Here is a 50,235-nt window from a genome sequence, read left to right as displayed (position 1 = left end):
ACCTGCTCGGCGTGCGCGAACGTCACCGGCGACCCGACCGCGGAGGCGAGCAGGCCCGCGTCGCCGAGCACCCGGCCGGCCGTCAACGCGGCGGCCGCGAGGTCGGCGGCGCAGGCGAGGAGGAGACGGGCCGTCGCCACCATGTCCTCGGTGCGCGCGCCGACGCCGCCCGCCCCGCCGCGGACGGCGAGACCGCCGGCGGCATCGCCCCCAGCACCGACCGACGCGCTCACCGGGCCGCCCCGTCGAGTGCGGCGGCATGCCGGAGCAGGGCCACGGTCGCCGCGTCGAGGTGCTCGGCGGCCTCCAGAACCCGGGCACGCTCGGTCACGAGCCGGGCGCGGAACTCGTCGGCCGCCACCGAGGTCCACGCGACCCCACGGGCCGCGCCGAGCCGCTCCGCCGCCGTCCGGACGCCGTCCGCGGCCTCGCCGACGACCCGGGCGAGAACACGTACGTGACCCCCGTCCATGACGCTCTCCTCCCCGGGCACCTGCGCAGATGCCGACGGTGCGGGACGCTAGACGGGCTGCGCGACGGACGGGGCGGGTCGAGGAGTGGCTGTGGACGACGGGACGAACCGCGAAACGGTGGACGGGTCGAGGCCGGATGATCGGTCAGATCGGTCTCTGATGCGTCACGATGTGTATATGAGAGACGACTCTCCGTATCGGATCTGCTTCGTGTGCTCCGGCAACATCTGCCGGTCGCCCATGGCCGAGGTCGTCATGGCCCGTCTCGTCGAGGAGGCGGGCCTCGCCGACGTCGTCCTCGTCGACTCCGCGGGCACCGGCGACTGGCACATCGGCGAGCGCGCCGACCGCCGCGCCGTCCAGACCCTCGGGGCCCGCGGGTACGACGGCGCCACCCACCGGGCCAAGCAGTTCGACCCGCACTGGTTCCGCGAGCGCGACCTCGTCATCGGGCTCGACCGCGGCCACCAGCGGACGCTGCGCTCGTGGGCACCCGACGAGGCCGCCCGCGAGCGGATCCACCTGCTGCGCGTCTTCGACCCGGCGGTCGGGCCGGACGGCGGCCACGACCTCGACGTCGCCGACCCGTACTACGACGGCCTCCCGGCCTTCGAGACCGTGCTCGACCAGATCGAGGCGGCGTGCAGCGGTCTGCTCGGCCGGGTCACCGAGGACCTCTTCGCCGGCGCCACGGCCCGCGGCACGACCCGGCTCCCCGCGGACCGGGTCGACCTCACCGACGGGACGGCCCCGGCGGTCGCCGGGATCCCCGCGGACCACGACGACTGACCCGAACGACGGCACCGCACGACGGCACCGAACGACAGCACCGAACGACGGCCACGCCCCGGGGAGGCAGCGTGCCGGACGCACCGGTCTTCACCAAGCGCCGGGCCGCCGCCCCGCGCGGCTTCTTCGCGGCCGAGGCCTCCGGGCTCGCCTGGCTCGACGAGGCCGCCCGGGAGCACGGCGGGGTCCCGGTCGTGCGGCCGCTCGAGGTGCACCGCGACCGGCTCGTGCTGCCGCTGCTCGGGCAGGGCCGCCCGGCCGTCGCAGCGGCCCACACCTTCGGGCGCCGGCTCGCGGCGACGCACGCCGCGGGGGCCGACCGGTTCGGTGCGCCGCCCGCCGGCCTGACCGGGGACGGCTGGATCGGGCCGCTCGAGCTGCCGCACGTCCACGACCCGGAGGGCGGCACCGGCTGGGGCCCGTTCTACGCGACGCACCGGCTGGCGCCCTACGTCCGTGCGGCCCGGGACGCCGGCGCGCTCACCCCGGACGGCGCCCGGGCGATCGACCGGGTCTGCAGCCGGCTCGCGGCCGGCGACCCGGTCCTCTGCGGCCCGCCGGAGCCCCCGGCCCGGCTGCACGGCGACCTGTGGAGCGGAAACGTCCTGTGGACGCCGTCCGGCGTGGTCCTCGTCGACCCGGCGGCGCACGGCGGCCACCGGGAGACGGACCTCGCGATGCTCGCGCTCTTCGGCCTGCCGCACCTGGACGCCGTGCTCGCCGGGTACGACGGGGTCGCACCGCTCGCGGCGGGGTGGCAGGAGCGCGTGCCGCTGCACCAGCTGCACCCGCTCCTCGTGCACGCCGTGCTCTTCGGCAGCAGCTTCGGCGCGCAGGCGGCGGCGGTCGCGCGGCGGTTCGGCTAACAGCCTTCCCGCCCCGTGCGGGACCGTAGGCAGATGCGCTTCATGGTCGTCGAGCACTACCTGCACGGCGCGGCCCCGGTGTACGCGCGGCTGCGCACCGGTGGCCGGGCGGTCCCGGACGGCGTGACGTTCGTCGACAGCTGGGTCGACGAGTCCCTCGACCGGTGCTGGCAGGTCATGGAGGCCCCGGACCGGGAGTCGCTCGACGCCTGGACCCGCGCCTGGAGCGACCTCGTGGACTTCGAGATCACCGCCGTGGTGCCCACGGACGAGGCGGCCCGGCGGGCTCTGGGCTAGCGTCGCTCCCCGGGCGGACGGCCACGGCGGCCGGGCCCGGGAGGGGACCGTCATGGCCGTCGTCACCGAACCGCTCGACACGCTCGTCGCCGCGTACGCCGCGCTCGCCGTCCGGGTCGGGGTCAACCTGCGGCCGGGGCAGCGGGTCGTCGTCCGCGCCTACCTCGAGCAGGCCCCGGTCGCGCAGGCCGTCGTCCGGGAGGCGTACAAGGCCGGCGCCTCGCACGTCACCGTCGACTACCGCGACCAGCACGCGCAGCGGGCCGCCGTCGAGCTCGCCCCGGAGGACTCGCTCGGGACCGTCCTCGACCACGAGATCGCCGAGATCCGGGCCTGGGCCACGGACGACGCGGCGGTCATCAGCCTCACCGGCAACCCGAACCCGCTGCTCATGGAGGGGCTCAGCACCGACCGGCTCATGAAGGCCGTGCCGCGCGCGCTGTTCGCGGAGGTCATGCAGGTCGTCGCGACGAACCAGGTCGCGTGGACGGTCGTCGGCGCCCCGAACGAGGGCTGGGCCCGCACGGTGCTCGGCGAGCCGGACGTCGAGCGGCTGTGGCGCGCGCTCGCCGTCGCCATGCGCCTGGACGCCGACGACCCGGTGCAGGCCTGGCAGGACCACCTCGACAAGCTCGCGCTGCGTCGCGACATGCTCAACTCCCGCGGCTTCGACCGGATCCGGTTCCGCGGCCCCGGCACCGACCTCGACGTGGGCCTCTCGGCCCGGTCGGTGTGGCAGGGCGGCGCCGTGACGAACGCGGCGGGCACCTCGTTCGTGCCGAACATGCCGACCGAGGAGGTCTTCACCGCGCCGGACTGGCGCCGGGCCGAGGGCCGGCTGCGGACGACGGCCGCGTTCGTCCTCATGGAGCTCAACACCCAGGTCGAGGGCCTCGAGCTCGAGCTGTCGGACGGCGAGATCAAGGGCGTGAAGGCGCAGCGCGGCGAGGCCGCCGTCCAGACCCAGCTCTCGACCGTGCCGCGGGCCCGGCACCTCGGCGAGGTCGCGATCGTCGACGGCGACTCGGCCGTGCGCCGCACGGGGCTCACCTACGGCGACATGCTCTTCGACGAGAACGTCGGCTGCCACGTGGCCTGGGGCAACGGCTACACCACGACGTTCGACGGCTCCGGTCCGATGGACGCCGACAGCCGGGTCAAGGAGGGGCTCAACCAGTCCGCGACCCACGTCGACGTCGTCGTCGGCAGCCCGCAGGTCGAGGTGGACGGCATCCAGGCCGACGGCACCGTCGTGCCGATCCTGCGCGGGGACGAGTTCGTCCTGTCGCAGGCCTGAGGGGGCCGGCATGAGCGGCTTCCCGGTCACGGCACCGGCCCGGACCGACCCACCCGGCATCGACCCCGACGAGCGGCACTCCTACGAGACGTGGCTCGACTACCACCGGGCCACGCTCCTCACGAAGTGCTCCGGGCTGGACGGCGAGCAGCTCGCCCGGCGGGCGGTGCCGCCGTCCACGCTGTCGCTGCTCGGGCTCGTGCGGCACATGACCGACGTCGAGCGCGGCTGGTTCCGCCGGGTCGTCGACGGCGAGGACGTCCCGGCGCTGCACCGCACCGACGACGACCCCGACGCGGACCTCAACGACGGCGTCCCGGAGCGGGCCGCGCAGGACGTCGCGGCGTTCGAGGCCGAGGTCGCCGTCGCGCGCGAGGTCGCCGCCCGGCACGGCCTGGACGACGTCGGCCGGCACCGGCACCACGGCATGGTCGACCTGCGCTGGGTCTACGTCCACATGATCGAGGAGTACGCGCGGCACAACGGTCACGCGGACCTGCTCCGCGAGTGCATCGACGGCGCGACGGGCGACTGACCCGCTGGACCCCTGTCGCCGCAGGCGATCTCGTGCGTACTCTCTCGGCAACCGCGACGGCAACGGTGCCGCCGGCCTGAGGAGACGTCATGACGACCACGTCCGAGCCGGCGACCGCCGCGGCTGCATCGTCCGCTCCTTCGCCGACCGCCGGACTGCCCGGCCGGCTCGGCGACCCGACCATGCAGCTGCGGGACGACCCGCGTTGCGACCCGCGGATGGTCGCGGCCCTCGCGCCGTTCGGCCTCGACGGCGCCGGTGCCCCGCCGCCGCTGGACGGGAGCGCGCCCCGCGAGGCCCTGCTCGAGTTCTGCGGGGCCGCCGAGGCGGGCTTCGAGGCCGTCTTCGCCGGGCTCATGGCCGGTCTGCCCGAGCTGGAGGGGCTGACCCGGACGACGCGCACCATCGACGGGCCGGACGGCAACGAGATCACGCTGTACGTCGTCCGGCCGGCGGACGCCGACGGCCCGATCCCCGGTGTGCTGCACGTCCACGGCGGCGGCATGGTGATCCTCGCGGCCGCGGGCGCGGCGTACGCGCGCTTCCGCGACGAGGTCGCGGCGACCGGGGTGTGCGTCGTCGGGGTCGAGTACCGCAACGGTGCCGGGGTGCTCGGCCCGCACCCGTTCCCGGCCGGCCTCGAGGACTGCACCGCAGCCCTGAAGTGGGTGCACGCCCACAAGGAGGAGCTGGGCATCACGACGATCACCGTCGCCGGGGAGTCCGGCGGCGCGAACCTCTCGCTCGCGACGACGCTCAAGGCCAAGCGGGACGGCCATCTCGCGATGATCGACGGCGTCTACGCGATGGTCCCGTACATCTCGGGGGCGTACGGCTGGAGCGAGGAGGACCGCCGCCGTGAGCTGCCGTCCCTCGTGGAGAACGACGGCTACTTCATCGGCTGCGCGATCACCGACGTCATGGTGTCGGTCTACGACCCCGACCGCTCGCACAGCCGCGACCCGCTGTGCTGGCCGTACTGGGCGTCCGTCGAGGACCTCGCCGGTCTGCCGCCGCACGTGATCTCCGTCAACGAGGTCGACCCGTTGCGGGACGAGGGGCTCGCCTACTACCGCAGGCTGCTCGCCGCGGGCGTCGACGCCACCGGCCGCACCGTGCTCGGGGTGTGCCACGGCGGCGACCTCATGTTCCGCGTCGCGATGCCGGACATGTACGCCGCGACGGTCGCCGACGTCAGCCGGTTCGCGACGACGCGCTGACCGCAGACCCGTTGCGCGAGAACGGCCCGGGCCGCACGTGGCGACCCGGGCCGTTCCTCTCTCCGCCCCCGCGGGAGACCTTCTGCTGCCGGCCGGTCGGCCGGTCAGGAGTTCGGGATGACGATCTCGACGCGCCGGTTCAGCTGGCGGCCGACCGGGTTGTCCTTGCCCTTCAGGGTGTTCGGCGCGACCGGCTGGGTCTCGCCGAAGCCCTGCGCCTCGAGCGGCGCCTTCAGGCCGGCGTCCTCGAGGAACGTCACGACGGCGTTCGCGCGCCGCTCGGAGAGGTCCTGGTTGTAGGTGTCGCTGCCCTTGGCGTCGGTGTGGCCGTTGACCTGGATGTCGACCGTCTGCTTGCCGAGGGCCTTGGCGACAGCGGTGAGCACCTCCTTCGCCTCGGGCCGCACCGCGTCCTTGTCGAAGTCGAAGAGCACGCCGGCCGAGATCCGGATGAGCGTGCCGCAGGGCTTGCCGAGCGGCTTGAGCTTGTTGAGCTTGGGCAGCTTGCCGAGCAGCGCGAACTTCGGCATCGGGGCGACGCTGATCGGCAGGCCGTTGAGCGTGCCGGTGCCGTCGCCGTTGACGATGACGACGCCCTCGGGGCCGGTCCACTGGCCGCTGCCGTCGCCCTCGTTGGAGATGACGCCGTAGTCGTCGGTCGTCCAGGTGCCGGAGCCGTCGGTGTCCACCTGGTAGACCTCGGTCTCGTTCGAGTACTGGCCCGACCCGTCGGCGTCGACCTGGTACACGGTGCCGCCGAAGGTGAACTGGCCGCTGCCGTCGGTGTCGACCTGCAGCACCCCGGCCGTGGTGGTGACCTGCCCGGAGCCGTCGGCGTCGACCTGGTAGACGGCGTCACCGGACGACACCTGGCCGCTGCCGTCCGCGCCGACCTGGCTGACCCCGGCGCGGCTGACGACCTGGCTGCCGTCGTCCCCGCCGCCCACGGTGACGCCCGAGCGGTTGACGATCGAGCCGTCGGCCGCGCAGCGGGCCCCGGTCACCTCGACCCCCGGCGGGAGGTCGACGTCCTTGACGATCGCCTTCTGCACCGTGGCGGCCTTGCCCGTCATCGACGTGAGGTCGGGCACCCGCGGGGTCGGGAACTCGGGCAGCGTGACGGCGTCCCCTCCGGCGCCGTCGGTCGCCGTCGTCCCGCCGTCGGTCGTCCCGCCGTCGATCGTCACGCCGCCGGTCTCGTCGACGCCCACGGTGACACCGGCAGCAGGCGCGGACGAGGTGCCGCCCGCCGGGGTGAACGTCTCGCTCGCCCCGCACGCGGTGAGTGCGAGGGCGAGACCGGCGGTGGCCGCCAGCGCGGTGGCACGGGTGGCGCGGGAGCGGGGCAGCGGGCGCGAGGTCATGACGTGGTCCTTCGGGAGGCAGGGGCGGGGGCAGGTGACAGGTGGCGCAGGTGACAGGCAGGCAGGCGGGTTCAGCCGAAGACCGCGGCGAGGCCCTGGTACGCGAGGCCGACGACACCGAGGACGAGGCCGATCCAGCCGAGGACGTAGCCGGCGGTGGCGCGGGCGCCCGGGTAGCCGTTCCGGCGGGCGATCCGGCCGAGCACGACGCCGAGGATGCTCCCGACGATCGGGAAGCAGAAGAACCCGAGGATCGAGCACCACAGGGCGGCGGTGGCGGTGCTGCGCGACGGGTGCGTCGCGGGCCCGACGCCGTACGTCGTGGGCTGGGCAACGAACACGGGCGGCTGGTGCGGGCCCGGGTACTGGGCGCCGGAGTACTGGTTCATCGTGGTCTCCAAGGGGGCGGTGGCCGTTCGTGCTCAGTGAGAGCGGGCCGCCCGCGGAGAAGTTCACGGGTTCCGGGACTTCTTTCCGAGTCAGTCGACGCGCAGCGAACCGAGGACCTCTTCGAGGTCGGGGTCGCCGTCCACCGACCGCACCTGCACCCACACCGTGAACTCGTCGGTGCCCTGGTTGGCGAGGACGACGTCCTGGACGACGGCGGCGTCGGCGCAGCCCGTGCGGCGCCACAGCGTCGCGGGCCACTTGCCGACGGTGCCCTTGCTGGCCGTCGTCGTCGCGCAGCCGGAGACCTCGATGCTCCGCAGCACCTGGGCGGGGTCGGTGTACGTGTCGGAGTAGGCGACGGTGACCGCTCGCGCCCCGGCGCCGGCACGGGCCCCGGAGTCGGGGTCGTCCGCGCCGGGAAAGCTCACCCCGGCGACCTTCTCGGTGTCCCACGACCGCGGGATCGCCACCGAGGCGCCGCCGTCGGTCGGGGCGAGCCGGTGGGTCGTGAGGAGGTACCGGCTCGTGAGCACCGCCCCGAGGACCAGGACCGCGAGGACGGCGGCCCCGGTGAGCAGCCGCCGCCGGTCCCGGCGCGGCCCGCGCGCCGGCGCGGACGACGGCGCGGGGCCCGGGGGCGGGGTCACCGGCGGTGACAGGTCGAGGGGCTCCGCGGGCGCCAGGGACGGCACCGGTGCGGCGGGCACCTGCAGGACGGACACCTCCGAGGCAGGTGCCGGCGAGACGGGTGCCGGCGGGTCGGGCACCCGCAGCCCGGTCCCGATCGGGATCGGCACCGTGAGCGCCGCGGCGACCTCGCTCGTCGGCATCGGCCCGGCACCGCGCCGCCAGGGCGCGAGCCCGCCGCGCAGCTCGGCCGCGAGCTCGGCGGCGGTCGCCGTCCGGTCCTCGGCACGCTCGGCGGTGGCCCGGCGCAGCACGTCCCCGAGCGCGGTCTCCGGCCACGGGGCGGCGATCCCGAGCAGCCGGCCGACCGTCATCGCGAACGCGTGGACGTCGGTCGCCGGGGTGATCCGGCCTGCCATGTCGCGCTGCTCGGGAGCCATGAACGCGGGGGACCCGGCGGGCAGGGTGAGCCCGGAGGCCCACTGCAGGTCCTTGGCGATGCCGAGGTCCCCGAGCATGACCCGCTTGCCGGCGAGCGGGCCGGTCGCCCGGTCGGCGTGGACCGCCGTCCGGAAGAGCACGTTGGCCGGCTTGACGTCGCGGTGGACGATCCCGCTGCGGTGGAGCACGGTCAGCGCGGCCGAGATCCCGTCGACGACCGCGAGGACGTCGTCCGGCTGCCACGGCGGCGGGCGGTCCTTGACGAGGTCGGCGAGGGTCCCGCCGTCCGCGTACGACATGACGAAGTACGGGCGGCCTTCGTCGAGCTCGCCGATGTCGTAGACGCGCACGAGGTGGTCGCTGTCGACCCGGCGCAGCAGCCTCGCCTCGTCGACGAAGCGGCGGTGCACGTCGGCGTTGGCGGCCCAGTTGTCGGCGAGGATCTTCACCGCGACGAGCGAGTCGAGCTGCGGGTCCTCGGCGAGCCAGACCGTCGCGAAGCCGCCCGACCCCAGCGACCGCTGCACGCGGAAGCGACCGACGGTCGTGGGTGGGGCCACGGGCGCATCCTGCCCGATCATGGATGGTGACGTCACGTCGTCCCGGTTTGAGATCATGTGAACGTGACCTCACCCAGCACCGACCTCGACGCCCTCGCCGCCCGGGCCGCCACCGGCGACGCCGACGCCCTCGACGCACTGCTCACGGCGATCCGGCCGGACGTCCTGCGCCGCTGCACCCGGATCCTGCCGTTCAGCTCGGACGCCGAGGACGCCGCCCAGGAGGCCCTCATCGCGGTCGCGAAGGGCATCCACGGTTTCGGCGGCCGGAGCAAGTTCACGACGTGGCTGTACCCGGTCGTCGCGAACAGCGCCTTCGCGACCTACCGGCGGATGCGGAAGACGGCCGACGAGGCCGGCCTCGACCAGGCCCCCGAGGTCGCCGACCCGGAGCGGGTCAGCGTGCTCGCCGGCACCCGGCTCGACCTCGTCGAGGCGCTCGAGAAGCTCCGCGTCGACCAGCCGCACGTCGTCGAAGCGGTCGTCCTGCGCGACCTCATGGGCCTGGACTACGCCGAGATCGCCGAGCGGCTCGACGTCCCGCTGGGCACCGTGAAGTCGCGCATCAACCACGCCCGGACAAGTTTGCGGGTGCTGCTCGCGGTGCGATGAAGGGTCCGCGTCAGCGCTTCCCGAACACCAGGTGTGCGAGCGCCGCGACCTGCCGGTACGGGTCCGCGCCCGCAACGGCCCGTTCGGCGCCGAGCAGGTCGTCGAGCGCCGCGCCCTCGGGCGGCGGGCCGTCGAGGTGGTCGGTGAACGTCCTGACTCCCCACCAGCGGCGGCGGGTCAGGCCGTGCGGGGCCAGGGCTTCGTCGAGCCCGGCGGGGGTGTGGGCGCGGACGTCGAGCCCGAGCCGGTTCGTGTAGCCGGAGCCGGCGAGCGCCTCGTGGACGTGAGCCCAGTCGCCGAGCAGGCCCGGGCGCATCGCGAGGCCGACGCCGTTGCGCACGAGCAGGCTGAGCAGGCCGCCGGGGCGCACCACGGCCGCGAGTGCGGCGAGCATCGGCGCGTCGTCGTCGAGGTACATGAGGACGCCGTGGCACAGGACGAGGTCGAAGCCGCCGGCCGCGAGCGGGCCGACGAGGTCGGGCGCCTGCTCCCCCGGCCCGACGACGAGCCGGACACGGTCACGGACCGCGGGCGGCTCGGCGTCCAGGTCGACGCGGAACCGGTCGAGCAGGTCCGGCGACGGGTCGAGCCCGACGACGTCGTGCCCGAGCCGGGCGACCCGCACCGCCTGGGTGCCCTGCCCGCAGCCGACGTCGAGCACGCGCTTGCGCCCGGGCGGCAGCAGGGCGAGCGCGGCCTCGACCTGCTCGGCGACGAGGGTCTGCCGGACGACGTCCCGCACCTTCCCGAGGCCGGCGAGCCAGCGCTGCTCGGCGGGGGCGAAGGGACCGTCGGTCACCGGGACTCCTCGTCGGCCCGGGTCGTGACCGGCGCGGCCAGGGTCGCCCCGGGCGGAAGGTGGTCGGACGCCGTCCGCCAGCGGGGCTGGACGGCGGCCGCCGCGAGCGCCGCGCACCCGACGGCCGCGCACGCCCCGAGGAACGAGACGCCCGGGCCGCCGAGGTCGACGAGCAGCCCACCGATCGCCGTCCCGGCCGCGCCGCCGGTCGTGAACGCCGTGTTGAGCCAGGCCTGGGCCTCGCTGAGCCGGTCGCGCGGGGCGAGGTGGTCGACGAGGTTCTGGGCGATGATGAGGCCGGGCGCGATGCAGACGCCGGTGAGGAACATGACCGGCAGGATCGCGACGAGCGGTGGCGCATCGAGCCTGAGGATGAGCAGGGCCATGAGCCCGAGCCCGGTCGCGAACCCCGCGAGGGTGAACGGGTACCGGGTGCGCTCAGGGCGCCGCCAGAGGCGCGCGCCGTACCAGAGGCCGCCGATCGCGCTGCCGCCCGCGATGAACGTGAAGAGCAGGCCGACCTTCGCCTGGCTGCCGAGCACCTCGCGGGCGGTCGCGGCGATCGAGACGTCGGCCTGGCCGAACCCGACGGCGAGGCCGGTCGTCACGAGGACGACGGCGAGCACGCCCCGCGAGCGCAGCGGCGAGGCGCTGCGATGACCCGGCCCCCGGTGGTGCTCCTCGGGCCGGACGGCGCGGGCGGCGGCGGTGAACGCGTACGCCGCGCCGCCGCCGGCGAGGAGCACCGCGGTGACGAGCAGCGGGACGACGGGCGGCGCGACGACGAGCAGCAGCGAGAGCAGCAGCGGACCGCCGACGAAGATCGTCTCGACGGCGACCGCGTCGAGCGCGTAGGCGGCCCGCCGGTCGGCGTCGTCCGTGAGCACGACCCGGCAGGCCGCGCGCATCGCCGGGCCGACCGGCGGGAACGTCAGCCCGACGCCGGCGGAGAGCACGAGGAGCACGGCGTCGGACGCGCCGTTGACCGCCGCCAGCGCGAACGCGGCGAGCAGCGTGCCCGACGCGACCGCCGTCGTCCCGATGACGAGCGGCTGCCCGAACCGGTCGAGCCCGCGGCCGAGCAGCGGCGTCGCGACCGACGAGGCGAGCGCCCAGGCTGCTGTGACGATGCCGGCGACGGCGTACGAGTCCCGCACCGACTGCACGAGCAGCACGACCCCGAGCGGTCCCATGGCGATGGGCAGCCGCGCGACGACGGCCGCCGCGAACGGCAGCAGGGCCGCCCGCCGCCGCAGGATGTGGAAGTACCGGGACACGCCAGCACTCAACCACGCCGCGCCGATCTCGCTGACCCCCGGGTCAGCAACGTCGCGTGTCGGCGCAACCGTCGCTCAGGCACCCGATGTGTACCGTCCCGGACCGTTCGAGGGTGCGATTCGGGTCCACAGCGGGTGCCTGATCTGCTCTGCCCTCAGAAGTGAGCCACGTCAGCCGGACGGCGCGGGCTCCGGCAGGCGCTCGGCCGCGAGCACGCGGGCGGTCACCGCGTCGAGGGCGGACGCCGCGGCGCGCAGTTCGGCGGCGGGCGGGGCGGTCGCGGCGTAGAGGAGGCGCTCGAGGACGGCGAGCGCCTCGACCGGGTCGCTGCCCGGCGGCCCGTCGTCCGCGAGTCCGGTCCCGACGGGCCGCTCGTCGCCGGCGGTCCGGGGGACGACGCCCTCCGCGGCCTCGGCGGCAGCCGCACGCAGCCGCTCGTCACCGCGCGCCAGCCTCGCCCCGAGCTCGGCGAGGGTCTCCTCCGGGCGCCGACCGCCGCCGGTCCGGGTCAGCGCGGCCTGGAGCCGGTCGAAGGCGGCGAGCAGGTCGGCCGCACCCCCGACGGGGCGCGGGCCGGGCGCCGCGCGCGTGCCGTCGTCCGCCCTGCGCCGCCGCCGGACGACGAGCCACGCCACGAGCGCACCGGCGAGGGCGAGCACGACCGCGAGCACCACGAGCAGGACGGCGTGCTCCTTCACCCACGCGCCGAGCCGGTCGAGCGCGGGCGGGTCGGCGAGGGTCGAGCCGGCGGTCGGGTCGGACGTCACCCAGCCGACGCCCGGGAACCAGACCTCGACCCAGGCGTGCGCGTCGGACTCCCGGACGAGCCGCGTCGAGCCGTCGGCCACCGTCGGGTCGACGCCCGCGTCGGACGACGGCAGGCCGCCGCCGGAGAAGCCCACCGCGAGCCGCGCCGGGATCCCCATCTCGCGCAGGAGGACGACCTCGGCCGTCGCGTACTGCTCGCAGAACCCCTGCTGGGACCGGAAGAGGAAGTCGTCGACGGCGTCCTCGTCCGTGTCCGGCACCGGGGCGTCGAGCGTGTAGCGGGTCGTCGCGCGCAGGTGGTCCTCGACGGCCCGCACGGCGTCGTACCGGGAGTCGGCGCCGAGCGAGAGCCGCATCGCGAGGGCGGAGGTCCGGCCCGTCACGGTCCCCGAGGTCTGCAGCCAGCGGCCGGCGTCCACGAGGTCGCCGTCGCCCGGCACCGGGCCGGCGCCGTCCGCTCCGGTCGCGGGGGCCGCGGCGACGAGGGCGGCCGCGTCGACCGGCGAGCCGTTGCCGTCCCCGGGCTCGACCGAGGGCCGGGCCGCCCAGCGGACGGCGTACCCGACCTCGTCGTCCGAGCGGTCGCCGCCGCCGCCGTGCGGGTGCACGAGCGTGCCGTCGGCCGCGAGGAACGCGGTGTCCCGCGCACCGAGCGACACCTCGAGCGCGGTGCCGGGGCGGGGCACCGTGAACGGCCCGGGGGCGAGCCAGCGGACGCTGTCCGTGCGCACCGGCGCCCCGTCGGGCACCGGGTCGAGCGTCGTCCGGACGTCGACGTCACCCGTCACCGGCACGCCGCCCTCGGCGGCGGCCGTCTGCGCCCAGGTCTGCCCGGTGTAGGTGTCGAGCACCGCGGAGCGCCACAGCGTCGGGGAGTCCGCGGCGACGAGCATGACCGGGGTGTCCGGCAGGTCGCCGCGGGCGCGCAGGTCGAGCGCGCCGCCCGAGTAGGTCCCGCTGACGCTGCGCGGGGCGGCGTCCCCCTGGCCGCCGCCGGGCAGGCCGCCGCCGAAGGGCCCGCCGGACGGGCCGCCGGATCCGGGGTCCTGCGCGGACGACGACTCGGGCAGCCGGCTCACGACGGCGAACGCGAGGAGCGAGACGGCCATCGTCGCGGCGACGACGCCCGCGGTGCCCCGCCAGCGCGAGGGCGGCCGCGGGCCGGTGACCCGGACGACGGGCCCGGGCGCCGGGGCCGACCTCGGGGACCGTGCCGCCGGTCCGGCAGACGCCGTCGGGTGCCGCCGGGCCGCCCGGGCCAGCGCGACGAGCGTGGCGGTCCACCCGACGACGACGGGGACGACGAGCCCGCTCGCACCGCGCGGGGCGAGGAACGGCCCCAGGCCGACGCCGAGCGCGAGCACCGCGACGCCGAGCACGAGGTTCATGAGCATCGCGCGCCGGGTGCCGTCCTGGTCGGCGGACGTCGCCGCGAGGAAGCCCGCGACGAAGATGCCGAGCACCCCCGCCGGCCCGAGCCCGCGCAGCCCGGCGGCGGCGAACGGCACGACGAGCGTCCCGACGGCGACCGCCGCCCAGAGCCCGATCCGCAGCGTCCCGAGCCAGGGCCGGGTCAGGCAGGCGCGCGCGAGCATGGACAGCCCGACCGCCGTGGCGATCCCGAGCACCGCGAGCACGGGGGCGAGCACCCCGGCGGCGACGAGCCCGGCCATCGCCGCGGCGTGCACCGTGAGGACGGCGGCCCGCAGCACCGGGTCGTCCGGCCCCTCGCTGCCCGGCCCCGGCCGCGCCGCGAGCGGGCGCCAGAGCAGCGCCGACTGCGTGGGCGGCTGCAGGGCCGGCTGCTGGGCGGGCTGCTGGGCGGGCTGCTGGGACGGGTCGCTCACACCGTCACCTGCGCGGCCGTCGTGAGCACCGAGAGCCGCACGCCCTTCGCCGCGGCCCGCGCGCTGATCTGCTCCCACCACCCCGGCTCGAGCGGGCGCGTCGTCGCGACGAGGACGTCGCCGCCGGCACCGGCCCAGTCGGCGGCGATCCGCAGGTCGTCGCCGCGCGGGGCGGTGACGGCACCGACCGCGGCGAGCAGGTCGAGCAGGTCCGCGGCGTCCCGGCCGGTGATGCCGCCGAGGCCGCTCGTGTCGTCCGCCGGCTCGTCCGAGGTCACCGGGCACAGCCGCGCGAGCCGCTCGTCCCGGGCGAGCAGGCAGACCTCCCGGTCGGCACGGGCGGCCTCGACGACGGTGCCGGCCACCCGGGAGAGCAGCGCTTCCCACTCCGGCGCGGTCGGCTCGCCCGCGACGACGAGGGCCATCCGGCGGGAGACCGTCCGCTCCGGCTCGACGACGACGAGCCGGCCGTGCCGCGCCGTGCTGCGCCAGTGCACGTGCCGGGCCTCGTCGCCGGGCCGCCACTCGCGGACCGAGTGCAGGTCCGGGCCGGTCCGGGCGGGCTCCCCCGCAGGGTCGTCCCCCTCGCCGCCGCGGACAGCGATGCCCGCGGGCGGCGACGGCAGCGGGTGGACGACGCTCACGCGCCGGTTCGCGAGGACCCGGCGGCGCTCGACCATCCCGAACGGCGCCGTCGTCGAGAGCGTCACGTCGTGGCCCTCGGAGAAGGCCCGGTGCCGGGCGACGCGGCGCTGCGTGACGTGCGCCGTCCCACCGGGCGGCACCGCCCCGACGAGCACGACGGCGTCGTCGTACCCGGCGACCCGGTCGGTGACGAGCAGCGGCGGCGTCGTGCGGCGTCCGGTGTTGTGCAGCCTGAGCACCCACTCCGCGGGCTCGCCGACGACCGCGCGGAACGCGAGGCCGGACGTCACCGTGACCGCCTCGAGCCGCGGGCGGCCGATCCAGGAGACGACGAACGGGCCGCCGGCCGCGCACGCGAGGAGCAGGAGCCAGGCGTTGTCCGACCGGTAGCCGAGGTAGCCCAGCGCGAGGACGGCGACGATCGGGGCGAGCGCCAGCGGGCGCAGCGACACCGGCTCGACGAACGGCCGGCCCTGCGCGGGGCCGGTGCGCGCGCCGTCCTCCATCCGGGTCAGACCTGCACCGGGACCGGCACCGTGCCGGCGATCTCCGCGACGAGCGCCTCGGCGGCCGTGCCGCCGGGCGAGGACGCCGGGAGGGACAGCCGGTGCGCGAGCACGGGGACGGCGAGGGCGCGGACGTCGTCCGGGGTGACGTAGTCACGCGCCGCGAGCGCGGCCCGGGCCTGCGCGCAGCGCACCAGGGTGATCGCTGCGCGGCTGCTCGCGCCGAGCCGGACCCGCGGGTCCTCCCGGGTGCGGCGGACGAGGGCGAGGGCGTGCGCGAGCACGGGGTCGGCGACGTGCAGCGTGCGGACGGCGGCCCGGACGGCGCGCAGCCGGTCGGCGTCGACGACCGGTCCGAGCCGGTCGACGGTCGGCCCGGCGAGCTGCTCCCGGACGACGAGCAGCTCGCTGTCCGCGTCGAGGCCGCCCAGGCGCAGCCGGACCGCGAAGCGGTCGAGCTGGCCCTCCGGCAGCGGGTACGTGCCGTGCTGCTCGAGCGGGTTCTGGGTCGCGACGACGAAGAACGGGTCCGGGACGGGGTGCCGGACGCCGTCGACGGTCACCGCGCCCTCGTCCATCACCTCGAGGAACGCCGACTGGGTGCGCGGCGGCGTCCGGTTGAGCTCGTCGACGAGCACGACGTGCGCGAAGACCGGGCCGGCCACGAACGTGAACCGCTGCGAGGCCGGGTCCCAGACCGACGAGCCGGTGATGTCGGCCGGCAGCAGGTCGGCCGTCGCCTGCACCCGGTGGAACGACCCGCCGACCGAGCGGGCGACGGCCCGGGCGAGCGTCGTCTTGCCCGTGCCGGGGACGTCCTCGACGACGACGTGGCCACCCGCGAGCAGCGCGACCGTGACGAGCTCGACGGCCTCGCGGCGCCCGCGGACGACGCGCTCGACGTTGCCGACGAGGGCCCGGGCCACCCGGGTCACCTCGGCGAGGTCCGCGGGCGCGTGGACCGGGTCGCCGTGCTGGGCGTGCTGCCCGGGCGGAGCGGCCGGGTCGTCGACGGTTGTCACCATTTCACTGTAAGTGGCCGACCTGTCCGGCGCGCCCGCCGCCCGGGTGGAGCCGGCTGCGTCACGCCCGTGCGGACCGGCGCGACGGTCGTGCACGTCCGGCGTCGTCCGCTCGGGGGACGTCCGAGGACTAGCACCATGAGGCAATACCGCGGTCCTTGACTTGTGGGAAGGATCGCAGGATGGACGTCGGGGACCGCGGCCCGCAGGGCCCGCTGCCGCTCGACCGTGCCCTGCCCGGGCTCCAGCGCCTGGAGCCGGCCGCCCTGGCCCACATGCTCGGCCGGCACGCCGGCGGCGCCGAGGTCACCGGCGCCCGGGTGCGGCACCTCGTCTGGTCGCCCGGGCACCGCTTCGCCGCGCACGTCGAGGGCGTCGTCCAGGGCGCGGAGCCGGGCAGCGGCGTGCACCGCGAGGCGGTCGTCGTCGCCTCGACCGACCCCGAGGTCCCGGACGGCGTCCGCTGGCTCCCCGACGACCCGCACCTGCCCGTGCTCACGGCGAGCTGGGCCCGCGCCGCGGCCCGCCTGCACTACCGGCCGGGCCGCAGGATCGGCCTCGCGGTCGGCGACCGGGTCGTCACCGGGTACCCGAACCGACTCACGTACGAGCGGGCCCAGGAGGGGCGTGAGGTGCTGCGGACGGCGCTCGGCCCGGCCGCGGCGGCCCCGGACCGGCCGCTGGCGCACCTGCTCGCGACCGCCCATCACGCGGTCGCCGGCCGGCGACCGGGCCCGGACGCCGCCGTCGACCTCGCCCTCCCCGCCGGGCAGGTGCTCGCCCGGCTGCACCGCAGCGAGGCGCAGGCCCCGCGCTCGACGACCGGCGGCGCGGCGATCGCGGCGGCCGAGGCCGCCGTCCGGGTCGTCGCCGCCGCCCTGCCGGCGGAGGGCCGGCGGGCCGGTGCCCTCGTCGACGACCTGCGCCGCTGCCTGCCGCCGGACGACGACATGGTGCTCTCGCACGGCCGCTTCGAGCACGGCCGGCTCGTCCGTGCGTCGACGGCAGCGGCTGCGGAGGTCGTGCTCGACAGCGGCGACGACGTCGCCGCCGCACCGCGGGCGCTCGATGTCGCGACCTTTCCCGCAGCGCTCGTCGACGGCCGCCCCGGGGACGCCGACCTCGCCGAGGAGGCACTCGACCAGCTCCTCGACGGCTACGGGATCGGCCCCCGGCACCTCGACTGGCACCTCGCGACGGCCGTCCTGCGCCGCTGCGACGAGCCGCTGCGACGGCTCGCCCCGCACTGGCAGGAGCAGACCGTCCGGCTGCTCGACACCGTCGCGGAGGTGACCCGCCGATGCACCGCCGTCACGGTCTGAGCCGCCCCCGACCCCGCCAGGAGCGTGCCGCATGACCGACCGTCCCCGCGTCCTCGACCTGCGGGACCCGGCCCCCGGCCGCGGCCCCAAGATCGCCGTCGTCACGGCAGCCTTCCCGACGCTGACCCAGACCGCGGTGCTCGGCGAGCTCCGGGCGCTGCACCGGGCGGGCCGGCTCGCCGGGATCTTCCCGACCCGGCCCGGCGACACCCAGATGCACCACCCGGCGGTCGCCGAGCTGCTGCCCTACGTCCGGCTGCTCCCGGACGGCGGCGCCCACGAGCAGGCCGAGGCGCTCGCCGCGCGGGTCACGGCGCTGCGGGCCGCCGGCGGCCGGGTGGACGGCGTCCACGGCTGGTACGCCCACGAACCGGCCGCCGTCGCCGAGCGCGCGGCCGACCTGCTGCGCGTGCCCTTCAGCTTCGGGGTGCACGCGGCCGACGCCCGCCGGGTGAGCCCCCTCGAGCTCGGCCGCCGGGCCGAGCGGGCCGCCGGGGTCGTCGCCTGCAACCCGCGGGCGGTCGAGATGCTGCGGGCCACGTCCGCGAACGTCACCGAGCTGCCGCACGGCGTCGACCTCGAGCGCTTCCGGCCGCGGCCCGGGGCGACGACCGGGGCCCTCGCCGACGCGGGCCGGGCGCCGGACGGCGCGACCGGGCGGCCGCTGCACGTGCTCGCCGTGGGCCGGCTCCTCGAGCGCAAGGGCTTCGGCGTGCTCGTCGACGCGCTGTCCCGGGTGCGCCACGCGTGGCGGCTGCGCATCGTCGGCGACGGTCCGACGCGCGCCGCGCTCGAGGACGCCGCCCGACGGGCGCCCGGCGGCAGCCGCATCGAGTTCGCGGGGGCGGTCCCGCACGACGCGCTCCCGACGCACTACGGCTGGGCCGACCTCGTCGCCGTCCCGTCCGTCGTCGACGCGAACGGCGACCGGGACGGCCTGCCGAACACCGTCCTGGAGGCGATGGCCTGCGGGGTCGCGGTGCTCGGCACCGACGTCGGCGCGATCGGCGGCGTGCTGCGCGCCTCGGGCGGCGGTCTCGTCGTGCCGCCGGGCGACCCGCGCCCGCTCGCGACCCTCCTGGAGAGCCTCGCGCGCAACGCCCCCGTCCGGCGGGCGCTCGCCGCGCAGGGCCGGGTGCACGCCGTCGAGAGCTACGGCCTCGACCGCTGCTCGAACCGGTTCGTCGCCCACCTCGAGTCGCTCCACGGCCACCGCATCCCGTCGTCGGTGCGCTGAGGACCTTCTCGACGGGCGCCCCGCGCGGCCCCGGCCGATGATCCGTCCATGCCCGAGGACGAGCAGCCCGCCTACGCGCGGTTCGGCAACCGGTTGCTCGTGATCTGCGAGGACGTCGTCTACGTGGGGATCGCGGTGGCGCTCGTCGTCACCGCGGGGATCCTCCTCGTCGCGGCCGGCGAGCACGTCGTCACCCTCGTCGGGCAGCGCAGCCAGGACGCCGCGATCGAGGTCCTCGACGCGCTCCTGCTCCTCTTCATCGTCGTCGAGCTGCTCTACGCCGTCCGCACGACGGTCGCCGAGCGCAGGCTCGTCGCCGAGCCGTTCCTCCTCGTCGGGATCATCGCCGCCGTCAAGGAGATCGTCGTCCTCGCCGTCAAGGCCGCCGAGGACGCCGGCAAGGGCAGCGTCTTCACCGACCAGATCCTCGAGGTGGGGGTGCTCGGCGGCCTCGTGCTCGCCCTGGGACTCACGGCCTGGTTGCTGCGGCTCAAGGAGCGCGAGCCGGAGGAGGCCGCCTGAGCACGCGCCCCCGCCCGATGAAGGCTGCCAGCCGTAGCGGCGGCGCTCAGGCCGAGACGAGGTCGACGAACCGCCCGAGGTCGATGTTGCCGCCGGAGAGCACGACGCCGATCCGCCGGCCGTAGACCTTCTCCGGCTCCTCGCGCGCGAGCCGCCGGACGGCGGCCAGTGCCAGGCAGCCGGTCGGCTCGACGACGATCTTCAGGTACGTGTAGAGCAGCTTCATCGTGTCGACGAGCTCGTCGTCCGTCGCCGTGAGGATCCCGTCGACCCCGGCCCGGATGATCGGGAAGGTGAAGTCGCCGAGCCGGGTCGTCTGGGCGCCGTCCGCGATGGTCCGCGGGGTGGGGATCGTGACGATCGTGCCCGCCGCGAGGGACTGCCGGCCGTCGTCCCCGGCCTCGGGCTCGACGCCGTAGACCCGGCAGCCGGGGGCGATCGCCGCCGCGACGACGCACGCCCCGGAGAGCAGCCCGCCGCCGCCGAGCGGGACGTAGAGGGCGTCGAGGGCACTGACCTCCGCGAGCAGCTCGCGGGTCGCGGTGCCCTGGCCGGCGATGACGTCGGGGTGGTCGAAGGGCGGCACGAAGACCGAGCCGCGCTCGGCCGCGATGCCGCCGGCGATCACCGCCGGGTCGCCGTCGTACCGGTCGTACTGGACGACGCGGCCGCCGTAGCCGAGCGTCGCGTCGAGCTTGGCCTGCGGGGCGTCGTGCGGCATGACGATCGTCGCGGGCATGCCGAGCAGGGACGCCGCGAGCGCGACGGCCTGGGCGTGGTTGCCCGAGGAGTAGGAGACGACGCCGGCCGCCCGGTGCGCGGGGTCGAGCCGGGCGAGCGCGTTGTAGGCGCCGCGGAACTTGAAGGCGCCCATCCGCTGCAGGCTCTCGCACTTGAGCCGGACCTGGGCCCCGACCATGCTGTCGAGCAGCCGCGAGGAGAGCACCGGCGTCCGGTGCGCGACACCGTCGAGCCGGCCCGCCGCGGCGACGACGTCGGAGTACGTCGGGGAGCCGAGCGGCAGCGCGTGCGCGACCTCGCCTGCGGACGCGGCGACGACGTCCTGCCCGACGACCTCGCCCGGGACCGGCTCGCGCCACGGCCCGGAGCCACCGGCCGGCGAACCCGCACCGCCGGCCGCGGCCGACCCGAGCACCGGGCCGCTCCGGGTCACCCTCGGCGGGGGCGTGTCCGCCCAGCCGAACCCGACGACCGCCCCGTCACCGACGGTCTCGCTCACGGAACATCCGGTCGTCGGCTCACACGACGACGGTAGCCCGTCACCCCCCGTGTCCCGGCGGACGCCGGGCGCGACGCTCCGCGCGTCCCGCCCGCCTCCCGCCCGCGCCCTCTGCCCAGTCCGTCAGTGACCGACGGTCCGGTGCAGGCGCCAGAAGGTGTCCCGGAACCCGAGACGCGGCCAGGCCCGGGACGACAGCAGGTTCGTCGCCCGCCAGTCGGTGACGCAGCACGCGTGGCCGGCCTCGCCGCTCCAGGCGAGCACCCGCTCGCCGAGCGCCCGACCGGCGCCGAGTCCGCGCGCCCCGGGCAGCACGGCGGCGAACCCGAGGAAGCCGGCGTCCGGCAGGAGCGCGAGCCCTTCGTGCGTCCGCGACTCGGTCAGCGCACAGCCGACGGCCGCCCCGACGACCCGCGGGCCGCCGTCCGGCCCCGGCACCTGGGCGACCCACGTCGGGAACCGCGGGTCCCCGAAGGTGTCCGCCCAGTCCTGCGTCTGCTCCTCGACGGTGGGCACCGCGGCGCCGCCGAACACCGGCGAACGCGCCTGGTGCGCGGGCAGCGCGACGTCGAGCGCGCCGAGCGCGGGGACGTCGGCCACCTCCGCGGCCCGGACGACGAGCGGCAGGCGCGGCGCGGGCGCGGCGGGCAGCGGCTCCCGGACGGCGTGCACGTGCTGCAGCCCGAACGCGAGCCGGAACCAGGCGTCGACGAGCGCGTCGGACCCGCCTGCTGCCGGCCCGCCGTCCCCGCCCGCGGGCGCGAGGACGTAGTGCGCCGTCCGGCCCTCGTCGACCCAGCGCTGCGCCGCGTACCCGTAGAGGTCGCGGGCGACCTCCGCCGCACCCGGCGCGACGGCGTGCCCGGCGGAGTCGACCCACACGTTGTCGCCCCAGACAGGATCGGCCTTCGGTGCCCCGACGAGGTAGCCGACCGTCGCGCCGCCGCGCACCGCGACCGCGCCGCTCGCGGCGTCCTTCTGCCAGGCCGCCAGGACGGCCTCCGCGGCCACGTCGGGGCGCTCGAACCTGGCGTCCAGCAACGGTTCGCGACGGCGGTGCGCGACATGCCGCGCGGCCAGCAGCCGCCCGGCCGCCTCGAGGTCGCGGTCGGTGAACGCGCGCACCACGGTCCCGGTCACGCCCGCACGCTAACCCCGCCGTCACCGCCGGCACGACCCCTTTCCGGCCGTGCGCGGAGCACCTGTGCACCCGGCGCTACAGGTCCAGCCATCCGAGCCCGTTCGCGCCGTGGACCGCGAGGAGCACCCCGAGCAGGCCGACCACGGTCGCCGTGAGCTCGCCCGCCGTCCGGGTCAGCCACCGGTCGACGCGGCCGAGGAGGCCGGCGACCATGCCGTGCAGCGCGACCCGCGCGAGCAGCAGCACGAGGGCCGGCGCCACCATGACGACGCAGTAGACGGCGAGGGCCGCCACCCGGACGAGCGGGGCGGTGCCGCTCGCGGTGAGGGCCGCGAGCGCCCCGAGGTAGGGCACCATCGAGACCGCCTCGACCGCGCCGGCCGCGACGGCGAGCCCGGCGAGGGCCCGCGGCGACGCGTCGTCCGCGACGACCCGGTCCCGCCAGCGCAGGAGCCGTTCCGCACCGGACGCACGACCGCCGCGCCGGGCCGCCCTGCGGCGCTTGCCCGCGTCCGTCAACGGCTCCATCCACAGGCTGAGCGCCACGAGCGCGACCCCGACGAGGAGGGCTGCGACGTACCCCGGCGTGCTCGTCGCCGCCCGGCGCACGGGCCCGCCGAGCACCGCGGCACCCGCCAGCAGCGCGAGCCCGAGGACCAGGTAGAAGCCCGCGACGGCGGCCAGGTAGACGAGCACCCGCCCGACGCGCACCCGCCCCGGTGCGAGGAGCAGCCACACCGGCACGAGCAGGGTGCCGAAGCTCGTGCTGTCGACCAGCGCGAGCCCGGCGAGCAGCCCTGCCAGCTCCAGCGACACCCGGCGTCCCGTACGCGCCGGGCGCTACAGCGCCTTGACCGCGCTCAGCACCTTCGTCAACGAGTCCTTCGCGTCGCCGAAGAGCAGGCTCGTCTTCGGGTCGTAGAGCAGCTCGTTCTCGATGCCGGCGAAGCCCGGGCGCATCGACCGCTTGAGGAAGATGACCTGCTGGGCGTCGGCGACCTCGAGGATCGGCATGCCGTAGATCGGCGCGCTCGGCGTCGTCTTGGCGGCCGGGTTGACGACGTCGTTCGCCCCGACGACGAGGACGACGTCCGCCGTCTTGAACTCGGGGTTGATCTCGTCCATCTCCTTGAGCGCCTCGTACGGCACGTTCGCCTCGGCGAGAAGGACGTTCATGTGCCCGGGCATCCGGCCCGCGACCGGGTGGATGCCGTAGGCGACCTCGATGCCCTTGGCCTCGAGCTGCTCGGCGAGCTCACGGATCGTGTGCTGCGCCTGGGCGACGGCGAGGCCGTACCCGGGCACGACGATGACCTTGCGGGCGTAGCCGAGCAGGATCGCGACGTCGTCCGGGGTGACGCTCTTGACCGGCCGGTCCGAGATCGCGGTGGACCCTGCGGTCGAGCCGCCGCGCAGCGCGCCGAACATGACGCCGCCGACCGAGCGGCCCATGGCGGACGCCATCTCGCGGGTGAGGATCGTGCCGGACGCGCCGACGAGCGTGCCGGCGACGAGCAGCAGCGTGTTGTGCAGGACGAAGCCGCCCGCGGCGACCGTGAGACCGGTGAACGCGTTGAGCAGCGAGATGACGATCGGGACGTCCGCACCGCCGACGGGCAGCACGACCATGACGCCGACGGCGAGGCCGAGCACGAGCAGGAGCAGGCCGAGCCAGAGCTGGCCGACCGCGAAGAGCCACACCGCGATGCCGACGGAGAAGACGAGACCGCCGACGAGCAGCGGCGCCGCACCGGGGATGACGACCGGGCGGGTCGTCATGAGCTCCTGGAGCTTGGCGAAGGTGACGCACGAGCCGGAGAAGGAGATCGACCCGACGAGCACGGTGAACGCGACGGCCGCGAGGTTGCCGCGGTCGGACGTCGCGTCGCCGCCGGCGCCGATCGCGGCGAGCTCGAGGATCGCCACGACGGCCGCGGCGCCGCCGCCGACGCCGTTGAAGAGCGCGACGAGCTGCGGCATCTGCGTCATCTGGACCCTGCGCGCCGCGGGGACGGCGAGCGCGGAGCCGACGACGATCGCCAGCAGGATGAGCGGGATGTGGTCGAGGTCGAACGCGAGGAACGTGACGAGCAGCCCGACGACCGCGCCACCCGCACCGATGAGGTTGCCGCGCCGGGCGGTCTTCGGACCGGAGAGGCCCTTGAGCGCGAGGATGAAGCAGACCGCGGCGACGAGGTAGAGGACCTCGGTCCAGCTGCCGGAGAGGACGCTCACCTCGCCCCGCCCTTCGGGTCACCGGCCGCCGGACGGCGGCCCTTGAACATCTCGAGCATCCGGTCGGTGACGACGAAGCCACCGACGAGGTTGACCGTGGCGAGCACGGTCGCGAACAGGCCGACGGCGAGCTCGAGGCCGTTCTCGGCCTCGCCCGCGACGATCACGGCGCCCACGAGGATGATCCCGTGGATCGCGTTGGCCCCCGACATGAGCGGGGTGTGCAGGGTCGAGGAGACCTTGGAGACGACCTCGAAGCCGACGAAGACGGCGAGCACGAAGATGGCCAGCAGCGCGACACCGCTCACGCGGCACCACCTCCCGGGGTCGGGGTGCCGGTATCGCCGGACGGCGCGGTGCCGTCGGGCTCGGACGGCGCGGCAGGGCTGACGGGGCCGGGCGCCGGGTCGCCGATCGCCTCGGCGGTCGGCGCGTGCCGGACGACGCCCGCGTGCGTGAGGCAGGTGCCCGCGACGACCTCGTCGTCGAAGTCGGGGACGACCTCGCCGTCCTTGGTCATGAGCAGCAGGAGGTTCGCGACGTTGCGCGCGTAGAGCCGCGAGGCGTCGACGGGCATCGTGCTCGCGGCGTCCTTCATGCCGACGAGCGTCACCCCGACCGTGCCGGTCGCCGCGCTGCCGTCACCGACCGGGACGACGACGTCGACCCCGGGCAGCGAGCCCTCGACGTTGCCGCCGGTCTCGGCCGCGAGGTCGACGACCACGCTGCCGGGCTTCATCCCGGCGAGCATCGCCGAGGTGACCAGGCGCGGCGCGGGCCGGCCGGGGATCGCCGCGGTGGTGATGACGACGTCCGCCTCGTGCAGGTACGGCGCCAGCGCGTCCTGCTGGCGCTTCGCGCGGTCCTGCGTCATCTCGCGGGCGTAGCCGCCGGTGCCCTCGACGACGTCGAGGCCCAGGTCGACGAACGTGCCGCCCATCGACCTCACCTCGTCGGCCGACGCGGCGCGGACGTCGTACGCCGAGACGATGCCGCCGAGCCGCTTCGCCGTCGCGATGGCCTGCAGGCCGGCGACGCCCGCGCCGAGCACGAGCACCTTCGCCGGCGGGACCGTGCCGGCGGCGGTCATGAACAGGGGGAAGAAGCGCGGCAGCCGCATCGCGGCCTCGAGCACGCAGCGGTAGCCGGCGACGAGCGCCTGGGACGTCAGCGCGTCCATCGACTGGGCGCGCGAGATCCGCGGGACGAGCTCCATCGCGAACGAGGTGATCCGCCCGTCGCGCAGCAGCCGGACGACGTCGGCCTCGGAGGCGGGCGAGCACAGGCCGATCGTGATCGCTCCCGGCCGCAGCTTCTCGACGAGCGCCGGATGGAGCGGGCGCACGTGGAGCAGCACGTCGACGCTGGCGCCCTCGAGGGCCTGGACGACAGAGGCCCCGGCCGCGGCGTACGCGGCGTCCGTGGCGAGCGCGTGCTCGCCGGCCCCGGTCTGGACGGCGACCTCGAGCCCGGCACGGGTGAGCAGCGGGACGACGTCGGGCAACGTGGCCACCCGACGCTCGCCCGGGATGATCTCTGCGGGAACGACGACCTTCACGCTGCGAACCTATCGGTGAGCGGGGTCACGCAGAGGTGAGCCACGCCACCCCGACGCGAGGACAGGTGGTCCGTTTTCGGGGCTTTGGTCCCGGGACGAGGCTCACCGCTCGGCGCGCGAAGCCTAAGGGCTCGTCAAAACCGCCACGGAGCGCGACACCTGGGCAATACCGTCGCCCCCGAAGAGCGGCGGGGGCAGCCCTGTCGCGTGCTGAGGTAAGGACCGACAGACTCATGCAGCTCCCCTCCTTCGGCGCCCTGCGGGGTCGCCGCGCCGCGTTCGCGGCCGCCACCGCCCTCACCCTGGCCGGAGGTGCCGCCACCTACGTGGCGCTGCCGGCCGGTGCCGCCGTGCCGGTGACGTTCGCGAACCAGACGTACCCCTCGACGCTCGCCGCGCCGAGCGCGGACAAGCAGCAGAGCAAGGTCTGGCGGGGCGACAACGCCTGGTGGGCCGTCATGATCTCGACCGCCAAGGGCGTGCCGACGATCCACGAGCTGCGCACCAACCACACGTGGCGCGACACCGGTGTCGTCATCGACACGCGCGCCGACTCGACGGCCGACGTCTGGTACGCGAGCAACGCGCTCAACGTCGTGAGCCGCACCGCGACGGGCAACATCACGTACACCCGCTTCGCGTACACCTCCGCGACCCGCACGTACACCAAGGTCACCGGCTTCCCGAAGACCGTCGCGACCGGCGGCACCGAGTCCGCGTCGCTGGCCAAGGACTCCACCGGCACGATCTGGGTCACCTTCACCCAGGGCAGCCGGGTCTACTACGCGAAGTCCTCGGGCACCAACGACCTCGTGTGGTCCGCCAAGACCCTGCTGCCGGTCGCGGACAACACCGTGGCGCCGGACGACGTGTCGGCCATCGTCGCGTTCAAGGGCAAGGTCGGCATCGGCTGGTCCGACCAGCAGAGCAACGCGTTCCGGTTCGCGATCCACACCGACGGTGCCGCGGCCGGCACGTGGTCGGTCGAGACCCCGCTCTCGGGCGCGGGCATGGTCGACGACCACGTCAACCTCAAGGCGGTCGGCGGCGACACCCGGGTGTTCGCCGCCGTCAAGACCTCGCAGGACGCCGCGGGCGCCGGCGACACGGCGCCGCTCGTCTACGTGCTCCGCCGCAACGCGGACGGCACCTGGGTCAAGGCCATCGGTGCCGCGGTCGGCGACAAGGCGACCCGGCCGCAGCTCATGCTCGACCGGGAGAGCTCGCGGGTCTACCTCTTCGAGAGCGGCCCGGCGACCGGCGGCACGATCTACTACAAGTCCTCGCCGTTCCTCGGCCTCAAGTTCGCCCGCGGTCGTGGCGCACCCTTCATCACGCCGCCGCTCGGCGCGACGATCAACGACGTGAGCACGGCCAAGGGCTCGACGACGTCGGCCGTCGACGCGCTCGCGATCGCGGTCGACACGACCGGCAAGCGCTACTACCACGGCGAGCTCCCGGTCGCCGCGGCCGACACCCAGGCCCCGATCTCGCAGACGCAGATCAACTCGGCCGACGCCGGCGGCGGCACGATCACGACGACCTGGCCGCTGGCCACGGACGACCGCGGCATCGCCAGCTACGAGGTCTTCCAGAACAACGTCAAGGTCGCGACGATCGCCGTCACCGCGGCGAACGAGAACAACCGGACGTGGACCTACACCTCGGGCGTGCTGCCCGCGGGCACCTACCGGTTCGCCGTCGTGGCCAAGGACGCGGCGGGCAACAGCGCGATCAAGCGGACGGCGTCCCAGGTCGTCCTCAGCTGATCGTCGCCGACTGAGCCGGTCCCCCGTCGCGGGACCGGCAGCACCTCGGGCCCGGGCCCGGGGCGAGCACGGATCCCTCGTGCTGGCCCCGGGCCCGACCTGCTCGACGGGCGCAGGACGGTGCGGACTGGCACCATCGTCCTTGATCCACAACGGACGGTGGATCGGCCCGGTCCCGGCGGACGACCAAGGACCCTCCTGCTCATGCCCTCTCACAGCGCCCCCCGGGGCCGACGCAGCGCCTCACGCTCGCGGGACCGGCGCACCTCGTCGGCCCCGCGCGGCCGCCGCGTCGCGCTCGTGGCCGTCGCAGTGCTCGTCGTCGGCGCCGGGGCCGCCGCCGCGTACGTCGGGCTCCCGTCGCTGCGGGCGCTCCAGGAGCGACGCGTCTACCCCGCGGCCACGGCGACGGCGACGGGCGGTGACCCGGCGCCGTCCGTGACGCCCCTCGTGCCCGAGACCGCCGAGCCGGCGTCGTACCCCGGCCAGCGCTACCCAGCGGCGCTCCCCGCCCCGAGCGGCGACAAGCCGCAGAGCAAGCTGTGGCGGGCGAGCGACACCTGGTGGGCGGTGATGGTCTCGGTGAAGAAGAAGGTGCCGACGGTCCACGAGCTGCGCACCGACCACACCTGGCGCGACACCGGCACCGTCGTCGACGCCCGCGCCGACTCGACGGCCGACGTCCTCTTCGAGAAGAACGCGCTGTACGTCGTGAGCCGCACCGAGACCGGCGCCATCACCTACGCGCGCTTCACGTACACGCCGGGCAAGCGTACGTACGCCCGGGCCGAGGGCTTCCCCGTGACGGTCGCCACCGGCGGTACCGAGTCCGCGTCCCTCGCGAAGGACTCGACCGGCACGATCTGGGCGACGTACACCCAGGGTGCCCGGGTCTGGTTCGCGCGGTCCGACGGCACGGACGACACCACGTGGTCCAAGGCCCTGCTCCGGGTGCCGGACAACACCGTCGGCGCGGACGACGTGTCGGCCATCGTCGCGTTCAAGGGCAAGGTCGGTATCGCCTGGTCCGACCAGGGCAACTGGGTGTTCCGGTTCGCCGTCCACACCGACGGCGCGGCCCCCGGAACGTGGAAGGTCGAGACCCCGCTCTCCGGGAACGGCATGGTCGACGACCACATCAACCTCAAGGCCGTCGCCGGCGACGGCCGGGTGTTCGCCGCCGTGAAGACCTCGCAGGACCTCGTCGCCGGCGCAGGTGACGACGCGCCGGGGATGTACGTGCTGCGGCGCGACCCCGACGGCACGTGGGAGAAGACCGTCGTCGGCCTCGTCGGTGACCGGCTGACCCGGCCGCAGCTCCTCCTCGACCGGGAGAGCTCGCGGGTCTACCTCTTCGAGGCGGCACCGACCACCGGCGGCTCGATCTACTACAAGTCCTCGCCGTTCGCCCCCCTGTCGTTCGCCACCGGCCGCGGGGCACCCCTGATCACAGGGCCGGCCGGTGCCGCCATCAACGACGTGAGCACGGCCAAGGGCTCGACGACCTCGGCCGTCGACGCGGTGGTCATCGCGGTCGACACGACCGGGCACCGGTACTTCCACGGCGAGCTCCCGGTCACCGCGGACGACACCCGGCCGCCGATCCTGCCGTCGCAGATCACCTCTGCGGCGACGCCCGCGGGCGCGATCAGGACGACCTGGAAGGCGGCCACCGACGACCGCGGCATCGTCGCGTACGACGTCTACATGAACGGCGTCGTCGTCGAGACGATCGACGTCACGACGGCCAACCGGCAGACCGTGGACTGGACCTGGACGACGCCGACCCTCACACCGGGCACGTACCAGCTCGCGGTCGAGGCCCGCGACGAGGCCGGCAACGTGTCGCCGCGCCGGACCGCCCCCCAGGTCGTCATCCAGTGACCTGACCGATCGTCGCTCCCGGCCGTCCCTCCGCTGTTCGGGCGAGGCACGGGTCAGGCGTTCGGAGGAAGGGTTCGCGGGAACCTGTCCCGTGCGTCCCGACCTGTCCCTACGCTCGTCCCCCTGAGCGTCCGGGGGCGGGCGCGGGACGGGGCCAGCCGTGACGAACGACCAGAGGACCGCCGGCACGGACGCCAGGCGCGCGCTCCTGCGACTGCCGCGGATGCGCCGGGCGGCGGCCGTCGCCGCGACGGCCGTCGCGCTCACCGTCGGCGGCGCCGGCTGGGCCGCCCTCCCGGCCGCGGCCGCGGGCACCCCCGTCACGTACGCGGACCACACCTACCCGTCGACGGTCACCGCACCGACGGCCGACAAGCCGCAGAGCAAGGTCTGGCGCAACGACAACGCCTGGTGGTCCGTGCTCATCTCGGCGTCCGCCGGCGTCCCGACGATCCACGAGCTGCGCAGCGACCACACGTGGCGGGACACCGGCGTCGCGATCGACACCCGCGCGGCGAGCACGGCCGACACCGAGTCGGTCGGCAGCCAGCTCTACGTCGCGAGCCGGTCCTCCGGCTCGGACCTGCTCTTCTCCCGCTTCACGTACGTGCCGGTCTCGCGGACCTACGCCCGCGACAGCGGCTTCCCGGTGACGATCGCGACCGGCGGCTCGGAGTCCCTCACCATCGCCCGGGACACCGTCGGCACCGTCTGGGCGACGTGGACCCGCGGCTCCCGGGTCTACATGGCGCACACGACGACGTCGGACACCGCATGGACGGCGGGCACGACCGTCCCGGTCCCGGACACGACGCTGTCCTCCGACGACATCTCCGGCATCGTGTCGTTCAACAACTCGGTCGGGATCATGTGGTCCGACCAGCAGAGCGTCGCCGTCCGGTTCGCCGTCCACGACGACGGCGACCCCGACACCGCGTGGAGCGTGGAGACGCCGCTGTCCGGCGCTCTCCTCGCCGACGACCACATCAACCTCAAGTCGCTCGTGAACGACGTCCAGGGCCGGGTCTTCGCCGCGGTGAAGACCTCGAAGACGGCGAGCGGGGACGCGATCATCCTCGTGCTCAAGCGGACCAGCAGCGGCACCTGGACGTCGACGACCGGCGCGACCAAGGCGACCGGCGCGACCCGGCCGCAGATCGTCCTCGACTCCGAGCACAGCGTGCTCTACCTGCTCATGACCGCCCCCGAGGCGGGCGGCACGATCTACTACAAGTCCTCGCCGCTGTCGTCGCTGTCGTTCGCCTCGGGCCGGGGCAGCGTCTTCATGCAGGCCTCGGGCGCCAAGCTCAACAACGTCAGCACGACGCGCGACCCCGTGACGAGCGCGACCGGGCTCGTCGCCATCGCCTCCGACGACACGAACAAGCGGTACTACCACACCGAGATGTCGCTGGCGGACGGCGGCGGGGGCGGCGACACGACGCCGCCGACGGCGCCCGGCAGCGTCGCGGCGAGCGCCTCGGCGCCGACGACCGTCGACGTGTCGTGGACCGCCTCGAGCGACGCCGTGGGCGTCTCCGGCTACGAGATCCTGCGCAACGGCACCCAGATCGGCACCTCGACGACGCTGGCGTTCACCGACACCACGGCCGCGGCGTCGACGACCTACACGTACGGCGTCCGGGCCCGCGACGCGGCGGGCAACGTCTCGCCGACGACGTCGGCCGCGGCCGTCACGACGCCGTCCGACCCGAACCCGCCGGGCAGCGTGACCTTCCGCTCGGCCTCGACGTTCTCCACGGCGGCGGCGACGGCCCTGACCGTCGCCAAGCCCGCCGGGCTCGCGGCCGGCGACGTCGTGCTCGCGACGGTCTCGTCGCGCGGCGCCCCGAAGATCACGGCACCGGCGGGCTGGACGCTCGTGGGGAGCACCCCGAACTCGACGACCATGGTGCAGGCGGTCTACAGCCACGTCGCCGGCGCCTCCGAGCCGGCGTCGTGGACGTGGACGCTGTCGAAGACGCAGGTCGCCGTCGTCCAGCTCGACGCGTACTCCGGGGTGAGCACGACAGCACCGGTGCGGGTGTTCGCCGGCCAGGCGAACGCGAGCAGCGGCACGGTCACGGCACCGGCCGTCACCGCGAACAACGGCGACCTCGTCGTCGCGCTCTTCGGGACCGGCCGGTCGTCGGCGTTCACCCCGCAGGCGGGCCTCGTCGAGCGCAGCGACGTGACGAGCTCGACCGGGTCGACGAAGGTCTCCGGCTCGGCGGCCGACCGCGCGGTGACGGCGACCGGCACCGTCGGCCCGTTCACCGCGACGACGCCCACCGGCTCCGCGGCCAACGTCGGCCAGACCGTCGTCCTCGCGGCCGCCTGAACGGGCGCACCGACCGCACTGCGGATGCCCCGGCGGGAACGCCGGGCATCCGTAGATCGGACGGTCTTGACCCATGTTGGTAACAATCCGTAGAAGCAACATCTACCTTCGGTAACGAGGTGCGCCCGGGGCCCGGGTGCCACGACCGAAGGCAGTTCATGCATCCCGTCACACGCACGATCCTCGGGACGGTCACCGCCGTCGCGATCGCGACCGGCGGCGCCGGCTGGGCGGCGGCGCCCGCCGCGGCCGCCGGCCTGCCGACCACCTACGCCGGCCCGACGTTCCCCGCGACCGTCGTGGCGCCGTCCGCGGACAAGCAGCAGAGCAAGGTCTGGCGGGCCGACAGTGCGTGGTGGGCCGTCATGGCCGACACCTCGACCGGCACGCCGACGATCCACGAGCTGCTCACTGACCACACCTGGCGCGACACCGGGATCGCCGTCGACACCCGCGCGAACAGCACCGCGGACGTCGAGACGATCGGCACGACCCTCTACGCCGCGAGCCGGACCGCGACCGGCGACCTGCTCTTCAGCCGCTTCACGTACAGCGCCGGCAGCCGGACGTACGCCAAGGACTCCGGCTACCCGGTGACGATCGCCGGCGGCGGCACCGAGTCCCTCTCGATCGCCCGCGACTCCGCCGGGAAGATCTGGGCGACCTGGACGAAGAGCTCGAGGGTGCTCTACGCCTACACGACGTCCTCGGACGCCGCGTGGTCGACGCCGGACTTCGTGCCGTCGACCGACACCACGGTCGCCACCGACGACGTCTCCGGCATCGTCGCGTTCAACGGCCACGTCGGGATCATGTGGTCCGACCAGCAGAGCTCCGCGTTCCGCTTCGCCGTCCACACCGACGGCGCGGCAGCCGGCACCTGGACGACCGAGACCCCGCTGTCCGGGATCGGCGTCGCCGACGACCACATCAGCCTCAAGGCCGTGACGAACGACTCCCTCGGCCGGGTCTTCGTCGCCCTGAAGACGAGCAACGACGTCGTCTCGAAGGTTGCGACCGACCCGCTCGTCGTCGTGCTCAAGCGGGAGAGCAACGGCACGTGGCAGACCGCGACCGGGGCGACCGTCGCCGACGGTGCGACCCGGCCGCAGGTCGTCATCGACTCCGAGCACTCGCTGCTCTACCTGCTCATGACGTCGCCGGCGACGGGCGGGGTCATCTATTACAAGACCTCGCCGCTGGCCTCGCTGACGTTCGGCGGCGGCCGGGGCGCGGTCTTCATGAAGGCCTCGGGGGCCAAGCTCAACAACATCAGCACGACCAAGGACCCGGTGGCCACCCCGAGCGGGCTCGTCGCGATCGCCGCGGACGACACCGCGCACCGCTACTACCACGCCGAGCTGTCGCTGGCGGCGGCCGGCGACCAGCAGCCGCCGACGAACCCCGCCTCGGTGACCTCGACCGTCATGTCGGCCACCTCGGTGCTGTCGACGTGGCCGGCGGGCACGGACGACGTCAAGGTCGTCTGGTACGACGTCTACCGGGACGGCGACCCCATCGGCACCACGACGACCCTGACCTACACCGACACCACCGCGGTCGGCGGGACGACGTACCGGTACGGCGTCCGGTCGGTCGACGCGGCGGGCAACGTGTCGTCCCTGCGCCAGGGGGGCTACGTCACCACGCCCAAGGTCGGCGGGTCGGTCGTCGTCCACGGTGCCGCCAAGGCGGCCACCGCCGGGGCGACCGGCATCACGGTCACCCGCCCGACGACCGTCGTGGCGAACGACATCATGGTCGTCGCCGTCACGGTCCGGACCCTGCCGACGCTCACCGCGCCCTCGGGGTGGACCCGCGTCGTCCAGACCGACAACGGGACGGCGCTGCGGCAGGCGGTCTACTGGAAGAAGGCGGGCGCCTCGGAGCCCGCGAGCTACCGGTGGACGTTCTCCGCCTCACGGGCGGGCACCGTCCAGCTCGTCGCCTACAAGGGGCTCAGCACGACGGCCCCCGTGCGCGCCTTCGCCGGCAAGGCGAACGCGTCGTCCGCGACGAGCACCGCTCCCGCGGTCGCGTCGGCCGCCGGTGACCGGGTCCTCACGGTCTTCGGGACCGCCCGCACCGGGGCGATCACGCCGATGGCCGGCCTCACCGAGCGGACCGAGGCCACCGTCGCGACGGGGACGACACTCACGGCCGAGACGGCGGACAAGCAGATCGCGACGACCGGGAGCGTCGGCCCGTTCACGGCGACGACGTCCACCGGGGCGGCCGTGAGCATCGGCCACACCCTGTCGCTGCGCTGGGCCTGACCCGCCGCGGGACCTCGTCGCACGCAGCACCCCGCACCACCGGACGCCGGTCCGAGGCACCTGCTTCGGGCCGGCGTCCGGCGTTCCCGAGGTGTCCGCACAGTGGGACAAGTGCCTTAAGAGGACGTCAAGCCGACAGAAATGGTGCAGCAGGCGGCCATAAAGCCCTTGTTAATTCTGCCGTTCACCCCCGTTCAGGGGTTCCCATCCGCTAATGGACCCCCCTAGGTTCGGGCCCGCCCAGGAGGCGGGATCAAGGTCTCGCCCACCGACGTACCCGGCGACCGGCCGGGTGCCAGACGCTCGGAGCGAGATGCACGGGGAAGCTCGCCATCTGTCCGCCACGACCGCTGCCGGCCCCACCGCCGACAGCGCCGGTACCGCCCAGAACGCCTGCGACACAAGCACGATCATGAGCACGAGCGCCCCCCGGACCCTCCGGGCGCAGAGCGCAAGCCGCCGTTCGGGGAACCCCCGATCGGCCGCACGCAGGAGCCCGGCGCAGCGCTCCGGTAGCCCGAAGGGGTCATCTGCGAACGGTTCGCGGCAGGACTCCTCAAGACGCCGGACCGGCCGTCGAAACACCGGCCAGCGTGCTCCCTTCGCGTTATTCGAGGTGATCTTCGTGCGTCCGCGTCATCGTGTCCGGCCTGCAGGCAGGCTCCGCCGCACGGCAGTCGTCATGGCTGTCGGCGCAACGATCTCGGGCGGGCTGATCGCCGCCGACCTCCACCCCGCCAGTGCCGCGACCACGTACGTCGTGTCCCCGGGCGGCAGCGACTCCGCCAACGGTTCGGCGGGTGCGCCGTGGCGCACCCTCGGGGCCTCGTTCAAGAAGCTGCGTCCCGGCGACCGGCTCGTCGTCAAGGGCGGCACCTACGCCGAGCAGGTGAAGGTCACCCCGGTCAAGGGCACCGCGTCCGAGCCGATCACGGTCGTCGCCGCCGCCGGTGAGCGGCCCGTCGTCGAGGGCCTGCTCTGGCTCAAGGCCGCCGACTACTGGACGCTCGACGGCATCAACGTCACCTGGAGCTCGAAGAACACGAGCAGCCAGCACATGGTGAAGATGACGAGCGGCGTCGGCTGGCGGATCACGAACGCCGAGATCTGGGGCGCGCGCTCCTACGCCGGCCTGCTCGTCGCGGGCACCCCGAGCAAGTGGATGGTCGACCACAACTACATCCACGACACGTACAAGAGCAACGGCACGAACCAGGACCACCTGATCTACGTCAACGGCAGCATGGGCGGCGGGATCATCGAGCGGAACCTTCTGGCGCGCAGCAGCAACGGCCGCGGGCTGAAGATCGGTCCGCCGTCCGGCAGCAGCGCCCCGATCGGCAACGTCGTCGTCCGGTACAACACGTTCTACGACAACACCGGGCCGTCGAACCTGCAGCTGTCGTACGGCGCGAGCAGCGTCTCGATCTACCGGAACGTCTTCGACACCTCCGGCAAGGGCAAGCCGAACATCACGACGTACAACCTGTCCGGCAGCGGGAACGTCGCCAAGGACAACGTCGGCTGGCACTCGGACGGCGTCCTCGACCCGACCAAGGGCCTCGCCGACGGCGGCGGCAACGTCATGGCCGACCCCGGCACGACCGTGACCTCGGCCGGTGTCGTGAAGACGACGTCCCTGTCGGGCTACGGGCTGACGGCGACCGCCGGCTGACCCCGCCCGACCAGCACCGCCACGACAGCACCACGACGACCGCGCCACGACGACCGCGCCGGTCGGCCGAGCATCTTCGGCCGGCCGGCGCGGTCGTCGTGCGACCCGACTCACCCGGGCGGCCGGCGCCGGGCACTTCCCGGCCGCTGACCCGTGCGTCAGGATGAGCGCCGTGACGAACGAGACCGTCGCCCGGGTCGGGCGCGAGCAGCACGTCTTCGCCTTCGGGCCGCAGATGCGGCCGGTGCTGGAGGTCGACCCCGGTGCCGTCGTCCGGCTCGACCTCAACGACTGCTACTTCGGACAGGTCCGCACCGAGGCCGACACCCCCGACACCCTCGACGACGCGCTGATCAACGCCGCGACCGGGCCGGTCGCGGTCCGCGGGGCGCTGCCCGGCGACACCCTCGTGGTGGACCTGCTCGAGATCACGACCGGCCCGCAGGGCGCAGCGACGCTCATGCCGGGCCGCGGCCAGCTCGGGCACCTCCTCGAGAAGCCGGCCACCCGGATCCTCACGGTCGAGGGCGGCACGGTGCGGCTCAACGACCACGTGACGTTCCCGGCCCGGCCCATGGTCGGTGTCGTCGGGGTCGCGACCGGCGGCGAGGTCGCCCCGACCCTCGACGCCGGCCCGCACGGCGGCAACCTCGACGACAACCTCAACGCCGCCGGGTCGAGCGTGCTCCTGCCCGTCCGGCAGCCGGGCGCCATGCTCGCGATCGGCGACATGCACGCCGCGATGGGCGACGGCGAGGTGAGCGGGACCGGCGTCGAGATCGACGGCACGGTGCTCGTGCGCGTCGACGTGCTCCGCGGCGTGCAGACGCACTGGCCGGTCACGGTGACCCCGACGCACTGGGTCACCCACGGCACCGCCGTCGAGGACCTCACCGCCGCCGTCGACGCGGCCTGCCAGGAGGCCGGGAAGCTGCTCGTCGACGAGTGGGGCTTCAGCGTCGAGGACGCCTTCGTGTTCCTGTCCGTCGCCTGCGACGCCGGCATCGCGCAGGCCGTGCACCCGTGCCCCGGCACCGTCATCGCCAAGGTCAAGGTGCCCCGGGTCGGCGCCTGCCCGCTGCCGTTCCGCCCGCGCTGACCTGCTGCCGAAAGCCCCTGCCCCGCAACGCCTCCCGACAGGAGATCGACGCCACGATGACGACCACCACCGAGGGCCGCCTCACCTGGACGACCGGCGACCAGAGCGTCGAGACCTGGTACCGCGTGTACGGCGACCTCGACCCGGCCGCCGCGCTGACCCCGCTCGTCATCCTCCACGGCGGCCCGGGCGCGGCATCGAACTACGTCGAGCCGATCGCCGACCTCGTGGCGCAGACCGGCCGCGCGTGCGTGCTCTACGACCAGGTCGGCTGCGGGAAGTCCCAGCACCTGCCCGACGCACCGGTCGAGTTCTGGACCCCGCAGCTCTTCAAGGACGAGATCGACGCGATCACGGCACACTTCGGCATCGCCGACCGCTACATGGTCATCGGGCAGTCGTGGGGCGGCATGCTCGGCATGGAGCACGCCCTCGACCACCCCGCCGGGCTGCGGGCGCTCGTCGTCGCCGACTCGCCGTCGTCCATGCGGCTGTGGGTCGAGGAGGCGAACATCCTCCGCGCGGCCCTGCCGCCGGGCGTCGACGAGACGCTCAAGAAGCACGAGGACGCCGGCACGACGGACACCGCCGAGTACGAGGAGGCGATGAACGTCTTCTACGACAAGCACGTCTGCCGGGTGCCGCAGCCGCAGTGCGTCAAGGACTCCTTCGCCCAGATCGGCGACGACCCGACGGTCTACTTCACGATGAACGGCCCGAGCGAGTTCCACTGCATCGGCACCCTCAAGACGTGGGACATCACCGAACGGCTCACCGAGGTCGACGCTCCGACGCTGCTCGTCTCGGGAGCCCACGACGAGGCCACCCCGCGGATCGTCGGCGAGATCCACGACCGCATCCCCGGCTCGCGCTGGGAGCTCTTCGCGTACTCCAGCCACATGCCGCACGTCGAGGAGCCCGCGAAGTTCAAGGAGGTCGTGAGCCGCTTCCTCGCCGAGCACGACCGGCCGTGAGCGGGGCCGCCGGCGGCGGGCGCCGCGCCGGGCTCGTCCGCGCTGCCCGCCTCGCGTACGCCGCGCTCGCGGTGGCGGACGTCGCGCTGTCGGCGTCCGCCGCACCGGTCGCGGCCCGCGCCCGCAAGGTCACCAAGCCGCTGCTCATGCCCGCGCTCATGGTCGGCCGCAGCGCGCCCACCCGACGGGCGCTGGCCCTGTCCGGCGCCGGTGACGTCGCCCTGCTCGGCTCGTCGGACGCCGCGTTCACCGCGGGCCTCGGTGCGTTCCTCGCCGGTCAGGTCGCCTGGGTCCGGGCCCTGCACGGGCGCGGCGGCGGGCTGCTCGCGCGGCGCCCGGCGGTCGCCGTCCCGTACGTGCTCGCCGCGGCCGGGCTCAACGCCTACCTGTGGGCCCGCGCCGGCAAGGACCGGCTCCCGCTCGTCGCCTACAGCGCGGCCGTGACGTCGATGGCGCTGGCCGCCGCCGACACCGGCGACCCGCTCACCGCCACCGGCGGCGCGCTCTTCATGGCGTCCGACGGGCTCATCGCGCTCGACCGGTTCGGGGGCGTCCGGCTGCCCGCCCAGGACGCCTGGGTGATGGGCACCTACACCGCGGCCCAGGCGCTGCTCGCGCGGGAGTGACCGCGGGATCGGTGGCCACCTCGGCGTGTGCGTGAGCGTGATCCCGAGCTTGTGCGGCGGTGGTCGCCACCGCGACCGATCAGCATCACGCTCGGGCACACGCTCACGCGCACGGTGGCCTGGCTCGCCGGTGATGGCAGAGCAAAGCTTGCGTCGCGGTGCTCCCGGCCCGGCGGACCGTGCCGGCGGACGCAGTCATTCGTACGCGCAGGACAAATTTCCGGTTTGAACTGTCGGTGCCTCGGGTTACGGTCGAATGATGCCTCCTTCATCTCCAGCCGCAGCCGGGCCCCTCGCCTCGCTGTGGCGTATGCGCCTGTATGCCCGCCCTTACGCCGGTCAGATGCTCGTCATGCTCGCGACCGCCCTGCTCGCCGTCGCGGCCGCGATCTCCATCCCGCTCGTCATCCGTCGCATCGTCGACGGGCCCGTGACCCACGGCGACCGCTCCGCGCTGCTGCCGCTGGCCGCGCTCGCGCTCGTCCTCGGGGTCGTCGAGGCGTCGCTGAACTTCACCCGCCGCTGGATCCAGGGGACGTCGACGCTCGGCATGGAGCGCGACATCCGGGACGTGCTCTACACCCACCTGCAGTCGCTGCCGCCGTCGTTCCACGACCGGTGGCTCTCCGGCCAGCTGCTGTCCCGGCTCACGAGCGACCTCTCCGCCGTCCGCCGGTTCTTCGGCTTCGGGCTGATCTTCCTCGTCGCGAACGTCGCGACCTTCGCCGCGATCTGCACGCTGCTCGTGCGGATCGACCTGTTCCTCGGGCTCGTCGTCACCGCGTCGCTCGTGCCGATCGGGTTCCTCTGCGCGCGGTTCCACCGCCAGTTCTCCGGGGTGTCCCGCCGGGTCCAGGACCAGACCGGTGACCTCGCCTCGCGGGTCGAGGAGGCCGCCCAGGGGATCCGTGTCGTCAAGGCGTTCGGGCGCCGCCGGCACGTCGTCGATCAGTACACGGCCGACAGCACCGAGGTCCGCGGCACCCAGCTGGAGAAGGTCCGGATCCGCGCCGGGTTCGCCTCGGTGCTCGACGTCATCCCGAACGCGACCCTCGGCGTCGTCCTCGTGCTCGGGGCACTGGCCGTCGGGAGCGGCCGGATCACCCTCGGAGACCTCGTCGCCTTCATCACCTTGGCCCTGCAGCTCGTCTGGCCGGTCGAGGCCCTCGGCTTCATCCTCGCCTCCGCCCAGGAGGCCGGGACGGCGGCACAGCGCGTCTTCGAGGTGCTCGACACCGAGCCCGAGATCGCGAGCCCGGCGGTGCCGGTCCCGCTCACCGGGCCGGACGGCGGCCCGCCGGTCGGGCGGGTGCGCTTCGAGGGCGTCGGCTACCGGTTCCCCGGGTCCGACCGCGACGTCCTGCACGACATCGACCTCGACCTCGAACCCGGTGAGACCCTCGCCCTCGTCGGCACGAGCGGCTCGGGCAAGACGACGCTCGCGATGCTCCTGCCCCGGCTCGCGGACGCCACCCGCGGCCGGGTGACGATCGACGGGCACGACGTCCGCGACATCGCCCTGCCCGACCTGCGCACCGTCGTCGCGACCGCCTTCGAGGAGCCGATCCTGTTCTCCGCGAGCGTCCGGGAGAACGTCACCCTCGGCCGCCCGGACGCCACCGACGCCGACGTCGAGGCCGCCCTCGACCTCGCCCAGGCGCGCTTCGCCCACAACCTGCCGTGGGGGCTCGACACCCGGGTCGGCGAGCAGGGGATGTCGCTGTCCGGCGGGCAGCGGCAGCGGCTCGCACTGGCCCGCGCCGTGCTCGGCCGCCCGCGCGTCCTCGTGCTCGACGACCCGCTCTCGGCGCTCGACGTCGAGACCGAGGCGCTCGTCGAGGAGGCGCTGCGCCGGGTGCTCGCCGCCACGACCGCGGTCGTCGTCGTCCACCGGCCCTCGACGGTCGCCCTCGCCGACCGGGTCGCGTTCCTGCGCGACGGCACCGTCGAGGCGGTCGGGACGCACGCCGACCTCATGGCGACGAACCCGGCCTACGCCGAGGTCATGGGCGACCCGGCGACGGTCGCCGTCCCCGGGCAGTCCCGGCGCGAGGAGGTGCGGCGATGAGCGCGCCGACGAGCACGCCGTCCGGCCCGCAGCCGAACCAGAACGGCACCGACTGGCGCGGCGTCGCGGCCGAGCACACCGAGAACGTCTCCTCGACGGTCGCCGGCCTGCTCCGCGGCCGCAGCCGGCGGCTGCTCGGCAGCCTGCTCGCCCCGCACCGGCGCACGCTCTGGGTCGTCCTCGGGCTCGTCGTCGTCCAGAACCTCGCCTCGCTCGCCGGCCCGGCCCTCATCGGGGCCGGCATCGACCGCGGCATCCCGCCCCTGCTGCGCGGCGAGGGCGGCGGCACCCTGGCCGCCGTCGGCGTCGCGTTCGCCGTCGCGACCCTCCTGCAGGTGGTCACGCAACGAAGCTTCATGCTGCTCACCGGGCGGATCGGGCAGGACGTCGTCCTCGACCTGCGCACGCGCGTGTTCGAGCACTTCCAGCGGCTGTCGATGGCCTTCCACGAGGACTACACCTCGGGTCGGGTCATCTCCCGGCAGACCTCCGACGTCGACGCGATCTCCGAGTTCCTCGACGGCGGCGTGGACGCCGTGGTCCGGGCGCTGCTGTCGATCGTCGGCATCGGCGTGACGATGCTGCTGCTCGACGTGCCGCTCGCGCTCGTCGGGCTCGCGTCGTTCGTACCGCTCTTCGCGCTCACCCTGTGGTTCCGGCGGGAGTCGGCGACGGCGTACCGCACGACGCGGGAGGCGGTCGCGATGGTCATCGTCCAGATCGTCGAGACCCTCACCGGCATCCGCGCCGTCCAGGCGTTCCGCCGCGAGCCGCGCAACGAGCAGATCTTCGCGGCCCTCAACGAGCGGTACCGGGCGGCGAGCCAGAAGTCGTTCTCGCTCATGGCGGTCTACGGCCCCGGCATGAAGCTCATCTCCAACGTGACGATCGCGCTGATCCTCTTCTACGGCGGCACCCGGGTGCTGGACGGCGAGCTCGGGGTCGGCGTCCTCACGGCGTTCCTGCTCTACCTGCGCCGGTTCTTCGACCCGCTCCAGGACCTCGCCCAGTTCTTCAACGCGCTCCAGTCGGCGACGGCGGCGCTCGAGAAGCTGAGCGGCGTCCTCGAGGAGGCCCCGTCGGTGCCGGACGCCGAGCGGCCGCGCGCGCTGCCGGCGCCGCGCGGCGCCGTCCGGTTCGACGCCGTGAGCTTCGGCTACAAGGAGAAGGTCGTGCTGCCCGGGCTCGACCTGCACGTGCCGGCGGGGCAGACCGTCGCGCTCGTCGGGGCGACCGGCGCCGGCAAGACGACGATCGCCCGGCTGCTCGGCCGGTTCTACGACCCGGTCGAGGGCCGGGTGCTCCTCGACGACGTCGACCTGCGCGAGGTCGAGGAGCACGACCTGCACCGGGCCGTCGTCACGGTGACCCAGGAGAGCTTCCTGTTCTCCGGCTCCGTCGCCGACAACATCGCGTTCGGCCGGCCCGGCGCGAGCCGTCGCGACATCGAGGAGGCGGCCCGCCGGATCGGCGCCCACGAGTTCATCGCCGCTCTGCCCGAGGGCTACGACACCGACGTCCGCAAGCGCGGCGGGCGCCTGTCCGCGGGTCAGCGCCAGCTCGTGTCGTTCGCCCGGGCGTTCCTCGCCGACCCGGCGGTGCTCGTGCTCGACGAGGCGACGTCCTCTCTCGACATCCCGCACGAGCGGCTCGTCCAGTCGGCGCTGCGCACGATCCTCGCCGACCGGACGGCGCTCATCATCGCCCACCGGCTCTCCACCGTGGAGATCGCCGACCGGGTGCTCGTGCTGTCCGACGGCCGCGTCGTCGAGGACGGCCCGCCGCACGAGCTCGCGACCGGCACCGGCCCCTACGCCCGCCTGCACCACGCCTGGCGGCAGTCGCTCCACCGAACCGGCGCCGCCTGACCGTCCTCTGGCGCCCTACGCACCCCAAACCCGCGTTCTAGGGTGTCAGACCCGCCAGAGGACGGTCACGCTGTCAGCGGGTGGTGGCAGGCGACGTTGCGGCCGGGCGCCAGCTCGACGAGGGGCGGGCGCTCGGTGCGGCAGACGTCGGTCGCGAAGGTGCAGCGGGGCGCGAACGGGCAGCCCGGCGGCTTGTCGATCGGGCTCGGGACGTCGCCGGAGAGCACGATCCGCTCCCGCTGCGCCCGGCCGGAGCCGTCGTCGATCTCCGGGACGGCGGACAGCAGCGCCTGCGTGTACGGGTGCAGCGGTGCCGCGAAGACCGCCTCGGCCTCGCCGAGCTCGACGAGCTCGCCGAGGTACATGACGCCGATCCGGTCGGAGACGTGCCGGACGACGCCCAGGTCGTGCGCGATGAAGACGTAGGTGAGGCCGAACTCCTCCTGGAGGTCCTCGAGGAGGTTGAGCACCTGCGCCTGGATCGACACGTCGAGCGCCGAGACCGGCTCGTCGGCCACGATGATCCTGGGGTCGAGCGCGAGCGCCCGGGCGATCCCGATCCGCTGCCGCTGGCCGCCGGAGAACTCGTGCGGGTAGCGCTCGAAGAGGGCGCTGTCGAAGCCGACGACCTCGAGCAGCTCGCGGGCCCGGCGCCGGATCGTCGCGTCGTCACCGGTCCGGTGGATCCGCATCGGCTCCTCGACGATCGCGGCGGCGCGCCGGCGCGGGTTGAGCGAGGCGTACGGGTCCTGGAAGACCATCTGCAGGCCCTTGCGGTACGGCCGCAGCCGGCGCCGGGACAGGTGCGTGATGTCGGTGCCGTCGAACTCGACGCTGCCCGACGTGAGGTCGGTGAGCCGGACGAGGCAGCGGCCGAGCGTGGACTTGCCGCAGCCGGACTCCCCGACCAGCCCGAGCGTCTCGCCCGTGCGGACGTCGAGCGTGACGCCGTCCACCGCCGTGACGACCTGGCGCGCGGCACCGATCCCCGTCCGCACCGGGAAGTGCTTGACGACGTCCTTCGCCGAGAGCAGCACGTCGCTCACGAGCGGGCCTCCTCGGCGGCGGTGTCGGCGGAGGACCGCAGGTCGGCGCGACCCTCCGGGTCGAGCCAGCACGCGTCGGCGTGGTCGGACCCGGCCCGGGGCACGAGCGGCGGCTGCTCGTCGCACGCGCCGTGCGCGAACCGGCAGCGTGGCGAGAACCGGCAACCGGACGGCGCCGCCAGCGGCGAGATGGGTGCCCCCGGGATCGCCGCGAGGCGCCTGGTCCGGGGCCGGTCCGTCCGCGGGATCGAGCCGAGCAGCCCCCACGTGTAGGGGTGCTGCGGCCGGCCGAAGACGTCGGAGCGGGCGCCGACCTCGGCGACCCGGCCGCCGTAGAGGACGAGCACCCGGTCGGACACCTGCGAGACGACTCCCATGTCGTGCGTGATGAGCACGACGGACGACCCGTGCTCCCGGCGCAGCCGCTCCATGAGCTGGAGGATCTGCGCCTGGATCGTCACGTCGAGCGCCGTCGTCGGCTCGTCGGCGATGAGCAGGGCGGGGTTGCACGCCAGCGCCATCGCGATGACGACGCGCTGCCGCATGCCGCCGGAGAACTGGTGCGGGTAGGCGTCGACCCGCGCCTGCGGGTTGGGGATGCCGACCTCGCGGAGCAGGTCGACAGCCCGGGCCCGCGCCGCCTTCTTCGACACCTTCTCGTGGGCCTGGATCGCCTCGGCGATGTGCCAGCCCGCGGTGTAGACGGGCGTGAGGGCGGTCATCGGGTCCTGGAAGATCATCGCGATCTCCCGGCCGCGGACGGCGCGCATCTCGCCGTCCGGCAGCCCCAGCAGGTCGCGGCCGCGGAAGGCGACCTCACCCTCGATCGTCACGTTCGGGTCGGTGAGCAGCCGCATCACCGCCAGGCACGTCACGGACTTGCCCGACCCGGACTCCCCGACGATGCCGAGCACCTGGCCCGGTTCGACGGAGAACGAGACACCGTCGACGGCGGTGACGAGCCCCTGCCGGGTGCGGAACCGCACGCGCAGGTCGCGGACCTCGAGCAGCGGCTCAGGCATGACGCACCCTCGGGTCGAGCCACGCGTAGAGGAGGTCGACGATCGCGTTGGCGAGGACGACGAAGAACGCGGCGTAGATGACGGTGGCCAGGATGACCGGGAGGTCGAAGTTCTGCAGGGCGTTGTACGTGAGCTTGCCGACCCCCTGCAGGCCGAAGACGACCTCGGTGAGCAGCGCCGAGCCGCCGACGAGGGCGCCGAAGTCGAGCCCGAAGAGGCTGACGATCGGGATGAGGCTCGTGCGCAGCGCGTGCCGGACGAGGATCCGCCGCTCGCTGACCCCCTTGGCGCGCGCCGTCCGGACGAAGTCCTCGCCGAGCGCGGTGACCATCTCGCCGCGGAGCACCCGGGCGTAGATGCCGGCGTAGAGCACGGCGAGGGTCAGCCACGGGAAGAGCAGGTGCAGCGCCCACTGCCCCACGCCGTCCGAGAGCGGCGCGTACCCCAGCGGCGGGACCCAGCTGAACACGCTCTCGTGCAACCGGTTCTGGGTCACGAGGTTGACCACCTCGCCGACCCAGTACACCGGCAGCGAGACCCCGATGACGCCGAGCAGCATGATGACCGGGTCGACCCAGGTGCCCCGGTAGCGCGCCGACAGCGCGCCCATGAGGATCCCGACGGTCATCCAGATCACCGCGGAGCCGATGACGAGGGACAGCGTCACCGGGATCGCCTGCGTCACCTGCGGCAGCACCTCCGCGCCACGGTTGACGAAGGAGGTGAGGTCCCGGTCGACGAACAGCCGCTTCATCATGAGGACGTACTGCACCCAGATCGGCCGGTCGAGCCCGAAGGACGCCCGCACCTGGGCGAGCGTCTCCTGGCTCGCGTTGCGGCCGGCGATCCGGGCGGCCGGGTCCGCGCCCGGCGTCGCGAAGAAGATGAGGAAGACCAGCACGCTGATCGAGAACAGCACGAAGACCATCGACGCCAGGCGGCGCAGCGCGAACCGGCCCATCTAGACGGCCCCCCGCAGCTTGGCCTTCGGATCGAGCGCGTCCCGGACGCCGTCGCCGAGCAGGTTGAGCGCGACCGCGGTGACCGCGATCGCCGCGCCCGGGGCGATGGCGACGGCCGGGCGCGTGTAGAGCAGCCCGAGACCGTCGTTGATGATCGTGCCCCAGGAGGCGTCGGGCGGCTGGACGCCGATGGACAGGAACGACAGCGCCGACTCCGTGAGCATGTTGATGCTCGTCATGAGCGGCAGGAAGACGATGACGGTCGGGACGACGTTCGGCAGCACCTCGCGCAGCAGGATCCGCAGGTCCGACGCGCCCGCGCCGACCGAGGACTGGATGAACTCCTTCTCGCGCAACGACATCACCTGGCCGCGCAGCGGGCGCGCGACGTACGGGACGTAGATCAGCCCGATGATGAAGACCGGCAGCGCGAGGCTGCCCGCGTCGATCGTCACCGGCCCGAGCGTCAGGCCGCTCGTCAGCAGGACGACCGAGAGGCAGATCGCGAGCAGGTACACCGGGAACGCCCACAGCACGTCGAGCACGCGCGAGAGCACCCCGTCGACGACCCCGCCGAAGTAGCCCGCGGACACCCCGACGAGCACGGCGAGCGCGCAGCACAGCAGCGCCGAGACGGCGCCGATGAACAGCGAGTTGCGGCCGCCGTAGAGCAGCCGGGCGGCGACGTCGCGGCCCTGCGGGTCCGCGCCGAGCAGGTAGTGCGCCGGGTCGCCGGTCGGCCCGATCGGGGTGACGCCGAGGCCGAGGCCGCCGGCCTCGGCCTGCATGACGGGCACCTCCTGGCCGTCGACGAGCGTCGTCCCGTTGACGTTGCTGGTGAAGGCGTCCGTGCCCGCGATGCTCTTCTCGTAGACCGGCGCGAGCAGGCAGGCGGCGACGACGAGCAGCAGGACGACGGCCGAGCCCATGGCGACGCGGTCGCGCCGCAGGTGCCGCAGCGCCGTCCGCCAGGGCCCCGTGGCCGGGGCGGGCCCGGACGCCGGTTGCCCGGCCGGGGACGCCGAGGGCGCCTCCGGCCGGGCAACGGGTGCGTGCGTGGGGCCGTCGGTCACTGGACCCACAGCTGGCTGACCAGCATGTAGAACTGCTTGCTGAACTGGTAGTTGCCGACCCGCTTGCCGAGGAAGTCGATCTTCTTCGGAGTGATGAGCGGGGCCTGCGGCGAGTCGGTCATGACGGTCTTGTCGACCTGCGCCCAGATCGCGTCGGCCGCCTTCTGGTCGGTGACGCCGAGGGCGAGCGCCTCGTCCATCTTCGCCTGGACGTCCTTGTTGCAGTAGCCCGCGATGTTGATCGAGGAGTCCGACTCCGGCACGAACGACGCGCACCCGAGGAGCACGTTGAGGAAGTCCGAGGCCGCCGGGTAGTCCTGGTACCACTGCGACAGGCTGATCTGGACCTTGTTCTTCGTGTTCTGGATGTAGGTGAACTGGATGTTGCCCGAGATCGGCTTGGCAGTCGCCTTGTAGCCGATCTGGGTCAGCGTGCTCGCGACGTTCTCGCCGATCGCCTTGTTCACCTCGTCGTCCTGGACGATGACCTGGACCTCCTGGCCCGCCGTCCCGGACTCCTGCACGAGCTGCTTGGCCTTCTCCAGGTCGGGCGCGGTCCACGTGGCGCCGGCCGGCTTGGAGTACTGGCAGTCGTCGACGTGCCCGGGGAAGCCCGGCGGCAGGATCGTGCAGACCGGTGCGGCGAGGTTCGAGCCGCCGAAGAGCTTGACGATCGCCGCGCGGTCGACCGCGTAGTTGACGGCCTGGCGCGCCTTGAGGTTGTCGAACGGCGGGATGTTGACGTTCATCGGCAGGTACCAGTAGGCGGTCAGGGCGTTGACGTGAGCCTGGTCCGCGTAGGTGGTGCCGATCTCGCCGAGCCGGTCCGCCGGGATGTCGTCGAAGACCCAGTCCGCCTGCCCGTTCTGGACGGCGGTCACGGCGGCCTCGACGGTCTGGCCGAACTGCATGGTGATCTGGTCCGGGTAGCCCTCCGGCTGCGCGGCGCGGTTCCACTCGGTGAAGTTCGGGTTCCGCTTGAGGACGAGCGCCTTGTTCGGGTCGTACGACTCGAACATGTAGGCGCCGGTGCCGGCGATCGGCTTGGTGCCGGCGTCCTGCGCGGGGGCGTCCTTCGGCAGCACCGACGCGTGCGGGACGGCGAGCTTGTAGAGGATCTCGGCGTCGGGGGCCTTGAGGTTGATCGTCACCGTGCCGGCCGCGGCGTCCCCGACGACGCCACCCTCGAGCGTGCAGGTCTTCGGTGTCTTGATGCACGCGTCGGCCCCGACGATGCCGCTGTAGAAGGAACCGGCCGTCGGGCTGCTCACCTTGTAGATCCGCTGGAAGGAGGCGACGACGTCGTCGACGGTCACGTCCTTGCCGTCGGAGAACTTGATCCCCTTGCGGAGCGTGAAGACGTACGTCTTGCCGCCGTTCGTCGGCGCCGGGATCGACTCGGCGAGGTCCGGCACGACGGTGAACGACGCCTCGCCGTCCGCCTTCGTGAAGGCGACGAGACCGTCGTACGTGGCCTGGTACAGCTGCCAGTACTGCAGGGTGTAGTTCACCTGCGGGTCGAGGGTGCCGCCGGCGGCCTTGGCCAGGGCGAGGAAGGTGCCGCCCTTGTGCGCGGGGTCGAACGGCCGGACCGTCCCGGCGTCCGCGGCTGCGGTGCCGGTACCGGTTCCGCTGCCGGAAGCGGTGGGGGTCGACGACCCGCCGCTGCAGGCCGCGAGGAGCGCGACGGCGGCCACCGATCCGGCGAGGGCTGCTGACTGACGGGACAGGCGCATGGGGTGCTCCAGGAGGCTTGGCGCGATGGGGGCGACAGCGCTGTCGTAGCGTCGCGGCCCGGCCGCCCCCGGCACAAGGACTCCGCCGAAGAGATACCTGGTCGTAACGTCATCCGACGACTTCGCAGGGCCAGACCATGACCAGCCCGGAGCCATCGGGCGCAATGCGACGTCCGACGTCACGTCACGCAAGCATGGACAACCTGTCGCCGGACCTCGCTAGGCTCCGGAACTCACATGATCCTTCGGGGAGGACTGATGTCTGCGGGCCAGGAAGGGCGCGTGTCCGGAACGGGACACGTGTCGCACGTCGGACGGCGCCCTGGCGCTGCACGGCGGCTACTCAGGGCGACGGTCGCAGCGCTGGCCGTCAGCACCGTCACGGCGACGCTCGCCGTGGCACCGGCGCGTGCCGCCGACGAGGCGAAGCCGACGCCCACCGAGCTCAACGCGCGGGTCTACCCGGGCGTCCAGCTCATCCAGGTCGACTTCGAGGCCCAGCTGACGGTGCCGGAGCCGGTGCTCGACCAGAAGGCCTTCAACCGGCTTCTCGACCGGCTGACGCGGCAGATCCTCACCGGCACCGTCGACTACACGGAGAAGGCCCTTCTCCAGGCGATGGTCGACGAGATCGAGAAGGAGCCGCTGACCTACCTCAAGCCGACGAAGGCGCTGAGCCGCGCGGACGGCAAGCTGACCGGCGTCGGCACCGGCTGGGTCGTCACGCCCGACGGCTACGTCGTGACCGCCGCCCACGTCGTCTCCCCCGACGCGGCCGAGCTGCGCGCGGAGTTCGCCGCGACCGGCCTCGACGAGTTCAACACCCGCGCCGCGCAGGACCTCGCGGTGAGCAACCAGACCAACCAGGTGAAGTTCACGGCCAGCGAGATCCGGCAGCTCACGAAGGCCGTCGCGGTCTTCAACGCGAAGTACCTCAAGGTCGGCAAGATCACCAAGAGCGTCTCCGCGGAGATCGGCGTCGCCGTCGCCGGCTTCGGCAAGGGCCGCAAGGGCAAGCCCGCCGAGGTCGTCAGCGTCGGCAAGCCGTACCCGGGCAAGGACGTCGCCATCCTCAAGCTCGAGGGCGAGTCGAACTTCCCGACGCTGCCGCTCGGGCAGAACACCGACGTGCAGCAGGGCGAGTCGCTCTACGTGGCGGGCTACCCGGCGGCCTCGACGTTCCTCAGCGGGCTGTCGAAGGACTCCGAGGTCCAGCCGACGGTGACGACCGGCCCGCTGACGGCGATCAAGAGCGCCGAGTCCGGGATGCCGGTCTTCCAGACCCAGGCCCCGGCGAGCCCGGGCAACTCCGGCGGCCCGGTGCTCGACGACCAGGGCCACGTCGTCGGTGTGCTCGTCGCCTCGGCGGTCGACAACAAGGGCGTGGCGCTGGAGAACCAGGAGTTCGTCATCCCCGTCTCTGTCGTCCGGGAGGCGCTCCAGCAGAAGAACATCACGGCCAAGGAGAGCCAGTCGACGGCGACGTACGACGAGGCGCTCACCGAGTTCTACGACAAGCACTACAAGAACGCCATGCCGCTGTTCCAGCGGGTCAAGAACCTCTACGGCGGCCACCCCTACGTCGACCAGTACATCGCCGACAGCCAGACGGCGATCGACCAGGGCAAGGACGAGACCCCGAAGCCGGTCTGGATCTGGGTGCTCCTCGCGGGCGTCGTGCTGGCCGTCGTCCTCGGGATCGTGCTGCTCCTGCTCCTCCTGCGCCGCCGCGGGCGGAAGAAGGCGGCGGCCCCGGCCGCGGCCCCGCAGTACCAGTTCGCCGGTGCCGGCGGCTACCCCGCGCCGGAGCAGCAGGGCTACCAGCAGGGCTACCCGCAGCAGCCCGGCGGCTACCCGCAGCAGGGCTACCCCCAGCAGCCCGGCTACCCGGGGGCACCGCAGCAGCCCGGCGGCTACCCGCAGCAGGGCTACGGCCAGCAGGGCTACCCGCAGCAGGGGTACCCGCAGCAGCAGCCCGGGTACGACCAGCAGGGGTACCCGCAGCAGCCGCAGCAGGGGTACGACCAGCAGGGCTACCCCCAGCAGCCGGGTCCCGACCAGGGGTACCCGCAGCAGGGGTACTCGCAGCAGCCGGGCTACCCGGCACCGCAGGGCGCCCCGCAGGGGGCTCCGGTCGCACCTCCGCAGGACGGCAGCACGCCGCCCGGGCAGTGGGCTCCCCCGGCGGTCCCGCACCCGGCGCCCCCCGCACCGCCCGAGCCGCA

The 50,235-nt window shown here is 74.1% G+C and carries 41 protein-coding genes and 1 pseudogene; 21 read left to right on the top strand and 21 right to left on the bottom strand.

The window, feature by feature from the left end; all coding sequences use genetic code 11:
* Both EDJALFJO_RS08550 and EDJALFJO_RS08545 read right to left on the bottom strand, forming a co-directional pair.
* Positions 1-233: pseudogene (locus EDJALFJO_RS08550) on the bottom strand (hypothetical protein); the annotation flags it as partial.
* Positions 230-472 carry a hypothetical protein gene (locus tag EDJALFJO_RS08545; protein ID WP_088284155.1) on the bottom strand — a complete coding sequence of 81 codons (243 nt, stop codon included), beginning with the start codon at positions 470-472 and terminating at the stop codon, positions 230-232. The gene EDJALFJO_RS08545 and the pseudogene EDJALFJO_RS08550, both read right to left, overlap by 4 nt.
* Positions 473-650: 178 nt before the next feature.
* On the opposite strand from EDJALFJO_RS08545, the gene EDJALFJO_RS08540 reads away from it, so the two are divergent.
* The 6 genes from EDJALFJO_RS08540 to EDJALFJO_RS08515 all read left to right on the top strand — a co-directional run bounded on the left by EDJALFJO_RS08540 (position 651) and on the right by EDJALFJO_RS08515 (position 5,477).
* Positions 651-1,262 (top strand): low molecular weight protein-tyrosine-phosphatase, encoded by a 612-nt coding sequence (locus tag EDJALFJO_RS08540; RefSeq protein ID WP_088284153.1) that lies wholly within the window; start codon positions 651-653, stop codon positions 1,260-1,262.
* Positions 1,263-1,333: 71 nt separating this feature from the next.
* Positions 1,334-2,128, top strand: a complete 795-nt coding sequence (locus EDJALFJO_RS08535) for a fructosamine kinase family protein (protein WP_233149755.1) — start codon at positions 1,334-1,336, stop codon at positions 2,126-2,128.
* 33 nt (positions 2,129-2,161) lie between these two features.
* A complete protein-coding gene (locus EDJALFJO_RS08530; protein WP_088284151.1) occupies positions 2,162-2,425 on the top strand; it encodes a DUF3303 domain-containing protein in 264 nt (87 codons plus the stop codon).
* 52 nt (positions 2,426-2,477) lie between these two features.
* Complete coding sequence (locus tag EDJALFJO_RS08525) at positions 2,478-3,722, top strand: aminopeptidase (RefSeq protein WP_088284150.1); 1,245 nt, start codon at positions 2,478-2,480, stop codon at positions 3,720-3,722.
* Positions 3,723-3,732: 10 nt separating this feature from the next.
* A complete protein-coding gene (locus EDJALFJO_RS08520) occupies positions 3,733-4,257 on the top strand; it encodes a DinB family protein (RefSeq protein ID WP_088284149.1) in 525 nt (174 codons plus the stop codon).
* An 89-nt stretch (positions 4,258-4,346) separates the two neighbouring features.
* Positions 4,347-5,477, top strand: coding sequence for an alpha/beta hydrolase fold domain-containing protein (locus EDJALFJO_RS08515; RefSeq protein ID WP_198950128.1), 1,131 nt, complete (start codon positions 4,347-4,349; stop codon positions 5,475-5,477).
* A gap of 104 nt (positions 5,478-5,581) precedes the next feature.
* On the opposite strand, the gene EDJALFJO_RS08510 is transcribed toward EDJALFJO_RS08515, so the two are convergent.
* The 3 genes from EDJALFJO_RS08510 to EDJALFJO_RS08500 form a co-directional block, all read right to left on the bottom strand.
* Positions 5,582-6,841, bottom strand: coding sequence for an OmpA family protein (locus EDJALFJO_RS08510; RefSeq protein WP_088284147.1), 1,260 nt, complete (start codon positions 6,839-6,841; stop codon positions 5,582-5,584).
* A gap of 71 nt (positions 6,842-6,912) precedes the next feature.
* Positions 6,913-7,230: a DUF4190 domain-containing protein gene (locus EDJALFJO_RS34880; RefSeq protein WP_198950127.1), complete on the bottom strand. Its 318-nt coding sequence runs from the start codon at positions 7,228-7,230 to the stop codon at positions 6,913-6,915.
* Between the two features lie 90 nt (positions 7,231-7,320).
* A complete protein-coding gene (locus EDJALFJO_RS08500) occupies positions 7,321-8,859 on the bottom strand; it encodes a serine/threonine-protein kinase (RefSeq protein ID WP_158220342.1) in 1,539 nt (512 codons plus the stop codon).
* Between the two features lie 63 nt (positions 8,860-8,922).
* Here EDJALFJO_RS08500 and EDJALFJO_RS08495 point away from each other — a divergent pair, with 63 nt between their 5' ends.
* Positions 8,923-9,471 carry an RNA polymerase sigma factor gene (locus EDJALFJO_RS08495; protein ID WP_198950126.1) on the top strand — a complete coding sequence of 183 codons (549 nt, stop codon included), beginning with the start codon at positions 8,923-8,925 and terminating at the stop codon, positions 9,469-9,471.
* Between the two features lie 10 nt (positions 9,472-9,481).
* Here EDJALFJO_RS08495 and EDJALFJO_RS08490 read toward each other — a convergent pair whose 3' ends face one another.
* The 5 genes from EDJALFJO_RS08490 to EDJALFJO_RS08470 form a co-directional block, all read right to left on the bottom strand.
* On the bottom strand, positions 9,482-10,270 hold the full coding sequence (locus EDJALFJO_RS08490; protein WP_088284141.1) for a bifunctional 2-polyprenyl-6-hydroxyphenol methylase/3-demethylubiquinol 3-O-methyltransferase UbiG: 789 nt from the start codon (positions 10,268-10,270) through the stop codon (positions 9,482-9,484).
* Complete coding sequence (locus tag EDJALFJO_RS08485) at positions 10,267-11,547, bottom strand: MFS transporter (protein WP_088284139.1); 1,281 nt, start codon at positions 11,545-11,547, stop codon at positions 10,267-10,269. Before EDJALFJO_RS08485 ends, EDJALFJO_RS08490 begins: the two co-directional genes overlap by 4 nt.
* Before the next feature lie 171 nt (positions 11,548-11,718).
* Positions 11,719-14,163, bottom strand: coding sequence for a transglutaminase domain-containing protein (locus EDJALFJO_RS34150; RefSeq protein ID WP_088284137.1), 2,445 nt, complete (start codon positions 14,161-14,163; stop codon positions 11,719-11,721).
* Complete coding sequence (locus tag EDJALFJO_RS08475) at positions 14,160-15,314, bottom strand: DUF58 domain-containing protein (protein WP_088284135.1); 1,155 nt, start codon at positions 15,312-15,314, stop codon at positions 14,160-14,162. The genes EDJALFJO_RS34150 and EDJALFJO_RS08475 overlap by 4 nt, the downstream gene beginning before the upstream one ends.
* A gap of 5 nt (positions 15,315-15,319) precedes the next feature.
* Positions 15,320-16,339 carry a MoxR family ATPase gene (locus EDJALFJO_RS08470; protein WP_088284133.1) on the bottom strand — a complete coding sequence of 340 codons (1,020 nt, stop codon included), beginning with the start codon at positions 16,337-16,339 and terminating at the stop codon, positions 15,320-15,322.
* A 179-nt stretch (positions 16,340-16,518) separates the two neighbouring features.
* Between EDJALFJO_RS08470 and EDJALFJO_RS08465 the strand changes: the two genes are divergently transcribed.
* From EDJALFJO_RS08465 to EDJALFJO_RS08455, 3 genes are read left to right on the top strand one after another with little or no spacing between them, the layout of a single operon-like run.
* Entirely contained in the window at positions 16,519-17,658 is a 1,140-nt protein-coding gene (locus tag EDJALFJO_RS08465) for a hypothetical protein (protein WP_088284131.1), read from the top strand.
* A 31-nt stretch (positions 17,659-17,689) separates the two neighbouring features.
* Positions 17,690-18,895 carry a glycosyltransferase family 4 protein gene (locus EDJALFJO_RS08460; protein WP_088284129.1) on the top strand — a complete coding sequence of 402 codons (1,206 nt, stop codon included), beginning with the start codon at positions 17,690-17,692 and terminating at the stop codon, positions 18,893-18,895.
* A gap of 48 nt (positions 18,896-18,943) precedes the next feature.
* The gene (locus EDJALFJO_RS08455; protein WP_143448385.1) at positions 18,944-19,417 is read left to right on the top strand and encodes a phosphate-starvation-inducible PsiE family protein; all 474 of its coding nucleotides are present in this window, start codon (positions 18,944-18,946) and stop codon (positions 19,415-19,417) included.
* A 46-nt stretch (positions 19,418-19,463) separates the two neighbouring features.
* Here EDJALFJO_RS08455 and EDJALFJO_RS08450 read toward each other — a convergent pair whose 3' ends face one another.
* The 6 genes from EDJALFJO_RS08450 to EDJALFJO_RS08425 all read right to left on the bottom strand — a co-directional run bounded on the left by EDJALFJO_RS08450 (position 19,464) and on the right by EDJALFJO_RS08425 (position 25,591).
* Complete coding sequence (locus EDJALFJO_RS08450; protein WP_088284165.1) at positions 19,464-20,441, bottom strand: threo-3-hydroxy-L-aspartate ammonia-lyase; 978 nt, start codon at positions 20,439-20,441, stop codon at positions 19,464-19,466.
* 339 nt (positions 20,442-20,780) lie between these two features.
* Positions 20,781-21,797: a GNAT family N-acetyltransferase gene (locus EDJALFJO_RS08445; protein WP_198950124.1), complete on the bottom strand. Its 1,017-nt coding sequence runs from the start codon at positions 21,795-21,797 to the stop codon at positions 20,781-20,783.
* 76 nt (positions 21,798-21,873) lie between these two features.
* Positions 21,874-22,614, bottom strand: a complete 741-nt coding sequence (locus EDJALFJO_RS08440; protein ID WP_088284127.1) for a GAP family protein — start codon at positions 22,612-22,614, stop codon at positions 21,874-21,876.
* Between the two features lie 24 nt (positions 22,615-22,638).
* Positions 22,639-24,033 (bottom strand): NAD(P)(+) transhydrogenase (Re/Si-specific) subunit beta, encoded by a 1,395-nt coding sequence (locus EDJALFJO_RS08435; protein WP_088284124.1) that lies wholly within the window; start codon positions 24,031-24,033, stop codon positions 22,639-22,641.
* Positions 24,030-24,341: an NAD(P) transhydrogenase subunit alpha gene (locus EDJALFJO_RS08430; protein WP_088284122.1), complete on the bottom strand. Its 312-nt coding sequence runs from the start codon at positions 24,339-24,341 to the stop codon at positions 24,030-24,032. The genes EDJALFJO_RS08435 and EDJALFJO_RS08430 overlap by 4 nt, the downstream gene beginning before the upstream one ends.
* Positions 24,338-25,591 carry an NAD(P) transhydrogenase subunit alpha gene (locus EDJALFJO_RS08425; protein WP_088284120.1) on the bottom strand — a complete coding sequence of 418 codons (1,254 nt, stop codon included), beginning with the start codon at positions 25,589-25,591 and terminating at the stop codon, positions 24,338-24,340. The genes EDJALFJO_RS08430 and EDJALFJO_RS08425 overlap by 4 nt, the downstream gene beginning before the upstream one ends.
* A 233-nt stretch (positions 25,592-25,824) precedes the next feature.
* On the opposite strand from EDJALFJO_RS08425, the gene EDJALFJO_RS08420 reads away from it, so the two are divergent.
* From EDJALFJO_RS08420 to EDJALFJO_RS08375, 10 genes are all read left to right on the top strand, one after another.
* Positions 25,825-27,360, top strand: a complete 1,536-nt coding sequence (locus EDJALFJO_RS08420) for a hypothetical protein (RefSeq protein ID WP_088284118.1) — start codon at positions 25,825-25,827, stop codon at positions 27,358-27,360.
* Between the two features lie 300 nt (positions 27,361-27,660).
* Positions 27,661-29,244, top strand: coding sequence for a hypothetical protein (locus EDJALFJO_RS08415; protein WP_088284116.1), 1,584 nt, complete (start codon positions 27,661-27,663; stop codon positions 29,242-29,244).
* 160 nt (positions 29,245-29,404) lie between these two features.
* Positions 29,405-31,585 carry a hypothetical protein gene (locus EDJALFJO_RS08410; protein ID WP_088284114.1) on the top strand — a complete coding sequence of 727 codons (2,181 nt, stop codon included), beginning with the start codon at positions 29,405-29,407 and terminating at the stop codon, positions 31,583-31,585.
* 158 nt (positions 31,586-31,743) lie between these two features.
* Positions 31,744-33,861 carry a hypothetical protein gene (locus tag EDJALFJO_RS08405; protein ID WP_088284112.1) on the top strand — a complete coding sequence of 706 codons (2,118 nt, stop codon included), beginning with the start codon at positions 31,744-31,746 and terminating at the stop codon, positions 33,859-33,861.
* Positions 33,862-34,543: 682 nt separating this feature from the next.
* Positions 34,544-35,536: a DUF1565 domain-containing protein gene (locus EDJALFJO_RS08400; protein WP_088284110.1), complete on the top strand. Its 993-nt coding sequence runs from the start codon at positions 34,544-34,546 to the stop codon at positions 35,534-35,536.
* A gap of 172 nt (positions 35,537-35,708) precedes the next feature.
* On the top strand, positions 35,709-36,635 hold the full coding sequence (locus EDJALFJO_RS08395) for an acetamidase/formamidase family protein (protein ID WP_088284108.1): 927 nt from the start codon (positions 35,709-35,711) through the stop codon (positions 36,633-36,635).
* A 56-nt stretch (positions 36,636-36,691) separates the two neighbouring features.
* Positions 36,692-37,609 carry a proline iminopeptidase-family hydrolase gene (locus EDJALFJO_RS08390; RefSeq protein ID WP_088284106.1) on the top strand — a complete coding sequence of 306 codons (918 nt, stop codon included), beginning with the start codon at positions 36,692-36,694 and terminating at the stop codon, positions 37,607-37,609.
* Positions 37,606-38,235: a lysoplasmalogenase gene (locus EDJALFJO_RS08385; RefSeq protein ID WP_088284104.1), complete on the top strand. Its 630-nt coding sequence runs from the start codon at positions 37,606-37,608 to the stop codon at positions 38,233-38,235. Before EDJALFJO_RS08390 ends, EDJALFJO_RS08385 begins: the two co-directional genes overlap by 4 nt.
* A gap of 256 nt (positions 38,236-38,491) precedes the next feature.
* Positions 38,492-40,303 (top strand): ABC transporter ATP-binding protein, encoded by a 1,812-nt coding sequence (locus EDJALFJO_RS08380; RefSeq protein WP_369812502.1) that lies wholly within the window; start codon positions 38,492-38,494, stop codon positions 40,301-40,303.
* Positions 40,300-42,171, top strand: coding sequence for an ABC transporter ATP-binding protein (locus EDJALFJO_RS08375; protein WP_088284102.1), 1,872 nt, complete (start codon positions 40,300-40,302; stop codon positions 42,169-42,171). Before EDJALFJO_RS08380 ends, EDJALFJO_RS08375 begins: the two co-directional genes overlap by 4 nt.
* A 65-nt stretch (positions 42,172-42,236) precedes the next feature.
* Here EDJALFJO_RS08375 and EDJALFJO_RS08370 read toward each other — a convergent pair whose 3' ends face one another.
* The 5 genes from EDJALFJO_RS08370 to EDJALFJO_RS08350 all read right to left on the bottom strand — a co-directional run bounded on the left by EDJALFJO_RS08370 (position 42,237) and on the right by EDJALFJO_RS08350 (position 48,010).
* A complete protein-coding gene (locus tag EDJALFJO_RS08370; protein ID WP_088284157.1) occupies positions 42,237-43,208 on the bottom strand; it encodes a dipeptide ABC transporter ATP-binding protein in 972 nt (323 codons plus the stop codon).
* 5 nt (positions 43,209-43,213) lie between these two features.
* A complete protein-coding gene (locus EDJALFJO_RS08365) occupies positions 43,214-44,239 on the bottom strand; it encodes an ABC transporter ATP-binding protein (protein WP_088284100.1) in 1,026 nt (341 codons plus the stop codon).
* Positions 44,232-45,200 carry an ABC transporter permease gene (locus tag EDJALFJO_RS08360; RefSeq protein ID WP_088284098.1) on the bottom strand — a complete coding sequence of 323 codons (969 nt, stop codon included), beginning with the start codon at positions 45,198-45,200 and terminating at the stop codon, positions 44,232-44,234. Before EDJALFJO_RS08360 ends, EDJALFJO_RS08365 begins: the two co-directional genes overlap by 8 nt.
* The gene (locus EDJALFJO_RS08355; RefSeq protein ID WP_369812503.1) at positions 45,201-46,160 is read right to left on the bottom strand and encodes an ABC transporter permease; all 960 of its coding nucleotides are present in this window, start codon (positions 46,158-46,160) and stop codon (positions 45,201-45,203) included.
* Between the two features lie 110 nt (positions 46,161-46,270).
* The gene (locus EDJALFJO_RS08350; RefSeq protein WP_088284096.1) at positions 46,271-48,010 is read right to left on the bottom strand and encodes an ABC transporter substrate-binding protein; all 1,740 of its coding nucleotides are present in this window, start codon (positions 48,008-48,010) and stop codon (positions 46,271-46,273) included.
* A gap of 396 nt (positions 48,011-48,406) precedes the next feature.
* Between EDJALFJO_RS08350 and EDJALFJO_RS08345 the strand changes: the two genes are divergently transcribed.
* The coding region (locus tag EDJALFJO_RS08345; RefSeq protein WP_233149753.1) for a S1C family serine protease at positions 48,407-50,235 on the top strand (1,829 nt) is incomplete at its 3' end.

It is taken from the genome of Kineosporia sp. A_224 (genome assembly GCF_002198655.1).
Classification (GTDB): Bacteria; Actinomycetota; Actinomycetes; order Actinomycetales; family Kineosporiaceae; genus R-H-3.
This window is presented reverse-complemented; position numbering and strand designations above follow the sequence as displayed.

Bases quoted from the DNA above. Each gene is read 5' to 3' on its own strand.
- EDJALFJO_RS08545 (WP_088284155.1), bottom strand. From the start codon at position 472: ATGGACGGGGGTCACGTACGTGTTCTCGCCCGGGTCGTCGGCGAGGCC.
- EDJALFJO_RS08540 (WP_088284153.1), top strand. From the start codon at position 651: ATGAGAGACGACTCTCCGTATCGGATCTGCTTCGTGTGCTCCGGCAAC.
- EDJALFJO_RS08530 (WP_088284151.1), top strand. From the start codon at position 2,162: ATGCGCTTCATGGTCGTCGAGCACTACCTGCACGGCGCGGCCCCGGTG.
- EDJALFJO_RS08525 (WP_088284150.1), top strand. From the start codon at position 2,478: ATGGCCGTCGTCACCGAACCGCTCGACACGCTCGTCGCCGCGTACGCC.
- EDJALFJO_RS08520 (WP_088284149.1), top strand. From the start codon at position 3,733: ATGAGCGGCTTCCCGGTCACGGCACCGGCCCGGACCGACCCACCCGGC.
- EDJALFJO_RS08515 (WP_198950128.1), top strand. From the start codon at position 4,347: ATGACGACCACGTCCGAGCCGGCGACCGCCGCGGCTGCATCGTCCGCT.
- EDJALFJO_RS08510 (WP_088284147.1), bottom strand. From the start codon at position 6,841: ATGACCTCGCGCCCGCTGCCCCGCTCCCGCGCCACCCGTGCCACCGCG.
- EDJALFJO_RS34880 (WP_198950127.1), bottom strand. From the start codon at position 7,230: ATGAACCAGTACTCCGGCGCCCAGTACCCGGGCCCGCACCAGCCGCCC.
- EDJALFJO_RS08475 (WP_088284135.1), bottom strand. From the start codon at position 15,314: ATGGAGGACGGCGCGCGCACCGGCCCCGCGCAGGGCCGGCCGTTCGTC.
- EDJALFJO_RS08470 (WP_088284133.1), bottom strand. From the start codon at position 16,339: ATGGTGACAACCGTCGACGACCCGGCCGCTCCGCCCGGGCAGCACGCC.
- EDJALFJO_RS08465 (WP_088284131.1), top strand. From the start codon at position 16,519: ATGGACGTCGGGGACCGCGGCCCGCAGGGCCCGCTGCCGCTCGACCGT.
- EDJALFJO_RS08460 (WP_088284129.1), top strand. From the start codon at position 17,690: ATGACCGACCGTCCCCGCGTCCTCGACCTGCGGGACCCGGCCCCCGGC.
- EDJALFJO_RS08455 (WP_143448385.1), top strand. From the start codon at position 18,944: ATGCCCGAGGACGAGCAGCCCGCCTACGCGCGGTTCGGCAACCGGTTG.
- EDJALFJO_RS08420 (WP_088284118.1), top strand. From the start codon at position 25,825: ATGCAGCTCCCCTCCTTCGGCGCCCTGCGGGGTCGCCGCGCCGCGTTC.
- EDJALFJO_RS08405 (WP_088284112.1), top strand. From the start codon at position 31,744: ATGCATCCCGTCACACGCACGATCCTCGGGACGGTCACCGCCGTCGCG.
- EDJALFJO_RS08400 (WP_088284110.1), top strand. From the start codon at position 34,544: ATGGCTGTCGGCGCAACGATCTCGGGCGGGCTGATCGCCGCCGACCTC.
- EDJALFJO_RS08390 (WP_088284106.1), top strand. From the start codon at position 36,692: ATGACGACCACCACCGAGGGCCGCCTCACCTGGACGACCGGCGACCAG.
- EDJALFJO_RS08380 (WP_369812502.1), top strand. From the start codon at position 38,492: ATGATGCCTCCTTCATCTCCAGCCGCAGCCGGGCCCCTCGCCTCGCTG.
- EDJALFJO_RS08375 (WP_088284102.1), top strand. From the start codon at position 40,300: ATGAGCGCGCCGACGAGCACGCCGTCCGGCCCGCAGCCGAACCAGAAC.
- EDJALFJO_RS08365 (WP_088284100.1), bottom strand. From the start codon at position 44,239: ATGCCTGAGCCGCTGCTCGAGGTCCGCGACCTGCGCGTGCGGTTCCGC.
- EDJALFJO_RS08360 (WP_088284098.1), bottom strand. From the start codon at position 45,200: ATGGGCCGGTTCGCGCTGCGCCGCCTGGCGTCGATGGTCTTCGTGCTG.
- EDJALFJO_RS08350 (WP_088284096.1), bottom strand. From the start codon at position 48,010: ATGCGCCTGTCCCGTCAGTCAGCAGCCCTCGCCGGATCGGTGGCCGCC.